Source organism: Paenibacillus rhizophilus, from assembly GCF_003854965.1.
Taxonomy (GTDB): Bacteria; Bacillota; Bacilli; order Paenibacillales; family Paenibacillaceae; genus Paenibacillus_AQ; species Paenibacillus_AQ rhizophilus.
Genome location: NZ_RQPI01000004.1, coordinates 282,705 through 332,757 on the forward strand (window position 1 = coordinate 282,705; position 50,053 = coordinate 332,757).

Annotated in this window: 54 protein-coding genes (1 of these 54 running past the window's edge); 36 read left to right on the plus strand and 18 right to left on the minus strand. The window is 53.5% G+C overall.

Translation table 11 applies throughout. The features are described from left to right. The 3 genes in view from EH198_RS10525 to EH198_RS10535 are tightly spaced (at most 54 nt apart) and all read left to right on the plus strand, a layout consistent with a single transcriptional unit that may run on beyond the window. Nucleotides 1-482, plus strand: partial view of an aminotransferase-like domain-containing protein gene (locus EH198_RS10525; protein ID WP_124695483.1) — the 3' end only. 1,018 nt of this gene lie to the left of the window's left edge; 482 of the gene's 1,500 nt are visible here — the last part of the coding sequence; its start codon lies beyond the left edge, outside the window; the stop codon is at nucleotides 480-482. A 54-nt stretch (nucleotides 483-536) separates the two neighbouring features. Then, complete coding sequence (locus EH198_RS10530; RefSeq protein WP_124695484.1) at nucleotides 537-1,460, plus strand: D-alanine--D-alanine ligase; 924 nt, start codon at nucleotides 537-539, stop codon at nucleotides 1,458-1,460. Then, a complete protein-coding gene (locus EH198_RS10535) occupies nucleotides 1,450-2,703 on the plus strand; it encodes an aminotransferase class I/II-fold pyridoxal phosphate-dependent enzyme (RefSeq protein WP_124695485.1) in 1,254 nt (417 codons plus the stop codon). The genes EH198_RS10530 and EH198_RS10535 overlap by 11 nt, the downstream gene beginning before the upstream one ends. Before the next feature lie 77 nt (nucleotides 2,704-2,780). Here EH198_RS10535 and EH198_RS10540 read toward each other — a convergent pair whose 3' ends face one another. The 3 genes from EH198_RS10540 to EH198_RS10550 form a co-directional block, all read right to left on the minus strand. After that, complete coding sequence (locus EH198_RS10540) at nucleotides 2,781-4,466, minus strand: methyl-accepting chemotaxis protein (protein WP_124695486.1); 1,686 nt, start codon at nucleotides 4,464-4,466, stop codon at nucleotides 2,781-2,783. A 384-nt stretch (nucleotides 4,467-4,850) separates the two neighbouring features. After that, nucleotides 4,851-5,942 (minus strand): M24 family metallopeptidase, encoded by a 1,092-nt coding sequence (locus EH198_RS10545; RefSeq protein ID WP_124695487.1) that lies wholly within the window; start codon nucleotides 5,940-5,942, stop codon nucleotides 4,851-4,853. A 28-nt stretch (nucleotides 5,943-5,970) separates the two neighbouring features. Further along, entirely contained in the window at nucleotides 5,971-6,690 is a 720-nt protein-coding gene (locus EH198_RS10550; RefSeq protein ID WP_124695488.1) for an MBL fold metallo-hydrolase, read from the minus strand. Nucleotides 6,691-6,894: 204 nt separating this feature from the next. Between EH198_RS10550 and EH198_RS10555 the strand changes: the two genes are divergently transcribed. Beyond that, entirely contained in the window at nucleotides 6,895-7,398 is a 504-nt protein-coding gene (locus EH198_RS10555; protein WP_124695489.1) for a GNAT family N-acetyltransferase, read from the plus strand. Nucleotides 7,399-7,476: 78 nt separating this feature from the next. Here the strand turns inward: EH198_RS10555 and EH198_RS10560 are convergent, their stop codons facing one another. Then, the gene (locus tag EH198_RS10560) at nucleotides 7,477-7,815 is read right to left on the minus strand and encodes a winged helix-turn-helix transcriptional regulator (RefSeq protein WP_124695490.1); all 339 of its coding nucleotides are present in this window, start codon (nucleotides 7,813-7,815) and stop codon (nucleotides 7,477-7,479) included. A gap of 81 nt (nucleotides 7,816-7,896) precedes the next feature. Between EH198_RS10560 and EH198_RS10565 the strand changes: the two genes are divergently transcribed. Together EH198_RS10565 and EH198_RS10570 are read left to right on the plus strand one after the other, a co-directional pair. Beyond that, on the plus strand, nucleotides 7,897-8,157 hold the full coding sequence (locus tag EH198_RS10565; protein WP_124695491.1) for a YqkE family protein: 261 nt from the start codon (nucleotides 7,897-7,899) through the stop codon (nucleotides 8,155-8,157). Nucleotides 8,158-8,337: 180 nt separating this feature from the next. Then, nucleotides 8,338-9,516: a polysaccharide deacetylase family protein gene (locus EH198_RS10570; protein ID WP_185702838.1), complete on the plus strand. Its 1,179-nt coding sequence runs from the start codon at nucleotides 8,338-8,340 to the stop codon at nucleotides 9,514-9,516. 55 nt (nucleotides 9,517-9,571) lie between these two features. Here the strand turns inward: EH198_RS10570 and EH198_RS25340 are convergent, their stop codons facing one another. Continuing rightward, nucleotides 9,572-9,703, minus strand: coding sequence for a hypothetical protein (locus EH198_RS25340; protein WP_281278003.1), 132 nt, complete (start codon nucleotides 9,701-9,703; stop codon nucleotides 9,572-9,574). A 64-nt stretch (nucleotides 9,704-9,767) separates the two neighbouring features. Here EH198_RS25340 and EH198_RS10575 point away from each other — a divergent pair, with 64 nt between their 5' ends. The 6 genes from EH198_RS10575 (at nucleotide 9,768) to EH198_RS10600 (ending at nucleotide 13,973) form a co-directional block, all read left to right on the plus strand. Next, entirely contained in the window at nucleotides 9,768-10,271 is a 504-nt protein-coding gene (locus EH198_RS10575; protein ID WP_124695493.1) for a metallophosphoesterase family protein, read from the plus strand. Nucleotides 10,272-10,277: 6 nt separating this feature from the next. Further along, nucleotides 10,278-10,808 (plus strand): GNAT family N-acetyltransferase, encoded by a 531-nt coding sequence (locus EH198_RS10580; RefSeq protein ID WP_124695494.1) that lies wholly within the window; start codon nucleotides 10,278-10,280, stop codon nucleotides 10,806-10,808. Nucleotides 10,809-10,893: 85 nt separating this feature from the next. Then, complete coding sequence (locus EH198_RS10585; protein WP_124695495.1) at nucleotides 10,894-11,367, plus strand: GNAT family N-acetyltransferase; 474 nt, start codon at nucleotides 10,894-10,896, stop codon at nucleotides 11,365-11,367. 68 nt (nucleotides 11,368-11,435) lie between these two features. Further along, entirely contained in the window at nucleotides 11,436-12,146 is a 711-nt protein-coding gene (locus EH198_RS10590) for an HAD family hydrolase (protein ID WP_124695496.1), read from the plus strand. 315 nt (nucleotides 12,147-12,461) lie between these two features. After that, on the plus strand, nucleotides 12,462-12,956 hold the full coding sequence (locus tag EH198_RS10595; protein WP_124695497.1) for an RNA polymerase sigma factor: 495 nt from the start codon (nucleotides 12,462-12,464) through the stop codon (nucleotides 12,954-12,956). Beyond that, nucleotides 12,957-13,973, plus strand: coding sequence for an anti-sigma factor (locus tag EH198_RS10600; RefSeq protein ID WP_124695498.1), 1,017 nt, complete (start codon nucleotides 12,957-12,959; stop codon nucleotides 13,971-13,973). 120 nt (nucleotides 13,974-14,093) lie between these two features. On the opposite strand, the gene EH198_RS10605 is transcribed toward EH198_RS10600, so the two are convergent. Beyond that, nucleotides 14,094-15,206: an FAD:protein FMN transferase gene (locus EH198_RS10605; protein ID WP_124695499.1), complete on the minus strand. Its 1,113-nt coding sequence runs from the start codon at nucleotides 15,204-15,206 to the stop codon at nucleotides 14,094-14,096. Nucleotides 15,207-15,599: 393 nt separating this feature from the next. Beyond that, nucleotides 15,600-15,869 (minus strand): hypothetical protein, encoded by a 270-nt coding sequence (locus EH198_RS10610; RefSeq protein ID WP_124695500.1) that lies wholly within the window; start codon nucleotides 15,867-15,869, stop codon nucleotides 15,600-15,602. A gap of 107 nt (nucleotides 15,870-15,976) precedes the next feature. On the opposite strand from EH198_RS10610, the gene EH198_RS10615 reads away from it, so the two are divergent. Beyond that, nucleotides 15,977-16,693: a DsbA family oxidoreductase gene (locus EH198_RS10615; RefSeq protein WP_124695501.1), complete on the plus strand. Its 717-nt coding sequence runs from the start codon at nucleotides 15,977-15,979 to the stop codon at nucleotides 16,691-16,693. A gap of 96 nt (nucleotides 16,694-16,789) precedes the next feature. Here EH198_RS10615 and EH198_RS10620 read toward each other — a convergent pair whose 3' ends face one another. Then, the gene (locus EH198_RS10620) at nucleotides 16,790-18,385 is read right to left on the minus strand and encodes an oleate hydratase (protein WP_124695502.1); all 1,596 of its coding nucleotides are present in this window, start codon (nucleotides 18,383-18,385) and stop codon (nucleotides 16,790-16,792) included. A gap of 133 nt (nucleotides 18,386-18,518) precedes the next feature. Beyond that, the gene (locus EH198_RS10625; RefSeq protein ID WP_124695503.1) at nucleotides 18,519-19,085 is read right to left on the minus strand and encodes a TetR-like C-terminal domain-containing protein; all 567 of its coding nucleotides are present in this window, start codon (nucleotides 19,083-19,085) and stop codon (nucleotides 18,519-18,521) included. Nucleotides 19,086-19,249: 164 nt separating this feature from the next. On the opposite strand from EH198_RS10625, the gene recQ reads away from it, so the two are divergent. From recQ to EH198_RS10645, 4 genes are all read left to right on the plus strand, one after another. After that, nucleotides 19,250-21,094, plus strand: coding sequence for a DNA helicase RecQ (recQ, locus tag EH198_RS10630; RefSeq protein WP_124695504.1), 1,845 nt, complete (start codon nucleotides 19,250-19,252; stop codon nucleotides 21,092-21,094). A 15-nt stretch (nucleotides 21,095-21,109) separates the two neighbouring features. Then, a complete protein-coding gene (locus EH198_RS10635) occupies nucleotides 21,110-22,978 on the plus strand; it encodes a B12-binding domain-containing radical SAM protein (protein ID WP_124695505.1) in 1,869 nt (622 codons plus the stop codon). 68 nt (nucleotides 22,979-23,046) lie between these two features. After that, the gene (locus EH198_RS10640) at nucleotides 23,047-23,538 is read left to right on the plus strand and encodes a GNAT family N-acetyltransferase (RefSeq protein WP_185702839.1); all 492 of its coding nucleotides are present in this window, start codon (nucleotides 23,047-23,049) and stop codon (nucleotides 23,536-23,538) included. Between the two features lie 39 nt (nucleotides 23,539-23,577). Further along, nucleotides 23,578-24,159 carry a nucleotidyltransferase family protein gene (locus EH198_RS10645; RefSeq protein ID WP_246014186.1) on the plus strand — a complete coding sequence of 194 codons (582 nt, stop codon included), beginning with the start codon at nucleotides 23,578-23,580 and terminating at the stop codon, nucleotides 24,157-24,159. 9 nt (nucleotides 24,160-24,168) lie between these two features. Here the strand turns inward: EH198_RS10645 and EH198_RS10650 are convergent, their stop codons facing one another. Then, nucleotides 24,169-25,017, minus strand: coding sequence for a class I SAM-dependent methyltransferase (locus EH198_RS10650; protein ID WP_246014188.1), 849 nt, complete (start codon nucleotides 25,015-25,017; stop codon nucleotides 24,169-24,171). A 182-nt stretch (nucleotides 25,018-25,199) separates the two neighbouring features. Here EH198_RS10650 and EH198_RS10655 point away from each other — a divergent pair, with 182 nt between their 5' ends. After that, nucleotides 25,200-25,454, plus strand: a complete 255-nt coding sequence (locus EH198_RS10655) for a hypothetical protein (protein ID WP_124695509.1) — start codon at nucleotides 25,200-25,202, stop codon at nucleotides 25,452-25,454. 92 nt (nucleotides 25,455-25,546) lie between these two features. After that, nucleotides 25,547-25,675 (plus strand): methyltransferase domain-containing protein, encoded by a 129-nt coding sequence (locus EH198_RS25485; RefSeq protein ID WP_425464154.1) that lies wholly within the window; start codon nucleotides 25,547-25,549, stop codon nucleotides 25,673-25,675. A gap of 124 nt (nucleotides 25,676-25,799) precedes the next feature. On the opposite strand, the gene EH198_RS10665 is transcribed toward EH198_RS25485, so the two are convergent. The 4 genes from EH198_RS10665 to mnmL all read right to left on the minus strand — a co-directional run bounded on the left by EH198_RS10665 (nucleotide 25,800) and on the right by mnmL (nucleotide 29,406). Next, nucleotides 25,800-26,753: an alpha/beta fold hydrolase gene (locus EH198_RS10665; RefSeq protein WP_185702840.1), complete on the minus strand. Its 954-nt coding sequence runs from the start codon at nucleotides 26,751-26,753 to the stop codon at nucleotides 25,800-25,802. A 93-nt stretch (nucleotides 26,754-26,846) separates the two neighbouring features. Further along, nucleotides 26,847-27,815 carry a type I phosphomannose isomerase catalytic subunit gene (locus tag EH198_RS10670; RefSeq protein ID WP_124695511.1) on the minus strand — a complete coding sequence of 323 codons (969 nt, stop codon included), beginning with the start codon at nucleotides 27,813-27,815 and terminating at the stop codon, nucleotides 26,847-26,849. Nucleotides 27,816-27,853: 38 nt separating this feature from the next. After that, nucleotides 27,854-28,450 carry a tRNA 5-(aminomethyl)-2-thiouridylate-methyltransferase MnmM gene (gene mnmM / locus EH198_RS10675; protein ID WP_124695555.1) on the minus strand — a complete coding sequence of 199 codons (597 nt, stop codon included), beginning with the start codon at nucleotides 28,448-28,450 and terminating at the stop codon, nucleotides 27,854-27,856. Continuing rightward, nucleotides 28,450-29,406, minus strand: coding sequence for a tRNA modification radical SAM protein MnmL/YtqA (mnmL, locus tag EH198_RS10680; RefSeq protein WP_124695512.1), 957 nt, complete (start codon nucleotides 29,404-29,406; stop codon nucleotides 28,450-28,452). Before mnmL ends, mnmM begins: the two co-directional genes overlap by 1 nt. 362 nt (nucleotides 29,407-29,768) lie before the next feature. Here mnmL and EH198_RS10685 point away from each other — a divergent pair, with 362 nt between their 5' ends. Next, nucleotides 29,769-29,951, plus strand: a complete 183-nt coding sequence (locus tag EH198_RS10685; protein WP_124695513.1) for a hypothetical protein — start codon at nucleotides 29,769-29,771, stop codon at nucleotides 29,949-29,951. Between the two features lie 250 nt (nucleotides 29,952-30,201). Further along, nucleotides 30,202-30,915: a tRNA (guanosine(46)-N7)-methyltransferase TrmB gene (gene trmB, locus EH198_RS10690; protein WP_124695514.1), complete on the plus strand. Its 714-nt coding sequence runs from the start codon at nucleotides 30,202-30,204 to the stop codon at nucleotides 30,913-30,915. A 294-nt stretch (nucleotides 30,916-31,209) separates the two neighbouring features. Here trmB and EH198_RS10695 read toward each other — a convergent pair whose 3' ends face one another. Continuing rightward, complete coding sequence (locus EH198_RS10695; RefSeq protein ID WP_124695515.1) at nucleotides 31,210-31,737, minus strand: phosphatase PAP2 family protein; 528 nt, start codon at nucleotides 31,735-31,737, stop codon at nucleotides 31,210-31,212. A gap of 423 nt (nucleotides 31,738-32,160) precedes the next feature. On the opposite strand from EH198_RS10695, the gene EH198_RS10700 reads away from it, so the two are divergent. The 4 genes from EH198_RS10700 (at nucleotide 32,161) to rplT (ending at nucleotide 34,814) form a co-directional block, all read left to right on the plus strand. After that, on the plus strand, nucleotides 32,161-33,399 hold the full coding sequence (locus EH198_RS10700; RefSeq protein WP_124695516.1) for a glycosyltransferase family 2 protein: 1,239 nt from the start codon (nucleotides 32,161-32,163) through the stop codon (nucleotides 33,397-33,399). Between the two features lie 291 nt (nucleotides 33,400-33,690). After that, nucleotides 33,691-34,188: a translation initiation factor IF-3 gene (infC, locus tag EH198_RS10705; RefSeq protein WP_124695517.1), complete on the plus strand. Its 498-nt coding sequence runs from the start codon at nucleotides 33,691-33,693 to the stop codon at nucleotides 34,186-34,188. Between the two features lie 31 nt (nucleotides 34,189-34,219). Continuing rightward, complete coding sequence (gene rpmI, locus EH198_RS10710; RefSeq protein ID WP_042205713.1) at nucleotides 34,220-34,420, plus strand: 50S ribosomal protein L35; 201 nt, start codon at nucleotides 34,220-34,222, stop codon at nucleotides 34,418-34,420. Between the two features lie 34 nt (nucleotides 34,421-34,454). Then, on the plus strand, nucleotides 34,455-34,814 hold the full coding sequence (gene rplT / locus EH198_RS10715; protein ID WP_025333812.1) for a 50S ribosomal protein L20: 360 nt from the start codon (nucleotides 34,455-34,457) through the stop codon (nucleotides 34,812-34,814). Nucleotides 34,815-34,905: 91 nt separating this feature from the next. On the opposite strand, the gene EH198_RS10720 is transcribed toward rplT, so the two are convergent. After that, nucleotides 34,906-35,445 carry an acyl-CoA thioesterase gene (locus EH198_RS10720; RefSeq protein WP_124695518.1) on the minus strand — a complete coding sequence of 180 codons (540 nt, stop codon included), beginning with the start codon at nucleotides 35,443-35,445 and terminating at the stop codon, nucleotides 34,906-34,908. 307 nt (nucleotides 35,446-35,752) lie between these two features. On the opposite strand from EH198_RS10720, the gene EH198_RS10725 reads away from it, so the two are divergent. From EH198_RS10725 to EH198_RS10745, 5 genes are all read left to right on the plus strand, one after another. Further along, nucleotides 35,753-36,829, plus strand: a complete 1,077-nt coding sequence (locus EH198_RS10725; protein WP_124695519.1) for a BMP family lipoprotein — start codon at nucleotides 35,753-35,755, stop codon at nucleotides 36,827-36,829. Between the two features lie 286 nt (nucleotides 36,830-37,115). Next, complete coding sequence (locus tag EH198_RS10730; protein WP_124695520.1) at nucleotides 37,116-38,654, plus strand: ABC transporter ATP-binding protein; 1,539 nt, start codon at nucleotides 37,116-37,118, stop codon at nucleotides 38,652-38,654. Next, on the plus strand, nucleotides 38,647-39,720 hold the full coding sequence (locus tag EH198_RS10735; RefSeq protein ID WP_124695521.1) for an ABC transporter permease: 1,074 nt from the start codon (nucleotides 38,647-38,649) through the stop codon (nucleotides 39,718-39,720). Before EH198_RS10730 ends, EH198_RS10735 begins: the two co-directional genes overlap by 8 nt. After that, nucleotides 39,721-40,680, plus strand: coding sequence for an ABC transporter permease (locus EH198_RS10740; RefSeq protein ID WP_124695522.1), 960 nt, complete (start codon nucleotides 39,721-39,723; stop codon nucleotides 40,678-40,680). 243 nt (nucleotides 40,681-40,923) lie between these two features. After that, complete coding sequence (locus EH198_RS10745; RefSeq protein WP_124695523.1) at nucleotides 40,924-41,277, plus strand: hypothetical protein; 354 nt, start codon at nucleotides 40,924-40,926, stop codon at nucleotides 41,275-41,277. 10 nt (nucleotides 41,278-41,287) lie between these two features. Here the strand turns inward: EH198_RS10745 and EH198_RS10750 are convergent, their stop codons facing one another. Then, nucleotides 41,288-41,746 carry a GNAT family N-acetyltransferase gene (locus tag EH198_RS10750; RefSeq protein WP_124695524.1) on the minus strand — a complete coding sequence of 153 codons (459 nt, stop codon included), beginning with the start codon at nucleotides 41,744-41,746 and terminating at the stop codon, nucleotides 41,288-41,290. Nucleotides 41,747-42,334: 588 nt separating this feature from the next. On the opposite strand from EH198_RS10750, the gene ilvB reads away from it, so the two are divergent. From ilvB to EH198_RS24610, 5 genes are all read left to right on the plus strand, one after another. After that, entirely contained in the window at nucleotides 42,335-44,077 is a 1,743-nt protein-coding gene (gene ilvB, locus EH198_RS10755; protein WP_124695525.1) for a biosynthetic-type acetolactate synthase large subunit, read from the plus strand. A 2-nt stretch (nucleotides 44,078-44,079) separates the two neighbouring features. Beyond that, entirely contained in the window at nucleotides 44,080-44,565 is a 486-nt protein-coding gene (gene ilvN, locus EH198_RS10760; protein ID WP_124695526.1) for an acetolactate synthase small subunit, read from the plus strand. A 169-nt stretch (nucleotides 44,566-44,734) separates the two neighbouring features. Then, nucleotides 44,735-45,727 (plus strand): ketol-acid reductoisomerase, encoded by a 993-nt coding sequence (gene ilvC, locus EH198_RS10765; protein ID WP_025696539.1) that lies wholly within the window; start codon nucleotides 44,735-44,737, stop codon nucleotides 45,725-45,727. A gap of 138 nt (nucleotides 45,728-45,865) precedes the next feature. Then, complete coding sequence (locus tag EH198_RS10770; protein ID WP_124695527.1) at nucleotides 45,866-47,407, plus strand: 2-isopropylmalate synthase; 1,542 nt, start codon at nucleotides 45,866-45,868, stop codon at nucleotides 47,405-47,407. Between the two features lie 180 nt (nucleotides 47,408-47,587). Then, entirely contained in the window at nucleotides 47,588-47,758 is a 171-nt protein-coding gene (locus tag EH198_RS24610) for a hypothetical protein (RefSeq protein ID WP_179034630.1), read from the plus strand. 66 nt (nucleotides 47,759-47,824) lie between these two features. Here EH198_RS24610 and EH198_RS10775 read toward each other — a convergent pair whose 3' ends face one another. Further along, nucleotides 47,825-48,700: a DMT family transporter gene (locus tag EH198_RS10775; RefSeq protein ID WP_124695528.1), complete on the minus strand. Its 876-nt coding sequence runs from the start codon at nucleotides 48,698-48,700 to the stop codon at nucleotides 47,825-47,827. 332 nt (nucleotides 48,701-49,032) lie between these two features. On the opposite strand from EH198_RS10775, the gene EH198_RS10780 reads away from it, so the two are divergent. Next, a complete protein-coding gene (locus EH198_RS10780) occupies nucleotides 49,033-49,968 on the plus strand; it encodes a hypothetical protein (RefSeq protein ID WP_124695529.1) in 936 nt (311 codons plus the stop codon). Nucleotides 49,969-50,053: the final 85 nt, after the last annotated feature.

Below are 50,053 nucleotides of genomic sequence, written 5' to 3' on the forward strand. Positions count from 1 at the left end.
TAGGCTGGGTGCTGGCGGACCGGCAGCTGATTGGCATTCTTGAAAGCATCAAGCGAGCGCGGAACATTCATACCTCGACGCTTGATCAATCGCTGCTGTATCAATACTTGCATAACGGCAATCTGGAAAAATATTTACGCAGATCCCGGGCCGAGTATAAACGGAAGTACGAGCTGACGCTTGCATGCTGCCGGGAGATGGTTCCTTATTCCGACCTTTCGGGAGACGGCGGGCTGCATCTGTTCATGACGTTTGAGCAGGGCTTCGATACCAGAGAACTGCTTGCAGTCTGCTCGGAAAGAGGCGTGATTTTTACGCCGGGGGATAATTTCTATACGGATGGAACCGGCGGGAATACGCTGCGCCTGGGCTTCTCCAGAGTGGCGGATGAGGATATCCGCAAGGGAATTGCCATTATTGGCAGGGCGGCGAAAGAGTTGATGAATAGATCGGATCATGCGACGACGGCGCTACAAGAATAAGCGGAGTAAAAAAGGCAGAGAGCATATCCAGGTGAACAAAAGGGAGCGATAAATATGAGAGTTGGCGTGATTATGGGCGGCATTTCGTCGGAAAGAGAGATTTCGCTTAAGACGGGAGCGGAAATATTAAAAGCGCTGGACCCTGCCCAATATGAGGCCGTTCCGGTCGTCATCAACAAGCGGGAGGAGCTGGCGGAACAGACGCGCGGCCTCGATCTTGCGCTGCTGGCGCTGCATGGGGCTTTCGGCGAGGATGGAACTGTGCAGGCCGTGCTGGAATCGCTGAACATTCCATATACCGGGAGCGGCGTGCTGTCCAGCGCGATCTGCATGGATAAGGATATGTCCAAAAGACTGCTCCGCGCAGCCGGTATCCCCACTGCGGATTGGCTCTGCTGGAACCATATCGACGAGTTTACGCCGGAGGCGGCGGAACAACTCGGCTATCCGGTTATCGTCAAGCCTTCCTCGGGCGGCTCGAGCATCGGCATGGCCAAGGTGAATGGACCGGGTGAGCTTCGCGCCGCCATAATGGAAGCTTTCCGCTGGGACCGGTCGGTTATGGCGGAGCGTTATGTCCGGGGGATGGAGATTACCTGCTCCATTCTGGACGGAGAGACGCTGCCCATCATCGGCATCGTTCCACGGAATGCGGAATGGTTCGACTACGACGCCAAGTATACCGAGAACGGAGCGCTGGAGCAGGTTGCCGTTCTGCCCGTCGAACTGGAGCGCAAGGTTCGGCGGATCGCCCTGGATTGTTACCGGACGCTGAAATGCAGCGTGTACGCCCGGGTTGATATGATCGTATCGGACGGTGTTCCCTTCGTGCTTGAGGTGAACACTTTGCCGGGCATGACCTCCGCCAGCCTGATGCCCAAGAGCGCCAAGGCTGCCGGCATGACATTCGGCGGTCTGCTGGATGCCATCATCGCCGCTTCGCTGAAGGAAAGGGGCGTGCCCGTCCATGTCCGGTGATTGGATCTGTCAGACTGTCCGCGAGCTTCCGCCGTCGGGCATCCGCGCTTTCTTCGAAACGGCCGCGAATGAGAAGGGGCTGATTCAGCTTGGAGTCGGCGAGCCCGATTTCAAGGTGCCGGAATCGGTCCGGAAAGCCTGCATCCGCGCGCTGAACCGGGGAGAGACGGGATACTCCTCCAATGCGGGGCTGCTGGAGCTCCGCAGGGAAATCGCCGGATATTTACGTTCCGGCTTCGGGCTTTCCTATGAACCCGACGCGGAGATCATCGTCACGGCAGGCAGCAGCGAGGCACTGGATATTACGCTGCGGACGGTCATTTCGCCGGGGGACGAAGTGCTCATACCGTCACCCGGCTATGTGGCCTACGCGCCGATGGTCGCGCTGAGCGGAGGGACCGTGCTTCCTGTTGAGACGAAGCGGGAAGAAGAATTCAAGCTGACGGCCGAGGCTCTGAGGCGGAGCATCACCCCACGTACGAAGGCGCTTATGGTGAATTACCCCAATAATCCTACCGGCGCGGTGATGACCCGCAGAGATTGGGAGCCGATTGCCGAGCTTGCCGTCCGGCATAATCTGATTGTCATCTCGGATGAGGTCTATGCCGAATTGACCTACGGAGATCGGCATGTCAGCGTGGCGTCGTTGCCGGGAATGAAAGAGCGTACAATCGTTATCAGCGGCTTCTCCAAGGCGTTCGCCATGACCGGATGGAGAGTCGGGTACTGCTGCGCAAGCGGAGAACTGGCGGCCGCGATGCTCAAAATTCACCAGTATATCGCCATGTGCGCACCGGTTCCGGGGCAGATCGCCGCTCTGGAATCGCTGCGGAGCGGGCTTGAAGCGAAAGACCGGATGAAGGCTGCCTTTGACGCGAGGCGCACTCTATTCGTGGAAGGGCTGAATGCGCTCGGCCTGCCCTGCCATATGCCGGACGGCGCCTTCTATGCTTTCCCGTCGATCGCCGGAACCGGGCTGACCTCAGAGCAGTTCGCGCTTCGGCTGCTCCGCGAAGCCGGGGTCGCAGCCGTGCCCGGTTCCGTCTTCGGGCCCGGCGGGGAAGGATATGTCCGCTGCTCCTATGCCGCTTCGGCTGAACAGCTTGCCGAGGCGCTGGGGCGAATCGGGCGTTTTATGGAATCTCTGTCTGTGGGCGGGCATACGCTCTGCTTTCCGGAAGAAAGGACGAAAGGTTGCGAGGGAGAAGGGACTGAAGCCGGGGCGGCTGCGGTTGGCTCTTAACCGCCGGTCTGCATTTAATCAACAAAAAGGTCCCGGCAGGCTTCATTAGAAGCTTGCCGGGACCTTTTTCCCGTGCGTTATATTTTGAACTTCCGGACCGCTTCCTGCATTTTAAGCGTCTGCTCGTGTAAATGCTCCACAGTCTTTGCGTGGCCATCCAGCTGTTCCTGCTGGGAATGGTAATTATCGGCCAGCGCTTCGGCGCCCGCCTGCGACTTCGCAGTAATCTGCGCGGTTTCTTCTACGGACGCGGTCACTTCCTCGGTTCCCGCCGAAATTTGCTGGGTGGCTGCGGAAACGGACTGGATGCTGTGGTTGATGCTTTGAATGAGTACGGCAAGGTGGTTGAAGGCATTGCCCGCTTCTTCGACTTTGCCCACGCCGGAAGCGACTTCGGCATTCACCTCGTTCATGCTGGCCACAGACCGCTGCATTTCCTCCTGCAGGCTCAGAAGGAACTCGCGGATCTTCTCGGTGGCTTCTCTGGACTGCTCCGACAGCTTGCGCACTTCACCGGCGACAACGGCGAAGCCGCGGCCATGCTCGCCCGCCCGCGCCGCCTCGATGGAAGCGTTGAGGGAGAGCATCTGGATTTGTTTGGTGATCTCCGATATGCCTTGGACGATGTAGCCGATTTTCTGCGACTGCTCGTCCATTTTGCGGAACTGCTCCAGCGATTCCTTGGAAGCCCGCCCGACCTGGCGCATCTGTTCAACGGCGCTTTGAGCCGTGCCGTTGCCGCTGATTGCTTCGGCGGAGGCTTCATGGATCTGCTCGGTCACTTCGCCCGCCGCGGAAGCGATATGCTGGATGCCCGAGCTGATTTCTTCCATGGCGCGGGCATTATCGGCCGCGCTGCCTGCGATTAACGCGCTGCCTTTTCCGATGTCTTCGACCGATTCGCTGGAACGCTCCGCCATATCGCGGATGCCGTCCACGCGTCCCTTCAGATCGTTGGAATCGGCCATAACGGTGTCTGAGGTGTGCAACACCTGACCGATCAGCTCTTTCAGGCGCAGGGTCATTGTCTGGAAGCTCTCGGCCAGCCTGGAGATTTCGTCATGTCCTTTAACAACCAGCTCCTGAGTGAAATCGCCCTCGGCCAGCCGGTCGCTGTATGCGGCGAGCCGGGTAATCGGCCGTGTAATTCGGCGGCTCATGAACAGGGCCGCGGTCATGCTGATGATCAGGGCCAGCAGCGTGATACCGGCACTGGTCCACAGAATGCTCTTCATCTTGTCTTCGACAAAAGTCAGGTCCGAGCTGACGCCGACGATAAGGCCGCTGCCGGGTATGCCGACATAGGCCGTTTTATGTACTCCATGACTGTCGCTGTAAATGGTGCTGATAGCGGGTTTTCCCTTGGAGGCCTGCTCCAGGGCCGGGGTCACTTCCAGCTCTTCCTTTCGTTTAAGCGCCGAACCGTGATCCGCGCTCAGCACGACGGCTTTGCCATTATTGTAGTCCGCCAGAAAAATCGTCTCCACATTATGCTGGGTCCGCTTGTCCTTGAAATAAAATTCGACATTCGTCGCTGCCTGATCGTTGCTTCGGGCCTGCTGGGCGTTGGTCGTATTCAGAGCCTTGAACACGTCCTGCGAAGCCGCACCGAGCAGTTTATCGATCTGCGGGACGACGTAGCTGTTGATGGTATTCACGGAAATGAAATAAAAGCTGATACTAAGCGTAAGCGAAGTAAACAAAAGGGCAGCGAGCAGCAACAACATAAATCTCCGGCCGATGGAATGCCTGATCCGAAACATGCGGTTCTCTCCTTTTTAAACAAATAATAAATTCCCATCCGTAAGCGATTTGGCAGGACAGCAGGAAATTGACAGATGATTAGGTCTTTTATCCTACCTGGCACCCTGTATAAAGACATGCAGGGATGTGCATGGATTCTATTTTATATAATTAACCCGCGGTTGAATAGAGAAAAATGCTCGGATGTAAGGTATAATTTTCTGCAATTCAATTTTTTTTGCGAATTCTTGCGAAAGATTCTTCTTTTTTCTGCAATATCAGGGGAACCGCAATTTCCGAATTTCTGTATCAACTAAAAAAGAGAGAACCGCTAATCGCTAATATTAAGCGCGGCTCTCTCTTTGTTACAAATCCTATGGCGGAAGGTTCAATTCGACCTGAAATTACAATTCCAGCACGGTCCAGCCTTTCGGGAACCGGGTCAGCGTCCGGGCGCCGCCTTCTGTGACAAGCACCTCGTCTTCGATCCGCACGCCGCCCAGTCCCGGAACATAAATGCCTGGCTCTACCGTGAAGACGTTACCGCTCTCCATGATGTCCTCATTCAGGCCGTGCAGGGAAGGATATTCATGCGTATCCATGCCAAGGCCGTGGCCCACGCGGTGAACAAAATAAGAACCGTATCCCGCTTCTTCGATAACGGTCCGCGCGGCCAGGTCGACCGAGCCGTATGAAGCTCCGGCTTTGGCGGCGGCAATGCCGGCCTCGTTGGCGGCCAGCACGGTATCATAGATGCGGACCAGCTCGCTGTCCGCCCGCTCCACGGCGAAGGTGCGGGTAATGTCGGAAGCATAGCCGTCCGCGAATACGCCGAGATCGAACATCAGCAGGTCGCCCGGCGCGATAAGACGGCTGCCGGGAACGCCGTGCGGGAGGGCGGTGTTAGTCCCGGACAGCACCATCGTATCGAAAGAGGGACCGGCTGCGCCAAGCTTTTTCATCAAATACTCCAGCTCCGCAACAAGCTCGATCTCGCTCACGCCTTCCTTCACATGGGTAAGCCCTTGGCGCAGCACTTCTTCAACCAGCTTGGCGGCATGCTCCATCCGCTCGATCTCCCCGGGCGATTTGATGGCGCGCATCCGGCGCAGAAGAGGGCCGATGTCGGCAAAGCCGTCCGCCTGGGCGGCGTTCGACAGTAACTCAAAGCGCGCTACGGAGACATGCTCTTTCTCAATGCCGAGCTTTCCGAGCTTGGTCCCGAAGCGGCTCTTCAGCAGGCTGTACGGATCATCCGTGTCGCTGTGCGTCACGATGGAGGAGACAGTCGACGAGGCATGCGCCGACTCGGCGTCGAGCACGGGCACGACAAGCACCGGCTCCTCGCCGCGGACAAGCAGCAGGCCGAGAAACCGCTCATGCGGATTGCTGGCGAAGCCGGTCAGATAGTATACATGCTTGGGATCGGTGACAAGCAGGGCGTCCAGCCCTTCCGCAGTCATTTCCTGTTCCAGATGTTTAAGTGCTTCATTCATTTGTGCATTGCTCTCCCTTCGATTCAATTCAGGCTAACTCCTCAATAAGCTGCTGCGGACTGCCTTCGTACAAACCGCCATGGTAGCAGAGCACCCTGTCGATCGGCCGCCCCTCCAGGTTGCGGAGGCTGCGCAGCGCAAGCGGCATGTCCGGCGTCGCCATTTCCGAGGGGCCGGCGAGCTTGCCGGCCACGACTCGCAGTTCGTCGGCTGCCAGCAGCAGCTTGTCTTTTCGGAAATACAGGCAGATATGCCCAGGGGTGTGCCCAGGCGTATGGATGACTTCCACCCCGCCGCCCAAGGGCAGCACATCTCCGTCCTGCAGGACCGTGAATCCGCCAAGACCGGGTAGACCTTCAAGAAAATGCAGGGCCAGATCCTTGAACTCGCCGGACATCTGCGCGATGCGCTCCTTGGAGAATTTGATCAGCGGAAGACTGCCGTTCAGATAAGGAATATCGTCCGCGTGAACCAGAACTTCCAATTCGGGTATCCGGCTTACGAGTTCCGGCAGGTTTCCGATATGATCGATATCCTGATGCGTAATAAGAACACGCTTGATGTCGGATATTTCCGCTCCGGCATCTTCGACCGTCTGCTTCAAGGCATCGAATTGTCCGAGCATGCCTGTATCAATAAGTGTCAGGCCGTCTTCGTCTTTCAGCAGCGCCGGATAAATTTCGGTGGGCCCGAACACGGGGGAAAGCATGGGCACTTTCAGCGCGATAACCGATTGCGAGAGCTTCATCTTTTTCGGGAGGGCTCCCGGTTCACTTCCTTTCAAATATTGTACAATGAATAGAGAATATCTTAATCCATTCGCCTGCAAAAGGCCAGGGGCTGCCGAAGCCCTTGCGGCTCGGGCATTTCATAGTCAGACGTTATGAATTGACTTTCCATACGGCCATGGATTACTTTGAAACTAGTACGCGCTTGATGGAGGGATGAACGGATGGATTGGCAGGAGAGCAATATTGAAGACGCTACGCTGGAGGATCTGGCGGGTATTGTGGCCATTTATAATTCCACTATAGCGGGCAGGATGGTTACGGCCGACCTAGAACCCGTGGGCGTGGAGGACAGGCTTGCCTGGTTTCATGAGCATGGCAGCGGCCACCGCCCGCTGTGGGTGCTCAAGAAGGACGGAGAAATTGCGGCCTGGCTGAGCTTTCAGTCGTTCCATGAAAGACCGGCCTATAACGGAACGGCCGAATTGAGCATTTATGTAAACGAAAAATACAGGGGAACCGGAGCCGGAAGCCTGCTTGTGGGCAAAGCACTCGAAGAATGCGGGCGGCTGGGGATAAGCAATCTGGTCGGATTGGTATTCGGGCATAACGGGCCAAGTCTGGGACTTTTGAAGAAGTTCGGCTTTGAACGCTGGGGGCTGCTGCCGGGAGTAGCCGATATGGACGGGATACTGCGCGATCTGGTTATTGTTGGACGAAAGGTTTAAAGCATCTGAACTCTTTGATGGTGAAAAAAAAGAAACCGGCCTGGCCGGTTTCCCTTTTATACGGCGATCTTAGATCGTTCAGGTGTGCGGGCTATTGCATTCGGAATCGGCTTCAATCCAGTCCCGGGACCAATGTTCCAAACCACGGATAACCGATTCAAGCGCCATTCCTTTTTCGGTCAGAGAATATTGAATGCGCACCGGCGTCTCAGGGAACACTTCCCGGCGCACGATGCCCTCCTGCTCCAGATCCTTCAGCCTCTCGGATAGAAGTCTTCCGCTGAGAGGAAGGGAGGCTTCGATGCTGCCGAAACGCTGGGGTCCTTGAAGCAGCTGGTAAATGATCAGACCGGTCCAACGCTTTCCGATAATATCCATGCTTTTTTGCAGACGGGGACATAAGGAAGTCTGCTTCATGAGTCTCACCTCTTGCTTACTATTATAAACGAAAAGGCAATGGACCTAAACAAATTTAAGTACTTAAAGGAGGGAATTGCAATGGCAAAAAAGAAGAAAATGCCGAACGCTCCGCGGGCGGGCAAAGAGGAGGCTCAGGCTACCTTAAAGGACCTGCTGAGCAGCGAAGTGCTGAACAAGCTCAAGGCGCAGGCCGATGAGCTGAAGAATGAGGAGGCCAGCCGCAAAGAAGCGGAGCGGAAGGCGGCGGAGGAAGCGCGCAAGACGGAGCAGAAGCGCCTGGACAACGATTTTGCCCATCTGCTGGAGAACAGCAGCCAAGACTGGCGGAAATATAAATAATACAAGAAGAAGCTGTCCGGGACATTCGGCCGGCTTTTTTTAAGCCCTCTGCCCAAGCGGCCTCGTGATCATAAAACGCCCTGCAAAGATTAAAAAGTTGTAACTAAATGAGTGAAGAGGCGGAATATGATTAGGGTACAAATGGAAGCGAGACTGCCAAATTGTAAGGAGAACTTCACATTGAGAAAAATAATCGCCCCTGTATTGGCTGCCCTAATCCTGATCGGTCTTGCCGCTATTTTCGGTTTCAGACCAAAGTTCCGTGATGTCGATTTTGAGGTTGGCGGGCGGGTGATAAAAGCATCCGGTCCCTTCGAATACTCGGATCATGAGCTGCTCGTTCCGCAAAAGTTCGCCGAAAGACTTCTGGGCGCAAATATCCGCTGGGATCGGCCGGCTCCTTTGCCGAAAGGGGTCTATTATAGAGACAAAGTGGCGGTCTTGATGTACCACCACCTATCCCGGAAACCGCTGCTGCCCTCGGTTTTGTCGGAGGACCGGTTCGCCGAGCAGATGATGCTGCTGAAAAAGGACGGCTATCATGTGATTACAATGGGGCAGTACCGGCGGTTTATGCTTGCTGACGGCAAGGTTCCGGATAATGCGGTGCTGCTTACCTTCGATGACGGCTATGAGAGCTTCTATAAGCTGGCATTTCCTGTCTTGCGAAAATATGGCTACACGGCGGTGAACTTCGTCATCGTCTCCGATGTCGACAACCCCGGCAAGGGAGGCTTGCCCAAGCTGACCTGGAGCCAGATGCGGGAGATGAAAAAATTCGGCATGGGCTTCTTCAATCATACCTATGACCTGCATTATTTCGCCCCCGTAGATGCCGAAGGAGGGGAGGAGCCGGCGCTCAGCGCGCTGCTGTACATTGACGACGAAACGCGCAGCGAGTACAACGAAGAATATTACCGCAGAGTGACCGGGGATCTCGGATTGGCTGAGCGCAGGCTGAAGGAGGAGCTCGGCAATACCGACTCAGCGCTTGCCTTTCCGTACGGTTCATACAATGACCGCGTGATGACCGCAGCGGGTTCGCTTGGGATTCCCCTGACTTTCACCGTGAAGGAAGGCCTGGCAGACAGGGGCGAGACGAATGCTGACCGCATCAACGCGGGAAGCAATCTGCGTACACCCGCCGAGACGATAGACCGGATCAGAAAGTTTGTGCCCAAACGGGAACTGACGGTTAACGGGCGCGGCGTGCTGTTTTCCGGCATCCAGCCGGAGTTCAGACAAGGCATGCTGCTCGTTCCGCTTGATGAGATTTGCCGGTCGCTGCACATCGCCATGAATTATGACCGGCTGAAGGGCATGGTGAAGCTGACGATGCCGAAGGCGAATCATGCGTAGCGCCGCGACAAAGGAACGTCCAAGACGTCCAGGAACTGGAGAATCACCGGTCAATTCATCCGGCAGAACCTCGTTCGCGTCTCTCGGCCCGCTCATTGCCGCTTACAGTCTGGCTTCGCTCGGCTCCTATAATGGCGAAGCGGGGAAGCCGCCAGTGGACGAACCCATAGCTTCGTCTTACAATCATTTACAATGTTCATTTAAGAGTTTTGGCATAATGCTTATTCAAATAAAGCGGGGAGCTGACCTATATGAAAGTGGGAATCGTTTCGGATACGCACATGGGCCGGATGGCGAAGCTGCCGAAGGCGCTGACGGAAGGTCTGGCCGGAGTCGAGCTGATTCTGCATCTGGGCGATTGGGTCGATCTGGCCGTCTATGACGAGCTGTCCGCTTTGGCTCCGGTAGAAGGAATTGCCGGAAACAATGACGGAAGCGAGATTGTGCGGCGCTTCGGCGAACGCAAAATCATAACACTTGCGGGCGCGCGCATCGGTATGGTTCACGGGCATCGGCCGTATACCGGCAAGGGGACGGACAGCAATGCGCTAAGGGCGTTTGCCGGCGAGAGCCTTGACTGCATCCTGTTCGGCCACTCGCATCAACCGCTGATGCGGAGCGAGAACGGCGTGCTGCTGTTCAATCCGGGCTCGCCTACGGATAAACGGCGGGAGAAGCTGTATTCCTTCGGACTGATGGATATTGAGGGTGGAAAGATCGAAGCCCGCCATATTTTTTACGAGTCGAAAGGATGAGGAGACATGGCTTTTGAACTGCGGGAGCTGGCGGTTCCGGAAGATAAAAAGATTTACGAGATGGCCCGCGAAATCGGCCCCGGAGAGAACGGGTTTGTGAACAGCCTCTATACTGCCGGATATTCCAAATTTCTGAACCTACTTCCGGTGCTGCGCGATTATTCCTCCGGGATCGATCTGCCTCCGGGACATGTGCCGCAAACCCTGTATTTCCTGTATGCGGACGGCAGGCCGGTGGGCTATGGCAAGCTCCGTCACCGGCTGACCGACAGCCTGCTTGTTACCGGGGGCCATATCGGTTATTGCATCCGGCCTACCGCGCGGAGAAGAGGCTACGGCACGGCTCTGCTGTCCGGGCTGCTGGGCAAAGCGTCCGAGCTGGGCATCGACCGGGTGCTCCTTACCTGCGAAGAGGGCAATGAAGGGTCGCGGCGCGTCATCGAGAACAACGGGGGGCGGCTGGCCGAGCTGGACAACCGGTACTGCCGGTACTGGATCGGCCTTTCGAATGTTCAGGCGGCGGCAGGCCGGGATTAGTCCAAATAATGCGGCAATTTCTCCATGGCAAAGCGCTGAGGCCGATTTTACAATGACGGTATAATGGCTTTGACAAAAGGGAGCGATGAAAGTGACACGGTATGTTGCGGTGCGGGCGGGGCTTGAGGATTTGGAAAAGATCGTACCTTTGTTCGACGGGTATCGGATCTTTTACAGACAGGAATCGGACCGGGAGCGCGTGAGGGCGTTTTTGGAAGAACGGCTTAATAAGCAGGAGTCGGTTATTTTTCTGGCGGTTGAACAGGAGGAAGAGGGCGGCGCCGGACGCGCGGTCGGCTTTACGCAGCTGTACCCCTCTTTTTCGTCGGTTACGATGCAGCGGCTGTGGATTCTGAACGATTTGTACGTCTCGGAAGAGGCGCGGGGAAGTGGCGCAGGTGCGGTGCTGATGGAAGCGGCCCGCGCGTATGCGCAGGAGACCGGCACGAAGGGGCTGACGCTTACCACATGGACCGATAATTTTACCGCTCAGCGGCTGTACGAGAAGCAGGGCTACATCAGGGATGACGAATTTTACAGCTACAATCTTTTTTTCTGACTATAATACTTGGGGATAACGGCTTAAGTCCGGTCCTCCAGCATTAGTAGAGACTAAGGGGCGTTGAAATGGAAAGCAGCGGGAAACGGGCTATTTTTTTTGATTTGGACGACACGCTTTATGATCATTTGGTTCCTTTCCGGGAAGCGGTGAGGGAAGTGATTAAGCCGGACGAGAGCGTGCTGGATGTGCTGCATTTATTCGACCGGGTCAGATACCATAGCGACCAGCTATGGCCGAAGTATCTGCAAGGGGAGTTTACGCTGAAGGAGACGCGGGTGCGGCGGATGGAAATCGCATTTGAGGAACTCGGGATTCCTCTCACCCGGGAGCAGGCGGCGCTTGTGCAGGAAGGCTATATCAGCCGCCAGTACAACATCAAGATGATTGACGGCGTTCTCCCGCAGTTGAAACGGCTTATGGCCGATGGGCATGTGGTAGGCATCATTACCAACGGGCCGGTAGATCATCAAATGAGCAAAATCCGCGGACTCGGTGTGGACAAGCTGATTCCCATGGATCGGATCTTCGTTTCGGACGCCGTCGGCATCGCCAAGCCGGACCCGGGAATTTTCGCTTATGTCAACCGGAAGACGGGGACGGAAGCGGGAAACAGCGTCTATGTCGGCGATACCTGGCATAACGATGTAGTCGGCGCCCTTGATGCGGGCTGGGAAATGTGCTGGTACAATCCGAGAGGAAAGAAACCGGCCACCGCTCATACTCCGACCTATATTTTCCGGAATTATGAAGAGTTTGCCGGTCTGCCGATCGTTTAAGCGAATAACCCATAATCTTATATATTTATAAGAAAAGGATGAAAAGGGGAGCCTTCACACGTTAGAGGGAAAAGCTCCGTCTAATCCTCCTTGTTCTTGCGAGATTAGCGAATTACATGGAAAAACTCCAGCTATTTCTCCAGAATGGCTCTCAATAGGCCTATTTTGGATAATTTAGCTGGAGTTTTTCCGCTTAAATGGCTCAGTGCAGCTATAGGTTTACGCGTTGCAATACATAATATTTCTGCCAAAAAATTTCGGACAACAACAACATTCCGGCCGCTGCATCGTTATATCACCGAAAGGAGGTGCAGGATGGGGCCCGGGCACCTGGAGCAGCTGCTTCAACCTAAAATGGCGGAGATCCGCCGTTATTTAATCCGATTGGGCGCTGGCGCCGCCGATGCGGAGGACATTGTACAGGACACGGTCTATAAGGCGCTGCTGTATCTTGAAGCGATCGACGAACGCAAGTTCAGCGCTTGGCTGTATAAGGTTGCGATCAACCGCTATTATGATCTGTGCCGAAGGCAGAGACGGTTTCACTATGACGAGGAACCCGGAGATTATGCCGCTTCGGAGAGCGGACTGCCGGAAGAAACTCTGCTGAGGCGGGAGCAAAAAGACCTGATCGAGCGCATTCTCGGGAAGCTGAATCCTGCGCACAGACAACTGATACTGATGAAATACGAGATGGAGCTGTCCTATAAAGAGATGGCGGGCCTCTTGGGCATCAGCGAGGGGAAGGTGAAAGCTTCCTTGTACCGCGCAAGACAGCAATTTCAAAACCATTACGGAGGTGAGGAATAAATGACCGCTCCCTGGGAAGGACAAGAGGATCAAAGTCTTACGAAAACCATTCAAAGAGCCAAACGAAAAACGTTAATTCGCAATGTTTTGATATCCCTCGCTGTAAGTCTCATTACGTTGGCCGCTATTTTTATCGGCGCTGCCCATCTGATCGATCATGAGTCGTCAGAAAGGATGTTCGATGAATACGGCTATATGTCAATCAGCAGTCCGAATGAGTACCTGGAACCCGGACACAAGGACCGGCGAGGGTTTCTTTCCGGGGTACTGGAACTGGATACTTACAAGATGGTGGAGGGAGTGCCCGTCCCATGGCGTGAAAAATGGATCAATTACTATGTGCCGGGGTTTCCGTTTACTACCGGGGTACATGGCGGAACCGCCAGTTTGGAGGGGAATGATCCGGCGTTGAAAGCGCAGGGGTATGAATATAACCGAAGATATAATCCCGATAACGGCCAAAGAGAGCTGCTGTTCTATGTGCCGGGTGTCAATTATAACGGTAAAGTGTTAAACGATACTCCGGCACTTTCGCAGATGGAATCCGGCAAGCTGGTGGAAATGGCGCTGTCTTTCGACAAGGCGTTTTCCTTTGCCGAGGTGAAGGCCATGCTGCCTGCGGATGTACGGACCGTATGGTATTGGGTCGATACGTATGATGACTGGAAGGACTTCGGTCTTGAGCCTCACAAGGATGAGAAAGGTGTGATCGTATATCCGCAGCCCCTTTTGCCCACTTACAGAGTGTACGGTTTTGGAGTCAGACCCTACTCCGACCAGCCAGACCCGGCGGACTTTATTGGGAGCTTAAAGGTGGGAGTTCAGCAGAAAGGGACCTACTACAGTGAATATCGGCGAATTTACAACTATTTGAAAAAAGACAAAGCCGAGCCGGACACCGGCGATGTCCGCATCCTGGGCGTCGTTGTCACCGGGACCGCGAAAGAACTGCAGATCCTGGACGGTCAATCTTTTGTCCGGGGGGCTGTCCTGGGCGCCGTTGTGGATAAGTACTAGTACCTCATCCGCAGACGGCATATAAGAAAGGGATACCGGAACAGCATTCCGGTATCCCTTTCTTTGCAAATTGCGAACGTTGCGGTTACTCCCTATGCCGGCCGGCGTCTGCCGCTTCCGTCAATTCCCGAAGCTGTACGTCGGGTCGGTCAGCACCAGCCGCTCCCGGATTCCGGGCGTTGCGTAAATTTTGTTGTCTTCGGTAATAAAGAAACCTTCGACTTTTTCCGGAAGAGACTGCAGGTACTTCAAGCCGTCCTGGGCCCCCATCAGGAATACGCCGGTGGAAAGGGCGTCCGCGTCGGTTGCGTTGGGACTCATGATGGTCAGGCTCTTGAGGCCAAGCTGGCCGGGATAGCCCGTCCGCGGATCGAGAATATGATGATACCTTACGCCGTCCTGCATGAAGAACCTTTCGTATACTCCGGACGCATCGATGACTTCATCGCTGATCTTGATCGTTCCAAGCTGGGTGCCCCGGCTCTTGTCGGGGTCCTGCAGTCCGATGTTCCACTGCGAACCGCCGGGCTTGGTTCCGAGGCCAATAATGCTGCTTCCGCCGAGATTGATCATCGCGCTGTCCAGCCCCTGCGCCTTCAGATAATCGGCGATCCGGTCCGCCGCGTAGCCCTTGCCTATACCGCCGAGATCAAGCACCATTCCCTCTTTGGCTAGCTTGACCGTCTTGGCTTTCTCGTCGATGATGATATCCTTGTAGTTCGTCAGGCTCTTGGCTTTATCGATCTCCGCTTGAGGAGGAACATGGTCTCCGCCGCTGCCGATATTCCAAAGGTCCACCAGCGGACCGATGGTAGGATCGAACAAGCCATCCATTTCCTGAGCGTATTTGACGGATTGTTTTACCGCGTCCAGCGTCTCATCCGACACGGCAACCGCTTGTTTGCCGGCAGCCAGGTTAACGTCGTAGATTTCGCCGCCTTCCTTGGTGCGGCTGAATTCTATATCCATTCGTTCCAGCATTTGCTGAATATCGTCCATATTCTTCTGGGATACCGTGTCACCGAAAATCTTGATATTGACTACCGTATCGTAAATGAAAAACTGCTGTGAGAGCGATTTCGTTTCTCCGTCCCCCGATACCTGCGAGCCGCCCTGCGTGGAATTCGGTTCGCCGTCTCCCTTGCTCCCGAGGAACAGCCACGCTCCAACGGCAGCGGCGATAATAATAACGAGTGCGGCGAGGAGCAGCGCCGTTTTTTTGTTCTTGAACATGTTCCACCATCCATAACGTAGATTCTTGATCACATCGTTTCTATCATAACTCAGATATGACGGAGCAGGGAATTATTTTTCATGACAATTCGTGCTTTTGTTTAAATTTCTGTCAAAAATTCGTAAGCGATTGTCTGCTGGCAATCAGGCTGTAATGGTGAAATGATAATAATGCAACGAACTGAACTTGGAAACTTTTTTAGTTACTATGGATTTTCAGGTCATCTCTTTTGTCTACGACGACGTCGCTCACCATCCTGAACGTAGCCTTACGCTTCTGCGGGAACGACGGGCAAACATGCCCGGGCGGTACGAATTGAAACGGGGCGCGATGAACCAAATCATGCAGAAAACCTGAAATTGTACATCTTTTTTCGCCTTGAAACCTTCATTCTATAACATGCCTGCCAAAATACAGTTTCTCGCCAGTCCAACCTCAAATGCAGCCAGCACAACCTTAAATTCCTGCACAATAGGGCGAATTTCCTGGAAACCAACGCTTTCGATCAAAAAAACCTGCACTTTAGCACGTTTGCAAGCAGCTGAACTAAAAATCACAACCATCTTGACCCGGTTCCCTTGATGTTGGAGCGCGAAGGAGGTCACGATCCCATGGTCGAAAGTGCCTTCTTGTTCTATAAAATCTATCCACCATAAATCCATTGAGCGATTGCCTTGGCCCGACCCCAATAAAGATGGAAATTTCGTAATTTTACTATATAATAGTAGGTGAGTAATGAAAAATTAGCAGTTGTATCGGAGGTTTATCCATGAAAATAGAGGTTTGGTCCGACTATGTCTGTCCTTTCTGTTATATAGGCAAAAGACGGCTTGAGCACGCGCTGAGCCAGTTTCCAGATCGTGACAAGGTGGAAGTCGAATTTCGCAGCTTTCAGCTTGACCCGGAGGCCGGTCCGACCAGCAAGAGCATCCATGAATTATTGGCCGCAAAATACGGCATCACCGCTGAGCAGGCCAAAACGATGAACGCGCAGGTTGCCGATCAGGCGCTGGGCGTGGGTCTCGACTTCAAATTCGACACCATGATTCACGCCAATACGTATGACAGCCACCGGCTGGCGCAATACGCCAAATCGAAGGGACTTGAAGCCGAGCTGACGGAGCGTCTGATGCAGGGCTACTTTACGGACGGGCTGAATTTGGGTGACAGTGAAACGCTGGCGGCACTCGCGGCAGAAGCCGGATTGGATAAGGAAGAAGCGGTGACGGTGCTGAATTCGGACGCTTACGCCGATGAAGTGAAGGCGGATATCTCGGCCGCGCAGCGGCTCGGCGTTACCGGCGTTCCGTTCTTTGTGTTTAATAATAAGTACGCCATTTCCGGAGCCCAGCCCGGACCGGTATTCTCCGAGGTGCTGGATCAGGTCTGGTCGGAGGAGCAGCAGGAACCGACGCTCCGTGTGATCGGCGGCTCAGACGACGCATCCGGCAATGAAGGCTGCGGGGACGGCTCCTGCAGCGTCTAACGCCGAGATCCGCGCCATGCGGAGAAGGGGAGACGCAGAACGCGCCTCCCCTTTTTTGACATAGAAGAATGGATAAATTCCACTGAGCAATTAGCTTTACCGGAACGAAGTGACAAAGCTCGTGAACAACGTCCGCACGTCGTATTGGTACTTGTTGATCGGCGCAATCGGCTTGTTCACGCCAAGCAGCGTATAGACGGCGATTCTTGCCGCACGGACCGAGTATTCCTCGGTGAATACGACGTCGTCCGGGATTTCGCAGAACTGGCCGATGAACGCTAGATTGGTGGAGCCGTCCGGCACGACCTTCGGCCGATCGCGGGCGGCTCTTGGCATAAACTGCGCGGTAATGAACGGCATCATGCACGGAATGCAGTTGGCTGTCGCCATAATGGCTTCTTTGTGTTCATCGAAATGCAGATGGCCCAGCAGCTCGGTCATAATTTCTTCCCCGGTGCAATCGGACATTTTCTTCTTCACGAAGTCGCCTTCCTTGTCGGGATACAGGCCGTAGCCCCAGAATACCCGGATATGCTCCGGCTGATTCCGGAAATGGGGCTGGTACGCGAGTACGACCGACATCAGCCAGCTCGAATCCTTGAACGTGACCAGAGCACCGGTACCCGCGCGGTTGCGTGAGAATTGTTCCATCAGATCGAAAAAGACGGTATCGCTGAACGTCACCGTGAACGATTCCCATTTGGATTCCTCAATATGGTCGTCAAAGGACGAAGGATTGCCGAAACCGGGTCTCTTCGCCGCGATGCGGTCCCACAGCTTCCAGGAGCTCCCTTTCTCTTTCAGGCGCGGAGCAGAGGTCATCGAGCCGAGGCTGGAGCCTTCCGTCATCGATCCGTTCGTGATAATGACCAGATCTTCCTCATTGATTGCGATCAGCTCTTCGGCTCCGCAGCGGACGACATGCATACACGTGACGGTAATGCCGTCGCCTTCTTTGAAGTCCAGATCGGTCACGGTGCATTTCAGCGTAAAGTCGACGCCATGATCCTCCAAATACTTTTTCATCGGCAAAATAATCGAATCATACTGGTTGTACGGGGTGCGGGTTACGCCCTCCAGGGTCTGGATTCTCGGGAATTCATGCATGAACCGGATCATGTATCGTTTCAGTTCAACCGCGCTGTGCCAGGGCTGGAACGCGAACGTCGTCGCCCACATGTACCAGAAATTCGTCGTGAAAAAATGTGGGCCGAACCAGTCGCTGATGCGCGCCTTGCCCATTTTTTCTTCGGGCGTAATGATCAGTTTGCCCATGGCGAGCCGGTCGGCCATATTGAAACCCATCGACATCACATCGACCACTTCGCCATTTCCATTCACAAGTCTGGCATTGGAATGCGTCGGATTCGCATCATCGAATGCTATGATCTCTTCCCGCACTGATTTGCCGGGATGGTCCAGCGAGGGAATCGACATCAGGAGATCCCATGTATTCTCGTATGTCTCGTCATTCAGCATCCGTCCGCCGCGGATCACATAGCCGTGCTCCTCGCTGCCCGCGCCGTCGTTGCTGCCGCCGAGAATGTTCATTTCTTCGATAATATGAATGCCGATTCCCGGGAAGTCGCAGTCTCTAACGAGAAAAGCGGCGCCCGCCAAGGACGCAATACCTCCGCCGACAAAATAAACCTGCTTGTTCTTATCCTCTTCCTTCACAACAATCGCCTCCATAGATATGCTGAATGCTGTATCTGTGTCCACTGTAATGCGATTGAGCAGGCAGAGGAATAATCAATCTCCGGGAAGTGTCCAGATTTTAGACACTTCCGCGAAAGTGTATAGTTTTTATTTTTGGCGATCCGGCTCAGTTGACTTTCTCGTATTTATGCAGGGATTTGAGGAATTGACCTTCGAGGAGTCCGTTCAGCCGTTCAATAATCAGCTTCGGGCTTTCCTTCATGCCGTCTCTCATCCACTGGATAACCAGGCCGCTAAACGCCAGCGTATAGAAATTGGCGATAAACAGCTTGTCTTCCTCGCTCACTCTTATACCGGAGGCTAATTCATTAATGACGCCCATAATAAGATCGTTCGTAACGGAATAAAGGTAGGCGTCCAGATGGTTTCTCCCAAGCGATTCCAGTGTATTGAGACAGAACGCGCGGTTGTTCTCAATGTACAGAAATATTTTATAAAATCCTTCCGTCCATGTATTGTAGCCCCTGTAATCGGCAATCCCGTCGACAGCCTCTTTCTGATATATCCAGCCCAGCAGCTCGAAAATATCGTGAAAATGGTAGTAAAACGTCTGACGGTTCAGCCCGCAGTCGTTCACCAGCTGTTTTACGGTGATTTTATTTAGCGGGATATGCTCCATCCGTTTTTTGAGACAATGGGCCAGCGCTTTTTTGGTCAGCAGGGAATTGGACATATTGGTCACCTCTTACTCTCATTTTAGAACAAAATGAAAAACAAAATCATGATCATAAGACACAGGCTTCCGGTATATCCGCGCTATTTCCCGCGTACGGTTGCCCCTTCGCCGCAAAGTCCGGTAAACTAAAGGAAGACAGTTGTTAAGGAGTTTTGATCCATATGAATCCGCAGGAACTTACAATTGAAAATGCGCAGGAAATGCTGCAAAAATATTACGGCTATCCCGATTTCCGGGAAGGCCAGAAGAAAATCGTCGCGAGTCTCCTGGAGGGCCGCGACACGCTCGGCATTATGCCGACCGGCGGCGGCAAATCGATCTGCTATCAGGTGCCGGCGCTGCTGCTTCCGGGCCTGACGCTCGTCGTATCGCCGCTGATCTCCCTGATGAAGGATCAGGTGGACGCGCTGACGACGGCGGGAATTCCCGCCGCTTATATCAACAGCACCTTAACCGGCAAAGAGGTGAACGAGCGCATCCGCGCCGCCCGCCGGGGAGAACTGAAGCTGCTCTACGTCGCGCCCGAGCGGCTGGAGCTGGACTGGTTCCGCCTGGAGATGGCGGAATTGTCCATATCCTGCGTCGCGGTAGACGAGGCGCACTGCGTCTCCCAGTGGGGCCATGATTTCCGTACCAGCTACCTCGCGGTATCGCCGTTTGTGGAGGAGCTTCCGGAACGGCCGATTCTGGCCGCCTTCACGGCGACGGCGACGCCGGAGGTCATGGAGGATATGCTCCGGTTGCTGCGTCTGCGGGGTCCGGGCGTCTTTGTAACGGGCCTTGGCCGCGACAATCTGGCGATGTCGGTGCTGAGGGGCGAGAACAAGAAGGAATTCGTTTTGGAGTATACCGCTTCGCATGCCCATCAGCCGGGAATCGTGTACGCGGCTACCCGCAAGGAGGTCGACGACCTGTACCAGCGTCTGCGGAATGCCGGATTCGCGGCGGGCCGCTACCATGCGGGCATGAGCGACGACGAGCGGGCGGAGAGCCAGGAGGCGTTCCTGTACGACGATATCCGCGTAATGGTTGCGACCAATGCCTTCGGCATGGGGATCGACAAGTCGAATGTGCGGTATGTCATCCATTACAATATGCCGAAGAATATGGAGGCTTACGTGCAGGAAGCGGGCCGCGCGGGACGGGACGGCGAGCCGAGCCAGTGCATCCTGCTGTTCAGCGCGCAGGATATCATGACCCAGAAGTTCCTGATCGAGCAGAATCCGCAGGATTCGGAGCGCAAACAGAACGAATACCGCAAGCTTCAGCAGATGATTGATTACTGCTATACGACCCGGTGTCTGCGGAGTGCCATGCTCGACTATTTCGGCGAGGTCCACGGGGACAAGCCTTGCGGCATTTGCAGCTCCTGCACCGATGAGCGCGAGCTCGTCGACATGACCGTCGACGCGCAGAAGATCTTCTCCTGCATCCACCGGATGCGTGAGCGCTTCGGCGTGGCGCTGGTGTCGTCCGTGCTGAAGGGCTCGCGCAGCCAGAAGGTGCTGCAGTACGGCTTCGACAAGCTGCCGACCCATGGAGCCATGTCCGGCCGCACCGAGAAGGAAATTACGGAAATCGTCAATGTGCTGATTTCCGAAGGCTATCTGGCCTTGTCCGAAGGCCAGTACCCGGTCGTGCGTCTCCAGCAGCCGGCAGCCGAGGTGCTGCGCGGGCAGCGGGAGGTACGGCAGCGCGTCGCCCGGCCGTCCAGGCCGTCAGCCGGTGGCAGGGACCGCAGCCGGAGCCGCGATCTTTCGCCTTCGGCTGTCAACGAAACCGTGTTCGAGCAGCTGCGCCTGATTCGCCGCGAGCTGGCGGGCCGGGAGCATGTGCCGTCATATATAATTTTTAACGACGCGACGCTGCGGGAGATGAGCGTGGTATGCCCGCAAACGGAAGAAGAAATGATGAAGGTAAAGGGCGTCGGGGAAGTGAAATACCGCAAGTACGGCAAAGAATTTCTGGATTTTTTTCAAAGTGAATTGTATTCCAATGAATCGTAAAGGAGCATACGCAGCATGAAGATCGTCCTGGCCACATTGAACGCCAAGTATATCCACACCTCGTTGGCCATCCGTCTGCTCAAGGCTTACAGTCAGCATGAATTCGACATTCAGCTGGCGGAGTACACGATCAAAGACCCGGTGATGAACATCGTTTCCGACCTGTTTCAGAAGGCCCCGGACGTAATCGGGTTCTCGTGCTACATCTGGAACATCGAGGAGACGGTCAAGCTGATCGGCATCCTGAAGAAAATCATGCCAGGCGTGACGATCGTCCTTGGGGGACCGGAAGTGTCCTATGAGCCGCTGTACTGGATGAACCGCGAGCCGGGCATTGACTTCATCGTCTGCGGCGACGGGGAAGAGACGTTCCATCATCTGCTGCAGGAGCTGCGGGACGGGCGCAAGTTCCATTTTGTGTACGGGGCGGCTTACCGCAAGGGAGAAGAAGTGATCGTGAACCCTCCGCGTCCCAAGACCGATCTGAACACGCTGCCCACGCCGCACCGTTTTGCCGAGGATCTGCCGGATTTAAGCAAAAGAATTACCTATTTCGAAACTAGCCGGGGATGTCCATTCAACTGCCAGTTTTGTCTATCCAGCATTGAGGTGGGCGTCCGGTATTATGATATTGAGCGGGTCAAAGCGGATTTGTTGTATCTGATCCAGAATGGAGCCAAAACGATCAAGTTTCTGGACCGCACCTTCAACATCAACCGCGAGTACGCGCTGGAAATGTTCCGGTTCCTCATTGACAATCATGGCGGCTGCGTCTTCCAGTTCGAGATTACCGCCGACATCATGCGCCCCGAGGTGCTGGATTTTCTCGCGCAGAATGCGCCTCCCGGCATTTTCCGGTTTGAGATCGGCGTGCAGTCCACCAATGACGAGACGAACGAGCTGGTGAAGCGCCGCCAGAATTTTGCCAAGCTGTCGCGTACGGTCATGAAAATCAAGGAGAGCGGCAGCATCGACCAGCATCTTGATCTGATTGCGGGCCTGCCGATGGAGGATTACGCGACGTTCCGCAAAACGTTCAACGATGTCTTCGCCATGGAGCCGGAAGAGCTGCAGCTCGGCTTTCTCAAAATGCTGCGCGGCACCGGGCTGCGCGCTCAGGCGGCTAAGTATGATTATGTCTACATGGAGCATGCGCCGTATGAAATCCTGAGCAGCCATGTGATGCCCTTCTCGGACATTGTGCGGCTGAAGCGGCTGGAGGATGTGCTGGAAAAATATTGGAACAGCCACCGGCTGGACCACACGGTTAAGTATTTGATGCGCCATATTTTTGAATCTCCATTTGATTTCTTCCAAGAGTTCGGCGATTACTGGGAAGCGCGGGGTTGGCAAAAGATCGGGCACCAGCTGGAAGATCTGTTCACCCGGCTGAACGAATTTCTGCTTGAACGCGGTACGCCGGAGATGGAAATTATTACGGGCCTCATGAAGCTCGATTATTTCCTCGGCCATAAGTACAAGCCGCGCAAAGTGTGGTGGGAGCCGGTCCTCGGCAAAAATGAATGGGGACGCTATCTCCGGGAGATCGCCGAACGGCCTCAGCTTCTGGGGGAACCTAGGGCGGCTGCTTCTGGCGAAACGGCAGCGGAAGTGTCGGCAGCGGGAATACCGGCAACTGGAATCAGTGAACGAGAGCTGCAAAAATACGCGGTGCTGGAGATATTGCCATTTCCCCTGGCGAAGGCGCTGGCGTCCATCGGCGGTCTGAAGGCGGGAGCAAGCGGTGCCGGAGAAGCGGACGCGCCGGACGCAGGAGCGCCGCCGCAGGACGGCGAAAGCACCCTCTTGCTTGTGCTGTACCAGCAGGATGAGAGTCAGAAGCCTAGAGTTTATGACCTGCCGGTTCAGCGGGTTCTCCAGTAGGCAGAGGGCATCAGCTTTAGAGCATTCGAACTTCTTCAGTTAAGGGAACATAAGGAGGCTTCATGCCGATGAGCGGTACGGTTCGGCTGGTCGAATATGAGGATAAATACAAGGAGAGCCTGCTTGCGTTCTTTCTTCCGAAGGAGCAGGAAGAGTTCACGGGTATGCCTGCTGATACGCTGGAACCGGCCTTGCAGGATGTTAACCGGCATCCTACGGTTGTTGTGGAGGGCGACAAAGCCGTGGGTTTCTTTGTACTCCATGGCTGGGAAGGAATAGACAATGTGTACAGCGGCGGTTCCCGGGCAATGCTGTTTCGCGCATTCCTCATTGATTATTCAAGCCAGGGAAAAGGCTACGCGAAGGCGGCGCTCAGAATGCTGCCCTCGTTCGTCAGCGCATGTTATCCTGGAACGGATGAAATCGTGTTAAGTGTCAACGAAGAAAATATTTCGGCGCTGCGGCTATACTTGGACGCGGGTTTTCAGGACAACGGTCTTCGGAGGATGGGGCCCAAAGGACCGCAAAAAATTTTGCAATACACTGCCGGGTGCGGTTAACGTTGTCCATGGCCATGGCTCCGAAGGGGAGGAATTATGATGATCGAAACGCAGGAAATGCGGGACCGGCTCACCAACATTTTTGAACGGAATGAATGGTTGCTTTCGCTGTTCGGACGGGCGGAAAGTCTCAGTCCGCATCCGTACTATATCGGGGCGGGCTGCCTGGTGCAGACCGTCTGGAACGAACTTACGGGCAGGCCGCCGATGTACGGAGTCTCGGATATCGATATCGTCTACTTTGATGATGCCGACCTCGGTTACGAGGCAGAGAACGGGGTGGTGGAGCGGGGAAAGCGCCTTTTCGCGGAGCTTCCCTTCCCTGTCGACATCAAGAATCAGGCCCGTGTTCACCTGTGGTATCCCGAACGGTTCGGCGTCGGCCTTGCGCCTTACCCTTCTCTGGAAGCGGCGATCGACAGCTGGCCGACGACAGCTTCCTCGCTTGGCGCGCGGAAGGAGGCACACGGAAGCTGGCGGATTTACGCGCCTTTCGGCCTGGAGGACTTGTTCCGGCTGACGGTAAGGCCGAACAAGACTCTGGTTACGGAAAGCGCGTATTACGCCAAGGCGGACAAGTGGAAGAGCAAGTGGCCCGAGCTTGCCGTAATTCCGTGGTAGACCGGAAGTCTAACTGCGCTTTTTGGCGGCAGCCAGCAGGTGCGGACTCATTCCCAGCAGGCTTTCCTGCTCTTCAACGATGGAACTGATCCTCAGCAGCGCCGCCCGGCTTTCAGGATTCCTCCATTTTTCCGCCAAAGCGGGCACGATCCAGACCGGCCCCTCTACTGCGGCGGTGCTCAGGTGATTGAATCCGGATTCTTCGATTTCTTCCTTCAATTCATTCGGCAGATGAAAAAAAGCTCTTGCAATGAAATTTGGATATTCCTCGGGCCGGATATGCTGGCCGTCCGCAAGTTCGCGTTCGATCATCGACATAAAAGGCTGTTCTTCAAGAATATCGTTCTTTTGTCCGTAAACGGACAGACCCCAGAGAGTGGACCCGAACCTTGAAATGGCGGCGGCCAGCAGCGTTCCGCCCGGTTTGAGCAGTCTGAACGCTTCTTCTAGAGCATCCAAACGTTCGTCTCTCTCAGTCAAGTGATACAGCGGTCCCATCAGCAGAATAAGGTCGGCGCTTCCGCCGCTCCGTGCGATTCTCCGCCCGTCCGCGGTCTCGATCCGGTGTATCGGGGGGATGTCGCCGGGCGATTGAAGAGCAATGGCGTACTCCACGGCAGCGGGGGATAGGTCGAACAGATGAACCTCATGCCCTAGTTCGGCAAGCCATCTCGAATAGGCCCCGGCTCCGCCGCCGATATCGTAGATCACCATAGGCCGGTCGAACAAGTAACGGGAGATGATCTGTTTGCTCCGCTCCCATTCAATGACGCCGATCCCCGACTGAAGGCGGTTGATTTCCGATCCCGCGTTGTAATAATCCAGAATCTGCCGCAGGTCGTCTCTATTATCGTCCACGTTCATCCCTCCCTGTTATAAGGGGGAGTATACCCTGTTTTACCTGTTTTTGGATGTGATATATTTTGAAGCTATAAAGTTGTTCCAAAAGGTGCTAAACTGTGGTGAACTCGAACGAGACATTGAGCGCGGCGCTTGACACTGAGCGGATTGAGCCGCAGGAGCAAGGGGGGAATTGCGGGATGAAATGGCTAGAAATGAGACAGCTGTTTCCCAACCGGTTTGTATTGTTTTCTGTCCTTGAATATCATCAGGAAGGCACCCGAAGATTTATCGACGAGGTCGAGCCGATTCGCGTTGTTGCAGACGAAGACGCCCGCATGGAATTCAACCAAGCCGGACCCGGAAAGCTGGTCTATCATACTTCCAGTAAAGTATGCGTTATCCGTATCTGCAGAAGAAAATACAGCAGAGTGAGACGCAAAAAAACGAAGTAAGCCAATCTGCAAAAGGTTGGCTATTGCCATTTAAGCAGCGCAGGGAGCGAGCTTGTTAAAGCTTTTTTTTCCAGGGGAGGCAGCATAAAATACTGGACCTTGGCGCCGGAACGGGAATTTATTCTTTTTATTATGCGGATAAAGGCAATTCGATCGTCTCGACCGACCTTACGCCGAAGCATGTTGAGATCATTCAAAGCAAGATCATATGGAGCGAATAAGCTGGACAATGCGGCAACGGACGGCATAGGTGTATTAATGAAGGATACCGGAATCGCACAAAAAAGACAGGTCCGTCTCCAATAGGGAAGAGGCCTGTCTTTGCTGTTCATGGCGATATTTGTGCTACGTCCGAAGGAGGTCTTGTCCGGAGGGCAGATGGCGGACCAGCCAATCGAGCAGGTCGTCTGTAACCTGGCCGCGGTTTTTCTCATTCAGCATTTCATGCCGGCCCTCCGGGTACAGCCGCACCTCCAAATCGCTCACGCCAAGCCTCCGGTACAGTTCGGCCAGCAGGTGGACTCCTTTGCCGTTCATGCCGACCGGGTCCCTCTCGCCGGAGAATAAATATACCGGTTTGTCTTTACACAGAGAACCCAGCACGGCTTCGGTATGGATATCCTGCAGCAGTCTGAAGAAATCCCGGAAGAAACGGGTCGTGCAGATCGCTCCGCAGAACGGGTCGGATATGAAGCTGTCGACCTCCTCCGTATCGCTGCTAAGCCAATCGAAGGCTGTGCGGACGGGGGAAAAGGAGCGGTTATAGCCGCCGAACACGATGCCGTTAAGCAGCACGCTGCGGTGCCTTTCGCCCAAAAGCGCCAGCTGCGCCTTGGCCAGCGCCTCTCCGAACCGGAGCATCCCGCGGGGGCCGTTGCTTCCGCTCAAAATATAGCCCGCATATCTTTCGCTCCCCGGCTCGCACATCAGCTTCTGCGCCAGAAATGAGCCCATGCTGTGCCCGAGCAGAAATACGGGGACTCCCGGATGTCTGCCGGACGCGATCGCGGCAATCTGGAGAAGGTCGCGGCGCATCCAATAGAAGCCGTCGCGTCCGGCATCACCGAGCAAATCGATCTTTCCCGCTGTCCTGCCGTGTCCTCTGTGGTCTCCCGCATACACCGCGTAGCCCGCAGCGTTCAACCGGCCGGCCAAGCGGGCGTACCTGGCCGCCGTCTCGCACATGCCGTGCGAGATCTGAAGGATGCCCCTGACGGTTTCTTCGGCCTCCGGCAGCCATTCGTACACATGGATCGGGACGCCGAGAGGATCGGTCATCGTAAAGGAATGTTCTGTCACCAGCTTTTCCTCCTAATAAACAAGCGGGCAGGCGGACCGGGAGAAGCTTCAATATCCAAGCCGTGAGCGCCGCCTATGAGGCTAAATCAGGATTTAAGGCAAATACGAACGGAGCAGGGTTGCCTGCCCTTCAATAGTATAGACGCCGAGGTTGGCCGGGAGCAGATAGCATTCGCCTGCCGAATACGGCTGGGAGCCGCCTTCCCAGAGCAGATGCCCGCTTCCTTCGCAAATGACCAGTACGGTAAAGCTCTCCGGATTGGTTTCAAGGCTCCAGTTGCCGCTAACAATGCCTTTTTCCACGATAAAATATGGCGACTCCGCCAGTCGCAGCCATTCTCCGGGTACGGCGCCGTCCGTCTTCATGGAGGTTGCCCCCGCGCCTTCGTAAGCGGTGACGTTCAGCGAATCCTCGATATGCAGCTCGCGCGGCTTGCCGTCAAGGCCGGGCCGGTCGTAATCATATATCCGGTATGTAGTGTCGGAGTTCTGCTGGATTTCCGCCACGACCACGCCCGCGCACAGGGCATGCACCGTTCCGGCCGGAATATAGAACGTATCCCCTGCCGAAACTGGAACCTCCTGAAGGAGATCCATTACCGTGCCGTCTTCCAGCGCTTGGCGGAGATTTTCGCGGTTCACGTCTTCCTTGAGGCCGTAGATGATTTTGGCGTCCGGCTTGGCGTCGAGAACGTACCACATTTCAGTCTTGCCTAGTTCGCCCTTGGGCAACCGGTTGTAGTCGTCGGTGGGATGAACCTGAACGGACAGGTTGTCGTTGCAGTCGAGAAGCTTGATCAGTAGAGGGAATCTTCCGTTCGTTTCCGAGTAACCCTTGCTGCCGAACCATTCACGGCCGTAACCTTCGCGGATCTGGTCCAGGCCCTGACCAGCAAGCTCGCCGTTTACAACGGAAGAGGTTCCGTTCGGGTGGTCGGCGATCATCCAGCCTTCGCCGATATGGCCTTCGGGCAAGTTCAGGCCGAACTTCTCCAGGGCTCTTCCGCCCCAGACGCGTTCTTTGAATTCCGGTTGAAATTTTAAAGGATAAGGCAGTGTCATAGATTCATCTTCCTCTCCAACTGAGATATTTAGCAATCTTATCCCCTTTTTTTCTCTAACGCGATAACATAGGGGGCCGTTCTTCGCTGAAGCTGGCGGTACACGATGGCACTGGCCGTTTGCTGCGGAACGGAGGACGCCCAGGCTAGGGCCGCTTCCGCTTCCAGCTCGCCTCCGGGATGTCCGGGGTAAAGGACCGCCGTTACAATCCCGCCGGGCCGGAGAAGGTCGAGGGAAGCCCCGAGCGCGGCAACCGAACTGCCCGGTAAAGTGATAACGCTCTTGTCCGCGTCGTCCGAGGGAAGATAGCCGAAGTTGAACATGATGGCCCCGACGCTGCCGAGCCACGAAGGGGGCAGTTCGTCGGCCATCGCGGCATGGCTCTTTAACAGAAGAGTCGAAGGAGCAATGCTGTTCCCCGTATCCTCCCTGGCGCGGCGCAGGCGCTCTTCGGCAAGCTTCAAAGCCTCGGGCTGGATATCGAAGCCGTAGACCTCGCCTCTTGGTCCCGCCGCCTTGGCAAGGAACAGCGTGTCCGCGCCGGTTCCTACTGTGGCATCCACGGCGCGCTCGCCGCGAGAAAGACGATCTTCTACCAATTTATGGGCGAAGCTCAGCACGGATAGGAAGCCCATCAGCGCTTTCTCCAATACTTACCCTGCCAGGTATCTCTGCGCACCAGTTCATCGTCGATTGCATTGAGAACTTCCCATTTCTTGAGGCTCCACATCGGACCGATAAGCAGATCGCGGGGAGCGTCTCCGGTCAAACGGTGTACGATCATTTCCGGCGGCAGCATTTCCAGCGAATCGGCGATGAGCTTAACATATTCATCCTGCTCCAGAAAACGAAGCAGTCCCGCTTCATACTGCTTAACCATCGGCGTTTTGCGCATCAGATGCAGAAGATGGATTTTGATGCCCTGCACATCCATCTGCGATACGGCGGACACCGTCTCCAGCATCATTTCGTGGGTTTCCTGCGGAAGGCCGTGGATAATGTGCGTGCAGACCCGGATGCCGCGGCTGCGCAGCTTCTCCACAGCCTCGTGATAGCACTCCGTATCATGTGCCCGGTTAATGAGCCGCGAGGTGGACTCGTGAATGGTCTGCAACCCCATTTCCACCCATAGATAAGTCCGTTCGTTCAATTCCGCCAGATAATCGACAACATCATCCGGAAGGCAGTCGGGGCGGGTGGCGATGGACAATCCGACAACCCCCGGCTGTTCGAGTATAACCTCGTAGTACTCCCGCAGTTCCTCAACCGGCGCGTAAGTGTTGGTATATGCCTGAAAATAACCGATATACTTGGCGTTCGGCCACTTCAGATGCTGGCGGTCGCGGACATTTCCGAACTGGGTGACCAGATCGTCGCGCCGGCTTCCGGCGAAATCTCCCGATCCTCTTGCGCTGCAAAAAGTGCAGCCTCCCTTGGCAATTGAGCCGTCGCGGTTGGGGCAGGTGAAACCGGCGTCCAGCATGACTTTGAACACTTTATCGCCAAACTGTTCGCGCATTTCGTAATTCCAGGTATGAAAACGTTTATCTCCCCACAGCGAGGCCGTGGAAGGGACTTCTAGTATAGACATGGATGTCTCCTTTAATTGCAAGTAATAATCTTACCCGAGTCCATTGTATCAAAAAAAGGGGGCGAACGTAACCGGACAAGACTCCCAAGCGGTTTGACGAAAAGAGCGGCGAATTTGCACGATCGAAATCGCTTTATCGCACGCAGGCGAGTCCCCGTTTTTCTCGTACTTATTGAGTATTTTTTACAAAAATTATGTTTTAAAAATAGGCCTGCAGAAGGAGAAAATCCACTTGAAATTACTTACACGACATGTTATATTTTGATTGTAAAAACGCTTCATCGTCACCAGCCAGCATGAATGAAGGAATTCATTATCTCCTGTCGCCGTGGTCCATACAATTAACCGTGAGGTGATCAAACATGAATTCTCAAGCCGTACATCCCGAAGGCAGAGGTCCGATCGACGTCCAGTTGACTCCCGACGAGGCTCTTGCGCTTACGGGCGTTGAATTTAAGGGGAATCCGAAGATTAAGACTGAAGCGCAGCGCAAAATCCGCAATGCTTTCGAGAAGACATTTGATTTTAACTCCGAAGCAAGATAGACTATGAGTTGTTGAAATTAGGGACCCCAATTCCAAATACAACAGGGAAGGAATTTCCTTTGCTTTCGCCGCTGGCGGGAGTTCGGGAAATTCCTTTTTCTTTTTCGTTTTTTCATCTTTACTTTTTGCAGTAAGTTAGGCACAATATTGCAGTTGACAGTGATTAAACTGAAATGTTGAAAATCCAATTCATCCCATCTCCAAATGGGCTTTCTTGGCTAAATTTTGTTGGATATTGAAAGGAGTAAACATGCGTTTACGCGGAAGAAAAGGAATACGCGAAAGTCTGGAGCAGCAGACCGATCTGGTCGTGCTCGACCCTCGCAGCCACAAAGGACAATGGGCCGGAGTTTTTGGAAACGACCGCCCGATTTATGTCGAGTTCGGAATGGGAAAAGGGCAGTTCATCAGCCGGATGAGCCGCAAGTACCCGGAGATCAATTTCATCGGTGTGGATATGTACGATGAGCTGATCCGCCGCGCCGCGGAAAAAGCCCGGAACGAATGGGAACCGGAGGGGCTGGAAACGCCGCCGAATCTGAAACTCGCGCTGGCCAATATCGACTATGCGGAGGAAGTGTTCGCTGAGGGAGAACTGCAGCGCATTTATCTGAACTTCAGCGATCCCTGGCCGAAAACGAAGCATGCCCGCCGCAGATTGACGCATCCCCGTTTTTTGGACAAGTACCGCGGGCTGCTCAACCCTCTGGGAGAAATTCATTTGAAGACGGATTCGCGCAGCCTGTTCGAATTTTCCCTGAACGCCTTTTCCGACTTCGGCCTGCAGATGACGAACATTTCGCTGGATCTGCACGCGGGTGGCATTAACGAGGAGCATGTCATGACCGAATATGAAACCAAGTTCGTCGGCCAGGGCATACAGATCCATCGCTGCGAGGCGATTGTCGGAGCAGAAGCGCTGGAACGCTATCAAGCCTTGCGTTTGGACAAATACAGACTATAACCAGGGATTGCCGCTGCTTGAAAGGCAAATAACAGCCGCCGGAAGAGAGCATACCTATGACAAAAAGAGGGTCCTTCAGCCTAGGCCGGCAGAACCCTCTTTTGTTATCTCTCCATTCAATTTGGCTTCGGGCGCTTAGCCTCGTTTTTTCAGAAGATTGTCCATGATCTCCGGCCGATGCCGGTGGACAATATTTTTTGCAGGCCGGGTATACAAAAGCCGGTGCAGGGCAAGCGTGGTAAGAATGATTAACGAATTCCGTTCTGTAAAACATAGCATGTCCGGAACGCGGACTCAACTCCACAAGGCGACCGTGCCTGCAGCGACCGCGGCGCCGATCAGAGCGCCTGCCGCCACATCGGAGGGGTAATGGAGCCCAAGATAGATCCGTGAGAATCCCACCGTCATGGCCAGCGGAAGCAGGATGAAAGCCAGAACGGGAAAAGCCGCGATATAAGGCACAACCGAGGCGAAGATGGCCGTCGTATGCCCGGACGGGAACGAATGGTCCTTGAGCGGATTGCGGAACGTATTCGTTCCGGGCAGCGCCAGGTAAGGACGTGCCCTGGGATACAGCCTTTTGGCGACGGCGACGGGAAGATGGCTGACGGCCAGGGCGATCAGGGCCTGAAGGGCAGGCAGCTTTAACTGGGGCGGGGCAAATGCCCACACCAGAAGGCTGACCCCGACGCTGGCGGTCGCTCCGCCCAGATGGGTCAGATAAAAGAGCCAGAAATTCAGGTGACGGTTGTGCAGCCGTCCGTTGATCCAATGAAACAGGCGCCGCTCTGCAGTAAGCAATTTTAACATTTTAGGTCTCATAGTGGTCCCTCCGTTAGTAACGGCAGCCGGATAACCGGCCTTAATTAGGATAACCCGCTTTAGCCTGTACAACTAACATCATCATACTTTTTTGCAAGAGCCGATTTCAAGGAAAAGGTCGGTTTTGCGCGAAAAATGACAGCTTTGACTTAGAGTGCCATTAAGCCGTACAATGATTCAAGCGGTCTTTCCACGTTTATATGGTAACAGAGAAAATCAAGCGTTTTGTAAAGTTGGGGATCTGGGAAGAAATACCATATCGGCGGCATATATAAAAAAGGCTAAGCCCGCTGAGAATACCCGCTGAGAATAAAAGTGGATTTCTCGTCTGAAGTTCAAGCTTGCAACAAAAGGGTCATTAACCGCGTTCTAAGGTCAAAGAAAAAAAGAACCTGAACCAAAAAAAGGGGGCATCAAAGGATCATGACAGATGCAATTTTTGTAACGCTCCAAGTGGTCTTGGCGTTAATCGCGATTTATCAGTTCGGATTCTCGTTGTTCGGACTGCGCAAGAAAAAGAAAAAGGAGTTGTTCCCTCCGCAAAAATCGTTTGCGGTGCTCGTGGCAGCGCATAACGAACAAGAAGTGGTCGGAGCGCTCATGGAAAATTTGAAGCAGCTGAATTATCCGAAAGAACTTTACGACGTATTCGTCATCTGCGATAACTGTACGGACGCAACAGCCCGCATTGTTCGGGAGCATGGCATGAACGCCTGCGTCCGAACCAATAATAACCTGAGAGGCAAAGGCCACGCCATCGAGTGGATGCTGGGGAACCTTTGGGAGATGCCGCGCCAATACGATGCTGTCGTGATGTTCGATGCGGACAATCTGGCCCATACCGACTTCCTGATGGAGATGAACAACGATCTCTGTTCCGGCGCAAAAGTTATCCAAGGCTACATAGATACGAAGAATCCCGAGGATTCTTGGATCACCGCAGCCTATGGCATCTCTTACTGGTATATTAACCGTCTCTGGCAGCTGTCCCGCCACAATCTGGGAATGGCCAACTTCCTGGGCGGAACGGGCATGTGCTTCGAAACGAATCTGCTCAAGGAAATGGGCTGGGGAGCAACCAGCCTTGTAGAGGACCTGGAGTTCACCATGCGCAGCGCGTCAAAGGGCGTATATCCCGAGTTCAACTACGACGCCAAAGTATTTGACGAGAAGCCGCTCACGTTCAAAGCCTCGTCCAGACAGAGGCTTCGCTGGATGCAGGGGCATTTTACCGTCGCCCGCCGCTATTTCTTCCCTCTGCTATGGCAGAGTATCAAAGAGCGGAGCCTGACCAAATTCGACCTGGCCCTGTACGGCGCCAACGTATATATCGTGCTCCTTACGTTCCTGATGACCGCGGTCATGTGGATCGACAGCTCGCTGCTCGACGGGCCGCATATCGCCAACCTGTACGGGCACTTGCCTTTGTGGCTCAGCTATGTCGCTATCGGCGCCAACATATTCACCTTTTTCATATCGATGATTCTCGAGAAGGTGACGTTCAAGAAGGTGTACGCCTATATGCTGGTCTTTCCGGTTTACCTGATTTCATGGTATCCGATTACGTTCTACGCGTTCTTTACGCAAAACAACAAGCAGTGGAGCCATACCAAGCATACCCGCGTCGTTCGCCTGGAGGAAGTTCAAAGCAAGCAGGGCTAGCTCCTGCAATAGAAAGTCGCCAGATTAATGGTTGACATCACTGCGCCAAATATTGTATAGTATTCAAGTGTGCTAAATATGTCGGAGATTACAAGCAGAAGCACCGGCTTCTCACCTGATCGGCTTTAAGCCGGCTGGTTTTGATCTCAATGCTTTATGAATGCTGTTCGTTCATGAACGTTGATCAAACGGGTTGTCGGTAAATTCCGGCGACCCGTTTTTTATTGGGAAGAAGCTGTTATATTTATAGCCAATTAGATCCGGAGGTGGAGAATTATCAGTAAGGACCATATGATCAATGATGAGATTCGGGCGAAAGAAGTCCGTTTGGTTGGTGCGGAAGGAGAACAAATCGGGATTAAACCGATCCGCGAAGCGTTGCAAATGGCAATAGATCTTAATCTGGATTTAGTCAATGTAGCGCCGCAAGCGAAACCGCCGGTATGCCGCATCATGGATTACGGGAAGTTCCGTTATGAGCAGCAGAAGAAAGAGAAGGAAGCCCGCAAGAACCAGAAGATCGTGGACATCAAGGAAGTCTGGTTCCGCGCGAACATTGAAGAACATGACTATCAGACCAAGTTCCGCAATGTGGTCAAGTTTCTGAGTGAGGGCGACAAGGTGAAATGCTCCGTCCGCTTCCGCGGACGTGAAATTACCCATGCGAATATCGGTCAGAAAATTCTGGAGCGTGTCAAATTGGAAGTGGCCGAGATTTCCGTTGTGGAGCGCCAGCCCAAGCTGGAAGGCCGCAGCATGATCATGATTTTGGCACCCAAATCATCTTAACAAGCAGCATAACTATTGAGGAGGAAACACAATGCCTAAAATGAAAACTCACAGCAGCCTGAAGGGCCGCTTTAAAATTACCGGAACGGGTAAAGTAATGCGCTACAAAGCTTACAAAAACCATCTGCTGTCCCACAAGTCCAAGCGCGCTAAACGGGTTCTGGGAACTAACCCTGAAATGGCTCCTGGCGACGTAAGACGCCTGAAGCAAGGCCTGGCTAACTTGAAATAGTTTTTATTACACAATTTTTGGGAGGTTTATTAATATGGCAAGAGTTAAAGGCGGCTTCGTCGTTCGTCGTAAACATAAAAAAGTACTGAAACTGGCAAAAGGTTACTTCGGCTCCAAGCACCGCATTTTCAAAACCGCTAAAGAGCAAGTAATGAAATCGTTGGTATACGCATACCGCGACCGTCGTCAAACGAAACGCAACTTCCGCAGACTGTGGATCGTTCGTATCAACGCCGCAGCCCGTCTGAACGGCCTGTCCTACAACAAGCTGGTACACGGCCTGAAACTGGCAGGAGTGGACATCAACCGCAAAATGCTGGCTGATCTGGCTGTAAACGATCTGAACGCATTCAACTCCCTGGCTACCGTAGCCAAAGAGAAGATCAACGCGTAAGCAACTTTTTGAGATATGAAAAGCACCGCTTCCCGGGATTCCCGTGCAGCGGTGCTCTTTTTGTGGAAATTTATGCGTATGCGGAAGCCGATTACTCCCAGTATTTTGTCGTTATAAGCTGGGCAGCCAGTTTCTTGCTGGCGGCGCGTCTGACTTTCCGCAGTTCTGACCGTTCCTCCGCCAAATCGCTGATCAGCTTCTCTTCGTCCGTCTCGGGAATAACGGCGGGTACGGGGGCGGGCTTGCCGTCAGGATCGATGGCCACAAAGGTAAGGAAGGAAGTGGCCGCCACGGCACGCTCTCCGGAATATAAATTTTCGGCTATAACCTTAACGAATACCTCGATGCTCGTGCGGCCGGTCCAGGAGACAAAGGATTCGAAGCAGAAGGAATCGGTAGGCCGGATCGGGGACAGAAAGTCTACGGAGTCGGTGGAGGCGGTAACGACATTGCATCGGCAATGGCGCATCGCGGAGATGGAGGCGACTTCATCTATGTTGCTCATCAGCTTCCCGCCGAAAAGGGTTTGGTGATTATTAATATCGTTGGGGAAGACACGCCCCGTTTTGAATACGCGCGACTCCCGGCAGTATTTCGAAGCCGGAGCTGCCGGCTGGGATGATTCACTCATCATGATCGGCTTCCTTTCCTTGGAATGATAAACATATATAATAATAGAATTTACCAGATTGTGCAATACTATTTATGTTTGCTTCAGGTAGGCTATGAGGACTTCGTAGCTAATGTGACATCAAGGAGACAAATACATCACATAACACGTAATGGAAAGCGATTTCTTGAGAAAAAATGCAAATTTTTATTAACCAAAGGTCATTAATTTACTGGATTTTACCGTTTTTAACCGTTATAATTTGTTTCAATGGCATGTCCAAGGAGAATACAGAAGACATCCAATTTCTTAAGGGGGATAACAATCGATGAAAAAAGTTTTCAAGCTGTCTCTCGTTATGCTGCTTGCTTTCACGGTCATTCTGGCCGGGTGCGGAAGCAACAATAACAACACGTCCGGAGACACAAACACTAACACAGGCACCAACACTGGAACCAATACGGGCGCCGGCGAAGCCACGACGGACAACTCCAACATCAAAATCGGTATGGTTACCGACGTTGGCGGCGTAAACGACAAATCGTTTAACCAATCCGCCTGGGAAGCCCTGCAAGCTCTTGAGAAAGAAAACGGCGTTAAGGTTCAATACCTGCAAAGTAAATCCAATGCGGACTATGAGCCGAACCTGAACCAATTTGTTAAAGACGGTTATGCTCTTACCTGGGGCATCGGTTTTGACATGGGCGATTCCGTGAAAAAAGTTGCGGGTGAGAATCCCGACGCCAAGCTGGCCATCATAGACAACGTAGTAGATGCTCCAAACGTAGAATCCGTTACCTTCTCCGAGAACGAAGGCTCGTTCCTGGTAGGCGTGGTTGCCGGTTTGACGACCAAGACGAACAAGATCGGATTTATCGGCGGTGCGGAAAGCCCGGTAATCAAACGTTTTGAAGTGGGCTTCAAAGCAGGCGTTGCAGCAGTTAATGCTAGCGCAAAAGTAACGGTTACTTATGCCGGGGCTTATGACAAGCCGGACATCGGCAAATCCCTGGCTGCCACTTTGTACGATGCAGGCAATGACATCATCTTCCCTGCGGCTGGCGCAACAGGCAACGGCGTATTCAACGAAGCTAAATCCCGCAACAAAGCCGGCGGCACGAAAGTATGGGTAATCGGCGTAGACAAAGACCAGTCGCTCGAATTTGGCGACGATGTAACGCTGACTTCCATGATGAAACGCGTTGATGAAGCAGTTAAGGTTGTTTCCAAGCAAATCATCGACGGTACTTTCAAAGGCGGCAGCACTACCGTGCTCGGTTTGAAAGACAACGGCGTAGGTCTGCCGGAAACTTCTAAAGCCAACGTTAGCGCCGACATTCTGGCTAAAGTCGACGATTACAAACAACAAATCATCGACGGTAAGATTACTGTACCTTCCGAATAATTCTTTTCTATAATTGAATAAGATCGGAACAAGAATCAAGGCCGGTTGTATAGCTGGCCTTGTTCTTAGTTAGGCGGGCGACTTTTATATCAAGGCCCTTCCCATCCGGTACGGCTACCGTCTCGCAAGAGGCGGTACAGCCGTGTCTAAAGAAGATATTTGAACTTCCGGAATTGTATCTATTTTTCTGTACTCCCCGCATGGGTTCCGGGGACGACCCCCACTATATGGGCTCAGGGACAAACAGCGGCTTTGCTGAATTATAATCTGTAATGAGGGTGATTCCATGAGTGCTGCGGCTCCTGTCGTAGAGTTGAAGCAAATCACGAAACGTTTTCCCGGTATCGTCGCCAATGACTCTATCAGCCTGACGCTGGAGAAGGGCGAGATTCATGCGCTGCTCGGCGAGAATGGGGCAGGCAAATCCACATTGATGAATATCGTATTCGGACTGTATCAGCCCGATGAAGGCAGCATTGAAATCGGCGGCAAACCGGTTATTATCGACAGCCCCAATAAAGCCATCGAGCTTGGCATCGGTATGGTGCACCAGCATTTCAAGCTTGTAGACCCTTTTACGGTAACCGAGAATATCATTCTTGGAATGGAGCCGAAGAAAGGCCTTAAAATCGACTATAAATCCGCAGCGGAGCAGGTTCGCAAGCTGTCGGAGCTGTACGGTCTTCAAGTTAATCCGCACGCGAGAATCCATGATATCTCGGTAGGGATGCAGCAGCGTGTGGAAATTATGAAAACCTTGTACCGCGGTGCGGATATTCTTATATTTGACGAGCCTACCGCCGTGCTTACTCCTCAGGAAATCAATGAGCTTATGGCGATTATGAAGCGCTTGGTTGCCGAGGGCAAATCCATTATTCTGATCACCCATAAACTGAAAGAAATCATGTCCATATCGGACAGGGTTACCATTATTCGCCGCGGCAAGGTTATCGACACCGTCAAAACATCGGAGACCAATCCGAACGAGCTGGCCGAGAAGATGGTTGGACGGGACGTAACGTTTAAAGTGGACAAGCTGGACCCGCATGTCGGAAACACGGTCCTTAAACTAGACGGAGTAAACAGCAAGAACAAGGAAGGCATATCGGTATTAAACAATCTGAGTTTTGAAGTCAAGTCCGGAGAAATTCTGGGTATTGCCGGGGTAGATGGAAACGGTCAGAGCGAACTGATTCAGGCCATCACAGGCCTCCGTAAAATCGATTCAGGTTCCATTATCGTCGAAGGGAAGGAAATAGCCAACCTGTCCCCGCGAAAAATATCGGAAATGAATGTATCGCATATCCCGGAGGACCGGCATAAGCACGGTCTCGTGCTTGACTTCACCGTCAGCGAGAATATGGTGCTTGAAACCTACTACAAGAGTCCATACAACCGGAACGGTTTTATGAATAACGAAGTGATTGACAAGCATGCCGAGGAGCTGGTACAGGCCTTCGACGTGCGAACGCCATCGATACACAACACTGCCCGTTCCCTGTCGGGAGGCAACCAGCAAAAAGCCATTATTGCGCGGGAAATAGACAAAGAACCGACCCTGCTGATTGCGGCGCAGCCGACGCGCGGCCTTGATGTTGGCGCTATCGAATTTGTGCAAAAACAGCTGATAGCCCAGCGGGACCAAGGCAAAGCGGTGCTGCTCGTCTCATTTGAGCTGGACGAAATCATGAATGTATCCGACCGTATCGCCGTTATTTATGAAGGACAAATTGTTGGCGAGGTCTATCCGAAGGATACGAATGATCAGGAGCTTGGGCTTATGATGGCAGGCGGCCTGAAGCGGGGAGGTAAAGCGGGTGAATAAGTTTAAAAAAATATTTGCGACTGACAGTTATATTGTGCCGCTTGTCGCGATCCTGCTTGGATTTCTGGTCGGCGCAATCGTTATGCTGATCGGAGGCTATGATCCGATCGCTGCCTATGGAGCCTTGTTCAAGCGCGTTTTCGGCAGCCCGTATGATTTCGGCGAGGCAATCCGCGAAATGACGCCGCTGATGCTGACCGGTCTATCGGTAGCATTTGCGTTCCGTTCCGGACTCTTTAATATCGGTGCAGACGGTCAGGTGCTGATCGGAATGACGGCGGCATCGCTCATCGGCATTAAATGGGCAGGATTGCCCTTGTTCCTTTTGGTTCCCCTTGCGGTTATCGGAGCCGGCTTGTGCGGCGGTCTTTGGGCCGGTATTGCCGGTTACCTGAAAGCCAAGCGCGGCATCAACGAAGTTATCACAACGATTATGCTGAACTGGATTGCCCTTTTTCTGGCCAACTACATTGTCCGCACGTTTTTGCTGATTCCGGGGCAGAATCGGTCCGAGGATATTCCGGCTTCCATATCAATGACCTTTTTAAATTCATTCTTTGATAACGCACGCCTTCACTGGGGAACGTTTATCGCGCTGGCGGCGGCGGTGTTCTTCTACATTTATTTGTGGAAGACGAAGCAGGGCTTTGAGATGCGGGCTGTAGGCCTTAATCCCCATGCCGCCGAGTATGCGGGGATGAATGTTGGACGAAACGTCATGAAATCGATGTTTATTGCCGGAGTCTTCGCGGGACTCGCCGGAGCCGGCGAGGTGCTTGGCGTATTTCACTACCAGGCCGTGTTTGCGGGATCGCCGGGCTACGGCTTTGACGGCATCGCTGTTGCGCTGCTGGGGCTTACACATCCTTTCGGTGTCATTCTGGCCGCGATTCTTTATGGAATGCTGACTTACGGGTCGGCGGGCATGAGCTTCAATGCGGACGTTCCGCCTGAGCTGATCCGCATCGTAATCGGTTCGATTATATTCTTCATCGCGGCACAGGGGATTGTGCGCTGGGTGCTCAAGCCCTTTTACTTCAAGCGCAAGAAAGAGAAGGTGTTATAGATGGATGTGCTGACGCTGCTAGGCCAAATGCTTAATACGACGCTTGTATTCTCCACAGCGCTCATTTTCGCCGCTCTGGGCGGCATCTTCTCCGAGCGTTCGGGGGTGGTGAACATCGGGCTTGAGGGCCTCATGATGTTCGGTGCCTTTGCCGCCGCCGTCGGCGGTTATTATGCCCAGGATGCGGGGTATGCCGGCATGGCTCCCTGGATCGGCGTGCTCTGCGCCATGGCTGTCGGCATAATTGGGGCGCTGATTCATGCCGTCGCTTCCATAACGTTCAAAGCGGATCAGACGATCAGCGGTACGGTAATCAACTTCCTGGCCGCGGGCAGTACGCTTTACCTGGTTAAGCTGCTGTTTGAAGGGGCTGGGGAAACGCCGCTGATCGACGGGTTCTATAAATACAAGGTGCCGTTGCTTTCTGAAATTCCGGTGCTCGGACCCGGTTTGTTTAATAGTTACCCTACTACCTACCTGGCGGTCATTCTGGTGATTGTGGTGTATTACCTCCTGTTCAAAACGCCGTTCGGTCTTCGGCTCCGGGCGGTCGGCGAGCATCCGAGCGCAGCAGACACGCTTGGGGTTAACGTCAACCGGATGCGGTATATCGGCGTTATGCTAAGCGGCATGTTGGCCGGTATCGGGGGAGCGACGATTACACTTACGACGACGGGCACCTTCGCCCACAATACGATTTCCGGGCAGGGCTTTATCGCCATTGCGGCCATGATTTTCGGCAAGTGGAATCCGCTTGGAGCGTTCGGCGCGGCCGTGTTCTTCGGGTTCTCGCAGGCGATCCGCAATTATGTTCAACAATTTGGATGGTCTCAGGATATCCCCCAGGAATTTATCTACATGATCCCTTACGTGCTGACCATTATTGTCCTTGTGAGCGCGGTCGGCCGTTCATCGGCTCCGTCGGCGCTGGGGCAGCCTTACGATCCAAGCAAACGATAAAAGGCGATCGTCCCCTGACGTTCTCTTTCGTTTCAACCGCATTTCCGGTTTCCGCCGGAGATGCGGTTTTTTGTTCTCGCATTTTCTTATTCGGATAGGCAGCCTGGGCAGAGGTACAGGCGGGAGGCAGCGGCGCCGAATACACTGTTCTCGAAGACAGCAATAGGAAAGCAGAGATTTTTTGGCCGCAGGGCTGATTCTGCCTGTGTGCACAGTTCTGAAAAAGTCAAGAGGAGGGATATTATGACACAACTTGTGACCAAGAAGCAGGTTATGAAACTGGTGGGCAAAAATATCGTAGCGGTGAAAAAAGACGGAACGAAGGTTGTTGGCAAGCTGCTTCGCATTTCGGGCAACCGTCTGATTATGCAGCGGTCCGGAGGCAAAAAAGTACAAACGAAAGCCCTCATCCCGCTGGTGCTGTTCGACCTGCTTGCGGTAGGAACCGCACCTTACGCTTATGGCGGCTACGGCTATGGTTATGGCACGCCTTACGGCCCGGGTTATGGCCACGGATATGGTCACGGCTATGGCATCAACAAATCGTATGGCCCCGGCGGATACGGCGGCGGACCTAATCCTTACGGTTTTTTCTAGGACGTTATTTTCAAATGCCCATCGCTAAAAAACGTTTTTCCATCTCGTAACACATGCCCTGCGATGAATATCGGACCACGGAGTAGCCCAGCTTTTCATAAAAAGCGAGCCCGGCGGCATTCCCGATGTCTACAGCCACTTTGGATCGCTGGCACCCGCGTGATAATGCAAACCGCTCCGCCCGGTCCATGAGCATGTTTCCCCAGCGCTTGCGCTTCGCCGAAGAGGCTACGGCCAGCATATCGATGTACAGCAGATCACCGTGCAGCATAAAGTGGACAAATCCCAGCGGGTCGCTATCGTAATCGGGACTCGCCACAAGCGTAACTCCCCGTCCGAGCCGGCCAGGGAGTTCTTTTTTGACCTGGTTCAGCACTTTTGCGGGCAGATGGGACAATGGCACAAGCTCGGTCTCGATCAACCGGTGAATAATCTCGTCGTCCTGTTTGGGTCTGCGGTAACGGATCACTGCGCTTCCCCCTTCCACATATTGTCGTATATCATATGATTGGCGGGGGGCTGCGGGTTCCGCCCATGACCAAAGAGGGACAAAGCGGGGAGATCAAAATAAGGGATTGACTAACCGTGTAAGGAATCATATAATGTGTCTAAACATTTTATTGACTATAGTCAACGGCAATGAAGAGGACGAAGTTTTAAGGGCTCTTTTGACCAGAGAGCGGGTGGAACTGCTGAAACCACCGCCAAAACCCCTTATATACGAGCTCACCTCGGAGCTGTTTTCCTGAAAGGTCCGCTTTTGGATTCGGCGGAATTATTAGGGGAAATCGTGTGGTCCGCGTTACGGACTTCAGGTTGCAAAGATCGGCTTTTGCCTACATCGATGGGTTTTTGCAATCCTGCCAAGGCATTGCATCGCGAGATGCATTGCAAATATGGGTGGTACCACGGAAGAACAGCCTTTCGTCCCTCACGCGCTTATGCGGCACGTGGGAGATGAAAGGCTTTTTTTATTGTATGAAGCCGGCTGGTTGAATGAAAAGGGCGATCGTCGTTTGCATAGGGAAGTTTGACATTTTGTAAGGAGGATGACTGAATGATGACGCAAATACCGGAAGCGCGGTCAACAGAAGAATTACGTGAGAAATGGATGAAGCCGGAAGTGATTACAGGATCGGAGATTTTACTCCGCAGCCTGGTGCTTGAGGGCGTGGATACCGTGTTCGGATACCCGGGCGGAGCCGTTCTGTATATCTATGACGCGCTGTATGGCTTCGATGATTTCAAGCATGTATTGACCCGCCATGAGCAGGGAGCGATTCACGCGGCGGACGGATATGCAAGAGCAAGCGGCAAGCCGGGCGTATGTATCGCGACTTCCGGACCCGGGGCGACCAATCTGGTCACCGGCATTGCCACGGCCTATATGGACTCCGTTCCGCTGGTGGTGATCACGGGCAACGTATTCTCCAGCTTGATCGGTACGGACGCTTTTCAGGAAGCGGACATTACCGGCATCACGATGCCAATCACTAAACACAGCTATCTGGTGCGCGATGTGGAGGATCTGCCAAGAATCATTCATGAAGCTTTCCATATCGCATCGACGGGCCGCAAAGGGCCGGTGCTTATCGATATTCCAAAGGACGTATCCGCAGCGAAGACGCTGTTCACTCCCGTGACGAGCGTAAATCTTCGGGGGTACAATCCGCGCACGGTTCCGAACAAGCTGCAGCTCGACAAGCTGGTGCGCGCGATTTCGGAAGCCGAGCGGCCGATCATCATAGCAGGCGGCGGCGTTATTTATTCTGGGGCGCATGAAGAGATGTATGAATTCGTCAAGCGGACGGAAATTCCGATCACGACAACACTGCTTGGACTGGGCGCTTTCCCGAGCGGCGATGAATTGTGGATGGGAATGCCGGGCATGCACGGTACTTTTACAGCGAACAACGCCATCCAGCAGTGCGACCTGCTGATCAACATCGGCGCCCGATTCGATGACCGCGTGACGGGCAAGTTAGACGGCTTTGCGCCAAAAGCCAAGATTGTGCATATCGACATCGATCCTGCCGAAATCGGGAAGAATATATCGCCGGACATTCCAATCGTAGGGGATGTTAAGACCGTGCTGGAAATGCTGATCCCTGAAGTTGGACGGTCTGCGAACGCGGACGCCTGGAGAACGCAGATCGCCCAGTGGAAGCTGGATAAACCGCTTCGTTACAATGATGATGGCAAAGTGCTGAAACCGCAGTGGGTCATCGAGATGATCAATGACACCACGAAGGGCGAAGCGATCGTAACAACAGACGTTGGTCAGCATCAAATGTGGGCGGCGCAGTATTACAAGTTCAATCATCCGCGTTCCTGGGTTACTTCCGGGGGTCTCGGAACGATGGGCTTCGGCTTCCCTTCGGCGATCGGCGCGCAAATGGCCAAACCGGAACGGCTCGTGGTGTCGATCAACGGCGACGGGGGCATGCAAATGTGTTCCCAGGAGCTGGCGATTTGCGCCATCCACAACATTCCGATCAAGATCGTCGTTATCAATAACGAGGTGCTTGGCATGGTGCGTCAGTGGCAGAATCTCATTTATGGGAAACGCTACAGCTATACGGATTTGGCCGGCAGCCCGAACTTTGTTAAGCTGGCTGAAGCTTACGGGGTAAAAGGGCTTCGGGCGACAACGAAGGAAGAAGCGAGGGAGGCATGGCTGGAAGCTCTGGAAACGCCGGGACCGGTATTGGTGGAATTCCTCGTATCCAAGGACGAGAATGTCTACCCGATGGTAACCCAGGGCTCGACCATCGATCAAATGCTGATGGGGGATGAATAACAGTGGCAAGAAATACGATTTCCGTGCTCGTTAACGACCAGCCCGGGGTGCTCCAGCGGGTATCGGGGCTGTTCGGACGGCGCGGCTTTAATATCGAGAGCATTACCGTCGGTCAATCGGAGGAAACCGGGCTGTCCCGGATGGTCATTGTGACCTTGGGAGACGAGGAGCAGCTGGAGCAGATTGAGAAGCAGCTCTACAAGCTGATCGACGTCATCAAAGTTGTAGATCTCAGTTCCAGACCGATGGTTGCCCGCGAATTGGCGCTGATTAAAGTCAAAGCCGACCCTTCCGAGCGGCCGGAGATCATGGGTGTAGTCGAAACGTTCCGCGCTTCCGTCGTCGATATCGGCAGCACGAGCATGCTTGTTCAGGTGGTCGGGGACACGCAGAAGATCGACGCCATGATCGAGCTATTGAAGCCTTACGGCATCCGGGAACTGTCTCGGACCGGCGTTACGGCAATGATCCGCGGAAATGTGCAGTAGGTCTATTTTACAACTTTAACGAATTGCTGCTTTTTTGCGGTACAATATAATTTATGAACGGCAAGCCCGCTAAAGAGCGGGAGCTTGAGGGGAAGGCGAACGATGCATGCCGCTTCTCTTGAAGCACCCGCTCTTTAGATGGGTTCCAAATTAAAGGAGGATTTTGACAATGGCAGTAACAACGTACTATGAGCAGGATGGGGATCTGAGCGTATTAAAAGGTAAAACAATCGCGGTTATCGGTTATGGCAGCCAGGGCCATGCCCAAGCGCAGAACCTGCGTGACAGCGGACTTCAAGTAATTATCGGCCTGCGCGAAGGCAAATCGTTCCAAACCGCGAAAAATGACGGCTTTGAAGTGCTGCCGGTCTCCGAAGCGGTATCCCGCGCGGATGTAGTGCAAATTCTGATGCCTGACGAAACTCAGGCGGCCGTATATAAGAATGAAATCGAACCGAACCTGAAACAGGGCGCGGCGCTCATGTTCTCCCACGGCTTCAACGTGCATTTTGGCCAAATCATCGCTCCGAAGGATTCGGACGTACTGCTGGTTGCTCCTAAGTCCCCTGGACACATGGTTCGCCGCACTTATGAAGAAGGCTTTGGCGTTCCCGGCCTGATCGCGATCGAGCAGGACGCTACAGGCAACGCGAAGGCGATTGGCCTTGCTTATGCCAAAGGCATCGGCTGTACCCGCGCAGGGGTAATCGAGACCTCCTTCCGCGAAGAAACCGAAACCGACCTGTTCGGCGAACAAGCCGTACTGTGCGGCGGTGTAACGGCTCTGATCAAAGCGGGCTTTGAAACGCTGGTTGAAGCCGGCTATGCTCCGGAAATGGCTTACTTCGAGTGCTTGCACGAGATGAAGCTGATCGTTGACCTGATCTATGAAGGAGGCATGGCTACGATGCGCGATTCCATCAGTAACACGGCGGAATACGGCGATTATGTAACCGGCCCCCGCGTCGTAACTGACGAAACGAAGAAAGCGATGAAGGCTGTACTGAGCGACATCCAGCAGGGCAAATTCGCCCGCGACTTCATTCTGGAGAACCAATCGGGCCGTGCATTCCTGACCGCTACGCGCCGCAACGAAGCAGCTCATCCGATCGAGGTTGTCGGCGGACAACTGCGTGAAATGATGGCTTGGATCAAGAAATAAGATTGGCATAATCGGTACCCGGATTCACATATACGGCATTTTGCAAAATGCTCATAAACGCAAGTCTTCAGGTGCGGCTCCGCTTCATGCGGGCCGCATTTGGAGCGTTTGACGATTACTTTTAAGGAGGTGCCCGGCATGCGAAAAATTTATATTTTCGATACGACGCTGCGTGACGGAGAGCAGTCCCCCGGCGTGAATCTGAATACTCGCGAGAAGCTGGAAATCGCCTACCAGCTGGAAAAGTTGGGTATTGACCGGATGGAGGCGGGATTTCCCGCGGCATCGCCGGGAGATTTGGCCGCGGTCAATGCCGTCGCCCGGGCGGTTAAGAATGTAACGGTCATCGGCCTTTCCAGATCACGGGAGGCGGATATCGATGCCGTCAAGGAGGCGCTTCAGGGCGCGCAGGATCCCTGCATTCACCTGTTCCTCGCGACTTCCCCGATTCACCGGCAGCATAAGCTGCGGATGGATAAGGGGCAGGTGCTGGAGACGGCGCAGGCGGCCATCCGCTATGCGAAGAAATATTTTTCCAAACTCGAATTCTCGCTTGAGGATGCGGGGCGGACCGAGCTTGATTTTATGGCCGAGGTGGTCGGCATGGCGGTTCGCGAAGGCGCGAACGTCATCAACATTCCCGATACGGTCGGATATTTGAATCCTTCGGAGTATGGGGCGATCTTCAAATACTTAAAAGAAAATGTTCCAGATATTGACCGTGTTCAACTCAGCGCGCACTGTCATAACGATCTGGGAATGGCGACGGCGAACACGCTGGCGGCCATCCAGAACGGGGCGGATCAAATCGAGGGTACGATCAACGGCATCGGCGAACGCGCGGGCAATACGGCGATTGAAGAGGTAGCGATGGCGCTGGAGACGCGAAGCGAGTATTTCGGCGCCAAGACGTCGCTTGTGCTGTCCGAAATTTCCCGTACTAGCCGCCTGGTCAGCAAGCTGACCGGTATGGTGGTGCCGGGAAACAAGGCGATTGTCGGCGCTAACGCATTTGCGCATGAGTCTGGCATCCATCAGGACGGCATGCTGAAGGAAAAGACGACGTACGAGATCATGACGCCGGAAACGATCGGTTTGAAGGAGAGCAAGCTGGTGCTGGGCAAGCATTCAGGCCGCCACGCCTTCCGCGACAAACTGAGCGATCTCGGTTACGATCTGCCGGAAGACGAGCTGAATGCGGCGTTCTCCAGATTCAAGGATCTGGCGGATAAGAAAAAAGAAGTATCCGACGAGGATATTCTGGCGCTGCTTGAGGCAAGACTGGTCGATACGCCGGAAATCTACAGCCTGCGAACCCTGTATGTCACTTACGGCAATGAAGCAACGCCAACCGCGAAGCTGGTTCTAAGCGGTCCTCCGCAGGAACCGATTGTCGCCGTCGCTGAAGGCAATGGTTCGGTTGATGCGATTTATAACGCCATCGACCAAGCGACCGGTGAGGAAGTCAAACTCGACGACTATTCCATCAAATCCGTCAGCCAAGGCAAGGACGCCCAGGGCGAGGTGCATGTCATTCTGTCGCAGGGCATTGTGGCTGCGGCGGGGAGAGGTCTCAGCACCGATATTCTGGAAGCCAGCGCCCGGGCTTATCTCGATGCGCTGAACAAGCTGATCGAGAAGCGCAAGACGTATACGGAGCGTGAAGACGCTCATTTATAGCAGGCAGGACTGCCGTTTCTCCTTCGGACAGAGACGGCGGGATCGCGAAGGACTGTCTCCAGACGCGGAATGATCCGCTGCCGGAGCAGTCCTTTTTTCAAATATAACTCCTGGGATGGCAGATGGGATAAAATGCAAACCGCCTTCTCATACTAATGTGAGAAGATGGAGGTGAATGTCATGCCCAAAAATAGCGCTGATCCCAAAAAGGACCGAGCGGATAATCGCGCAGATAAGAAAGACAATCAACAGAATAAAGCCCATTTCACCGAAGAACCTCAAATGCTGACGAACAATAAAGCTGCCGATTATGTCCCAAGTTTAAATGGCATTACCAAAAATGAAACTTAAGTAGCAGAAAGGCTGCTCTCCCATCGCTACGTGACGGGAGAGCAGCCTTATTAATGTTTTATAATTCTATTTTTTCTCGTAAATCACGAATACAACACCACTTAGAATCAGGATGGAGCCGATCCAAAACGTTACACCTATGTTCTCGCCTAGAATAAGCCATCCGAGCAATGTCCCGACCACGGGTTGAAAGAAGAAAAATAACCCCCCGCTTGAAGCGTTAAGCATTTGCAATCCGCGATTCCAAAGCAGAAATCCGCCTGCCGTTGAGACAATGCCCAAATACAAGACGCCTCCCCAGATCGCAGGATGCCCCAATTGGGCAACAGGAATGGCAGATAACCGCCCCATTACAAAAGGGGTCAATACGATCAGGGCCACCAGGATGGAATAGGTCGTCACCACAATTTGCGAATATTCGCCCGGCACACGCTTAACAAGAACAGACATGAGTGCCCATGTTAATGCAGCAACAAGCAGTGAAATGCCACCGAGTTTACCGGACAAATTCACATGATCGACGCCAACAATGAGAAAAACCCCAGTCGTTGCAAGACAAACGGAGAGTCCCTTTTTTACAGTCAACCGTTCTTTAAGCAGCAGGCGGGCAAAAATTACCATAAACGCCGGTGTTGAAGAAGTGATAATGGCTCCCATTTGTGCTGAGGACAGCATCGTGCCCGTTTCCTGGGTAACGATCGAAACAGCGTTGCCAATGATTCCAATGGCTATGATGATTAAGAAATCACGTTTATGGATTCGCCATTTTTGCCGAGTGATTAAGCCGACCGAGAGAAGTGCCACAATAGCGACTAAATAGCGCATCCACACAAGTTCCAATGGCGGTATAACCGATACGACAATTTTAACGACAACGTACATACCGCCCCAAATACTGGCGGCTAAAGCTAAATAGATAGAACCTAACCAATTGTTTTTCATTTTAATTTGTACCCTCCGTTTATGATTTAGGCCGGTAATGCTCCTAACGGAGAGATGCAGTCACATTCACTCCACTAAGGGCGGGAGAGTACTGCAGGTACATCATTTTCAAATAATGGGGCCAAATACATCTTCTTTCACCTCAAGTCTAATCTCAACTACGGATATACATTTTTTCATAGTAGCAGATGGGTCTGTTTTTGAACAGATTTAGTTTCGCAGTCCCCACCTCTAAGCCAACAGCGAAGGTGGGGGTTAGGTACATTTGCTTAACCAAACATATGTTCTTGTGTTATGCTAGATCCATCAAACTTGCGATGGAGGCGTATCTCATGAAGGTGGTCAAAACACTCAAACATCCGATTACGTCTCACCACCGCATGCTGGATGCGACTCTCCATGTGTATCAAGAGGCGCTGTCCTTCTTGATTACGGTCATTCAAGAGCAGTTTATGGCCTTAGAACCGTTATCCACACAAGCGGTTGTGACGGCGGTAGAACGGCTGACTCACCGTACCAGGCACAATCCGAATCCGCTCTACGCCGAGTTTGATCGACGCTTTTATAAGTTTCCTTCGTACTTCCGCAGAAGTGCCATTGCAGAAGCGTTTGGCATTGTGAAAAGTCATCATTCCCGTTTTCAGCTTTGGCAAGCCGAGCGGCAACACGTTCAGCAAGAAGGGAAACGCTTTTCGAAAAAACCGCCGACACTCCAAGCTCGGCATCAGGCGTTTCCTTGCTTATACAAAGGCAACATGTTCATTCGAACCTCCGATAGGGCAGCCAACATCAAGATATTTCATCAAGGCGATTGGGTCTGGCTCCCCATTACCTTTAAAGGCCAAGACCTATTCAAACGTAACGTGTGGAGCATGAAAGAATGCAGCCCCATATTGGTTCGAAAAGGAAAACGCTATGCCCTTCATATCGCCTATGAAGGGGATGTGAAGTTGACTCAGGCGGAAATTTCCAAGCAGCGGGTGTGTGCCGTAGATTTGGGGTTAACGAATTCCGCAGTCTGTTCCGTGATGGACGCAAGCGGCACTGTCTTGGCGAGGACATTTATCAACCAAGCCAAAGAAAAAGACCGAATGCACCAAATCACAGGCAAACTGAAACAAGCCCAGCGTCAATCCGGTATAGGGGCAAAACCGAATTTCTGGCGGCGGATGAACGGCTTACAGACGCATATCGTTCACGATACCGCGCATCGAATCATCGCCTTTGCCAAAAGCACAGCGCAGATGTTATTGTCATGGAGTTTTTAGGCAAGATGCGTTTGCCTAAAGGAACGTGGGGAGCCAAGCGACTTCGTGCCAAACTCCAGTTTTGGGCCAAACGGCGTATCCAAAC

What these genes read in the sequence shown, in the direction of transcription:
- EH198_RS10530 (WP_124695484.1), top strand. Translation starts at nt 537, where the DNA reads ATGAGAGTTGGCGTGATTATGGGCGGCATTTCGTCGGAAAGAGAGATT.
- EH198_RS10535 (WP_124695485.1), top strand. Translation starts at nt 1,450, where the DNA reads ATGTCCGGTGATTGGATCTGTCAGACTGTCCGCGAGCTTCCGCCGTCG.
- EH198_RS10540 (WP_124695486.1), bottom strand. Translation starts at nt 4,466, where the DNA reads ATGTTTCGGATCAGGCATTCCATCGGCCGGAGATTTATGTTGTTGCTG.
- EH198_RS10545 (WP_124695487.1), bottom strand. Translation starts at nt 5,942, where the DNA reads ATGAATGAAGCACTTAAACATCTGGAACAGGAAATGACTGCGGAAGGG.
- EH198_RS10550 (WP_124695488.1), bottom strand. Translation starts at nt 6,690, where the DNA reads ATGAAGCTCTCGCAATCGGTTATCGCGCTGAAAGTGCCCATGCTTTCC.
- EH198_RS10555 (WP_124695489.1), top strand. Translation starts at nt 6,895, where the DNA reads ATGGATTGGCAGGAGAGCAATATTGAAGACGCTACGCTGGAGGATCTG.
- EH198_RS10560 (WP_124695490.1), bottom strand. Translation starts at nt 7,815, where the DNA reads ATGAAGCAGACTTCCTTATGTCCCCGTCTGCAAAAAAGCATGGATATT.
- EH198_RS10565 (WP_124695491.1), top strand. Translation starts at nt 7,897, where the DNA reads ATGGCAAAAAAGAAGAAAATGCCGAACGCTCCGCGGGCGGGCAAAGAG.
- EH198_RS25340 (WP_281278003.1), bottom strand. Translation starts at nt 9,703, where the DNA reads ATGATTGTAAGACGAAGCTATGGGTTCGTCCACTGGCGGCTTCCCCGC.
- EH198_RS10575 (WP_124695493.1), top strand. Translation starts at nt 9,768, where the DNA reads ATGAAAGTGGGAATCGTTTCGGATACGCACATGGGCCGGATGGCGAAG.
- EH198_RS10580 (WP_124695494.1), top strand. Translation starts at nt 10,278, where the DNA reads ATGGCTTTTGAACTGCGGGAGCTGGCGGTTCCGGAAGATAAAAAGATT.
- EH198_RS10585 (WP_124695495.1), top strand. Translation starts at nt 10,894, where the DNA reads ATGAAAGTGACACGGTATGTTGCGGTGCGGGCGGGGCTTGAGGATTTG.
- EH198_RS10590 (WP_124695496.1), top strand. Translation starts at nt 11,436, where the DNA reads ATGGAAAGCAGCGGGAAACGGGCTATTTTTTTTGATTTGGACGACACG.
- EH198_RS10595 (WP_124695497.1), top strand. Translation starts at nt 12,462, where the DNA reads ATGGGGCCCGGGCACCTGGAGCAGCTGCTTCAACCTAAAATGGCGGAG.
- EH198_RS10600 (WP_124695498.1), top strand. Translation starts at nt 12,957, where the DNA reads ATGACCGCTCCCTGGGAAGGACAAGAGGATCAAAGTCTTACGAAAACC.
- EH198_RS10605 (WP_124695499.1), bottom strand. Translation starts at nt 15,206, where the DNA reads ATGTTCAAGAACAAAAAAACGGCGCTGCTCCTCGCCGCACTCGTTATT.
- EH198_RS10610 (WP_124695500.1), bottom strand. Translation starts at nt 15,869, where the DNA reads ATGGATTTATGGTGGATAGATTTTATAGAACAAGAAGGCACTTTCGAC.
- EH198_RS10615 (WP_124695501.1), top strand. Translation starts at nt 15,977, where the DNA reads ATGAAAATAGAGGTTTGGTCCGACTATGTCTGTCCTTTCTGTTATATA.
- EH198_RS10620 (WP_124695502.1), bottom strand. Translation starts at nt 18,385, where the DNA reads ATGGAGGCGATTGTTGTGAAGGAAGAGGATAAGAACAAGCAGGTTTAT.
- EH198_RS10625 (WP_124695503.1), bottom strand. Translation starts at nt 19,085, where the DNA reads ATGTCCAATTCCCTGCTGACCAAAAAAGCGCTGGCCCATTGTCTCAAA.
- recQ (WP_124695504.1), top strand. Translation starts at nt 19,250, where the DNA reads ATGAATCCGCAGGAACTTACAATTGAAAATGCGCAGGAAATGCTGCAA.
- EH198_RS10635 (WP_124695505.1), top strand. Translation starts at nt 21,110, where the DNA reads ATGAAGATCGTCCTGGCCACATTGAACGCCAAGTATATCCACACCTCG.
- EH198_RS10640 (WP_185702839.1), top strand. Translation starts at nt 23,047, where the DNA reads ATGAGCGGTACGGTTCGGCTGGTCGAATATGAGGATAAATACAAGGAG.
- EH198_RS10645 (WP_246014186.1), top strand. Translation starts at nt 23,578, where the DNA reads ATGATCGAAACGCAGGAAATGCGGGACCGGCTCACCAACATTTTTGAA.
- EH198_RS10655 (WP_124695509.1), top strand. Translation starts at nt 25,200, where the DNA reads ATGAAATGGCTAGAAATGAGACAGCTGTTTCCCAACCGGTTTGTATTG.
- EH198_RS10670 (WP_124695511.1), bottom strand. Translation starts at nt 27,815, where the DNA reads ATGACACTGCCTTATCCTTTAAAATTTCAACCGGAATTCAAAGAACGC.
- mnmM (WP_124695555.1), bottom strand. Translation starts at nt 28,450, where the DNA reads ATGGGCTTCCTATCCGTGCTGAGCTTCGCCCATAAATTGGTAGAAGAT.
- mnmL (WP_124695512.1), bottom strand. Translation starts at nt 29,406, where the DNA reads ATGTCTATACTAGAAGTCCCTTCCACGGCCTCGCTGTGGGGAGATAAA.
- EH198_RS10685 (WP_124695513.1), top strand. Translation starts at nt 29,769, where the DNA reads ATGAATTCTCAAGCCGTACATCCCGAAGGCAGAGGTCCGATCGACGTC.
- trmB (WP_124695514.1), top strand. Translation starts at nt 30,202, where the DNA reads ATGCGTTTACGCGGAAGAAAAGGAATACGCGAAAGTCTGGAGCAGCAG.
- EH198_RS10695 (WP_124695515.1), bottom strand. Translation starts at nt 31,737, where the DNA reads ATGAGACCTAAAATGTTAAAATTGCTTACTGCAGAGCGGCGCCTGTTT.
- EH198_RS10700 (WP_124695516.1), top strand. Translation starts at nt 32,161, where the DNA reads ATGACAGATGCAATTTTTGTAACGCTCCAAGTGGTCTTGGCGTTAATC.
- infC (WP_124695517.1), top strand. Translation starts at nt 33,691, where the DNA reads ATGATCAATGATGAGATTCGGGCGAAAGAAGTCCGTTTGGTTGGTGCG.
- rpmI (WP_042205713.1), top strand. Translation starts at nt 34,220, where the DNA reads ATGCCTAAAATGAAAACTCACAGCAGCCTGAAGGGCCGCTTTAAAATT.
- rplT (WP_025333812.1), top strand. Translation starts at nt 34,455, where the DNA reads ATGGCAAGAGTTAAAGGCGGCTTCGTCGTTCGTCGTAAACATAAAAAA.
- EH198_RS10720 (WP_124695518.1), bottom strand. Translation starts at nt 35,445, where the DNA reads ATGAGTGAATCATCCCAGCCGGCAGCTCCGGCTTCGAAATACTGCCGG.
- EH198_RS10725 (WP_124695519.1), top strand. Translation starts at nt 35,753, where the DNA reads ATGAAAAAAGTTTTCAAGCTGTCTCTCGTTATGCTGCTTGCTTTCACG.
- EH198_RS10730 (WP_124695520.1), top strand. Translation starts at nt 37,116, where the DNA reads ATGAGTGCTGCGGCTCCTGTCGTAGAGTTGAAGCAAATCACGAAACGT.
- EH198_RS10740 (WP_124695522.1), top strand. Translation starts at nt 39,721, where the DNA reads ATGGATGTGCTGACGCTGCTAGGCCAAATGCTTAATACGACGCTTGTA.
- EH198_RS10745 (WP_124695523.1), top strand. Translation starts at nt 40,924, where the DNA reads ATGACACAACTTGTGACCAAGAAGCAGGTTATGAAACTGGTGGGCAAA.
- ilvB (WP_124695525.1), top strand. Translation starts at nt 42,335, where the DNA reads ATGATGACGCAAATACCGGAAGCGCGGTCAACAGAAGAATTACGTGAG.
- ilvC (WP_025696539.1), top strand. Translation starts at nt 44,735, where the DNA reads ATGGCAGTAACAACGTACTATGAGCAGGATGGGGATCTGAGCGTATTA.
- EH198_RS10770 (WP_124695527.1), top strand. Translation starts at nt 45,866, where the DNA reads ATGCGAAAAATTTATATTTTCGATACGACGCTGCGTGACGGAGAGCAG.
- EH198_RS24610 (WP_179034630.1), top strand. Translation starts at nt 47,588, where the DNA reads ATGCCCAAAAATAGCGCTGATCCCAAAAAGGACCGAGCGGATAATCGC.
- EH198_RS10775 (WP_124695528.1), bottom strand. Translation starts at nt 48,700, where the DNA reads ATGAAAAACAATTGGTTAGGTTCTATCTATTTAGCTTTAGCCGCCAGT.
- EH198_RS10780 (WP_124695529.1), top strand. Translation starts at nt 49,033, where the DNA reads ATGAAGGTGGTCAAAACACTCAAACATCCGATTACGTCTCACCACCGC.